Source organism: Streptomyces sp. NPDC045701 (genome assembly GCF_056432045.1).
The window spans coordinates 76,199-132,262 of sequence record NZ_JBWKJV010000016.1 but is presented as its reverse complement, the minus strand read 5'-3'; the positions used below and the strand labels follow the sequence as shown (position 1 = coordinate 132,262).

At 72.3% G+C, this 56,064-nt stretch carries 52 protein-coding genes and 1 tRNA gene (1 of these 53 running past the window's edge); 18 read left to right on the top strand and 35 right to left on the bottom strand.

Translation table 11 applies throughout. From position 1 onward, the window contains the following. Both AC07DW_RS19090 and AC07DW_RS19085 read left to right on the top strand, forming a co-directional pair. Positions 1–897 carry the 3' portion of a PTS transporter subunit EIIC gene (locus AC07DW_RS19090; protein ID WP_478858815.1) on the top strand. Its footprint begins 402 nt before the window's first position, so only the last 897 of its 1,299 coding nucleotides appear in the window; the start codon falls outside the window, past its left edge; the stop codon is at positions 895–897. Between the two features lie 246 nt (positions 898–1,143). Next, a complete protein-coding gene (locus AC07DW_RS19085) occupies positions 1,144–2,394 on the top strand; it encodes a PTS transporter subunit EIIC (protein ID WP_478858814.1) in 1,251 nt (416 codons plus the stop codon). A gap of 62 nt (positions 2,395–2,456) precedes the next feature. Here the strand turns inward: AC07DW_RS19085 and AC07DW_RS19080 are convergent, their stop codons facing one another. After that, positions 2,457–3,209, bottom strand: coding sequence for an MBL fold metallo-hydrolase (locus AC07DW_RS19080; RefSeq protein WP_478858813.1), 753 nt, complete (start codon positions 3,207–3,209; stop codon positions 2,457–2,459). 163 nt (positions 3,210–3,372) lie between these two features. Between AC07DW_RS19080 and AC07DW_RS19075 the strand changes: the two genes are divergently transcribed. Then, the gene (locus AC07DW_RS19075) at positions 3,373–3,843 is read left to right on the top strand and encodes a type II toxin-antitoxin system PemK/MazF family toxin (RefSeq protein ID WP_478858812.1); all 471 of its coding nucleotides are present in this window, start codon (positions 3,373–3,375) and stop codon (positions 3,841–3,843) included. A 207-nt stretch (positions 3,844–4,050) separates the two neighbouring features. On the opposite strand, the gene AC07DW_RS19070 is transcribed toward AC07DW_RS19075, so the two are convergent. The 7 genes from AC07DW_RS19070 to clpS form a co-directional block, all read right to left on the bottom strand. Further along, complete coding sequence (locus tag AC07DW_RS19070) at positions 4,051–5,001, bottom strand: PLP-dependent cysteine synthase family protein (protein WP_478858811.1); 951 nt, start codon at positions 4,999–5,001, stop codon at positions 4,051–4,053. Further along, positions 5,001–5,279, bottom strand: coding sequence for a MoaD family protein (locus AC07DW_RS19065; RefSeq protein ID WP_351808886.1), 279 nt, complete (start codon positions 5,277–5,279; stop codon positions 5,001–5,003). Before AC07DW_RS19065 ends, AC07DW_RS19070 begins: the two co-directional genes overlap by 1 nt. Positions 5,280–5,421: 142 nt before the next feature. After that, positions 5,422–5,538: a putative leader peptide gene (locus tag AC07DW_RS19060; protein WP_478858810.1), complete on the bottom strand. Its 117-nt coding sequence runs from the start codon at positions 5,536–5,538 to the stop codon at positions 5,422–5,424. A gap of 86 nt (positions 5,539–5,624) precedes the next feature. Continuing rightward, on the bottom strand, positions 5,625–6,047 hold the full coding sequence (locus AC07DW_RS19055) for a M67 family metallopeptidase (RefSeq protein WP_469240015.1): 423 nt from the start codon (positions 6,045–6,047) through the stop codon (positions 5,625–5,627). Positions 6,048–6,117: 70 nt separating this feature from the next. Beyond that, a complete protein-coding gene (locus AC07DW_RS19050) occupies positions 6,118–7,548 on the bottom strand; it encodes an amino acid permease (RefSeq protein WP_478858809.1) in 1,431 nt (476 codons plus the stop codon). Positions 7,549–7,862: 314 nt separating this feature from the next. Next, on the bottom strand, positions 7,863–8,438 hold the full coding sequence (locus tag AC07DW_RS19045) for a DUF2017 domain-containing protein (RefSeq protein ID WP_478858808.1): 576 nt from the start codon (positions 8,436–8,438) through the stop codon (positions 7,863–7,865). Further along, entirely contained in the window at positions 8,438–8,743 is a 306-nt protein-coding gene (gene clpS / locus AC07DW_RS19040; RefSeq protein WP_189554475.1) for an ATP-dependent Clp protease adapter ClpS, read from the bottom strand. The genes AC07DW_RS19045 and clpS overlap by 1 nt, the downstream gene beginning before the upstream one ends. An 89-nt stretch (positions 8,744–8,832) precedes the next feature. Between clpS and AC07DW_RS19035 the strand changes: the two genes are divergently transcribed. Both AC07DW_RS19035 and AC07DW_RS19030 read left to right on the top strand, forming a co-directional pair. Beyond that, positions 8,833–10,161, top strand: coding sequence for a nicotinate phosphoribosyltransferase (locus AC07DW_RS19035; RefSeq protein ID WP_478858807.1), 1,329 nt, complete (start codon positions 8,833–8,835; stop codon positions 10,159–10,161). Positions 10,162–10,298: 137 nt separating this feature from the next. Then, positions 10,299–10,886, top strand: coding sequence for an isochorismatase family protein (locus AC07DW_RS19030; RefSeq protein ID WP_478858806.1), 588 nt, complete (start codon positions 10,299–10,301; stop codon positions 10,884–10,886). An 87-nt stretch (positions 10,887–10,973) separates the two neighbouring features. Here AC07DW_RS19030 and AC07DW_RS19025 read toward each other — a convergent pair whose 3' ends face one another. The 3 genes from AC07DW_RS19025 to AC07DW_RS19015 form a co-directional block, all read right to left on the bottom strand. Beyond that, positions 10,974–11,306, bottom strand: coding sequence for a hypothetical protein (locus AC07DW_RS19025; protein ID WP_478858805.1), 333 nt, complete (start codon positions 11,304–11,306; stop codon positions 10,974–10,976). 123 nt (positions 11,307–11,429) lie between these two features. Then, positions 11,430–13,883: an immune inhibitor A domain-containing protein gene (locus AC07DW_RS19020; RefSeq protein ID WP_478858804.1), complete on the bottom strand. Its 2,454-nt coding sequence runs from the start codon at positions 13,881–13,883 to the stop codon at positions 11,430–11,432. A gap of 209 nt (positions 13,884–14,092) precedes the next feature. Next, entirely contained in the window at positions 14,093–16,495 is a 2,403-nt protein-coding gene (locus AC07DW_RS19015; RefSeq protein WP_478858803.1) for an immune inhibitor A domain-containing protein, read from the bottom strand. 219 nt (positions 16,496–16,714) lie between these two features. On the opposite strand from AC07DW_RS19015, the gene AC07DW_RS19010 reads away from it, so the two are divergent. After that, positions 16,715–16,963, top strand: a complete 249-nt coding sequence (locus tag AC07DW_RS19010; protein ID WP_478858802.1) for a hypothetical protein — start codon at positions 16,715–16,717, stop codon at positions 16,961–16,963. Here AC07DW_RS19010 and AC07DW_RS19005 read toward each other — a convergent pair. Beyond that, the gene (locus AC07DW_RS19005) at positions 16,949–17,680 is read right to left on the bottom strand and encodes an RDD family protein (protein ID WP_478858801.1); all 732 of its coding nucleotides are present in this window, start codon (positions 17,678–17,680) and stop codon (positions 16,949–16,951) included. The two genes, AC07DW_RS19010 and AC07DW_RS19005, sit on opposite strands and share 15 nt — an antisense overlap. Positions 17,681–17,742: 62 nt before the next feature. Beyond that, positions 17,743–19,155 (bottom strand): RDD family protein, encoded by a 1,413-nt coding sequence (locus tag AC07DW_RS19000; protein ID WP_478858800.1) that lies wholly within the window; start codon positions 19,153–19,155, stop codon positions 17,743–17,745. A 227-nt stretch (positions 19,156–19,382) separates the two neighbouring features. Between AC07DW_RS19000 and AC07DW_RS18995 the strand changes: the two genes are divergently transcribed. Then, positions 19,383–19,793 (top strand): SsgA family sporulation/cell division regulator, encoded by a 411-nt coding sequence (locus AC07DW_RS18995; protein ID WP_478858799.1) that lies wholly within the window; start codon positions 19,383–19,385, stop codon positions 19,791–19,793. Positions 19,794–19,801: 8 nt separating this feature from the next. Here the strand turns inward: AC07DW_RS18995 and AC07DW_RS18990 are convergent, their stop codons facing one another. Then, the gene (locus AC07DW_RS18990; RefSeq protein WP_478858798.1) at positions 19,802–20,185 is read right to left on the bottom strand and encodes a VOC family protein; all 384 of its coding nucleotides are present in this window, start codon (positions 20,183–20,185) and stop codon (positions 19,802–19,804) included. A gap of 88 nt (positions 20,186–20,273) precedes the next feature. Then, positions 20,274–21,641 (bottom strand): FAD-binding oxidoreductase, encoded by a 1,368-nt coding sequence (locus AC07DW_RS18985; RefSeq protein ID WP_478858797.1) that lies wholly within the window; start codon positions 21,639–21,641, stop codon positions 20,274–20,276. Between the two features lie 109 nt (positions 21,642–21,750). Between AC07DW_RS18985 and AC07DW_RS18980 the strand changes: the two genes are divergently transcribed. Continuing rightward, a complete protein-coding gene (locus AC07DW_RS18980) occupies positions 21,751–23,130 on the top strand; it encodes a tetratricopeptide repeat protein (RefSeq protein ID WP_478858796.1) in 1,380 nt (459 codons plus the stop codon). Between the two features lie 155 nt (positions 23,131–23,285). On the opposite strand, the gene hppD is transcribed toward AC07DW_RS18980, so the two are convergent. Next, on the bottom strand, positions 23,286–24,431 hold the full coding sequence (gene hppD, locus AC07DW_RS18975; protein WP_478858795.1) for a 4-hydroxyphenylpyruvate dioxygenase: 1,146 nt from the start codon (positions 24,429–24,431) through the stop codon (positions 23,286–23,288). A 121-nt stretch (positions 24,432–24,552) separates the two neighbouring features. Between hppD and AC07DW_RS18970 the strand changes: the two genes are divergently transcribed. The 8 genes from AC07DW_RS18970 to AC07DW_RS18935 all read left to right on the top strand — a co-directional run bounded on the left by AC07DW_RS18970 (position 24,553) and on the right by AC07DW_RS18935 (position 30,929). Next, the gene (locus AC07DW_RS18970; RefSeq protein ID WP_478858794.1) at positions 24,553–25,023 is read left to right on the top strand and encodes an Lrp/AsnC family transcriptional regulator; all 471 of its coding nucleotides are present in this window, start codon (positions 24,553–24,555) and stop codon (positions 25,021–25,023) included. Between the two features lie 15 nt (positions 25,024–25,038). Beyond that, entirely contained in the window at positions 25,039–25,695 is a 657-nt protein-coding gene (locus tag AC07DW_RS18965) for an ABC transporter permease (protein WP_478858793.1), read from the top strand. Beyond that, positions 25,679–26,884 (top strand): betaine/proline/choline family ABC transporter ATP-binding protein, encoded by a 1,206-nt coding sequence (locus AC07DW_RS18960; RefSeq protein WP_478858792.1) that lies wholly within the window; start codon positions 25,679–25,681, stop codon positions 26,882–26,884. Before AC07DW_RS18965 ends, AC07DW_RS18960 begins: the two co-directional genes overlap by 17 nt. After that, positions 26,881–27,780 (top strand): ABC transporter permease, encoded by a 900-nt coding sequence (locus tag AC07DW_RS18955; RefSeq protein WP_478858791.1) that lies wholly within the window; start codon positions 26,881–26,883, stop codon positions 27,778–27,780. The genes AC07DW_RS18960 and AC07DW_RS18955 overlap by 4 nt, the downstream gene beginning before the upstream one ends. Then, complete coding sequence (locus tag AC07DW_RS18950) at positions 27,777–28,766, top strand: glycine betaine ABC transporter substrate-binding protein (protein ID WP_478858790.1); 990 nt, start codon at positions 27,777–27,779, stop codon at positions 28,764–28,766. The genes AC07DW_RS18955 and AC07DW_RS18950 overlap by 4 nt, the downstream gene beginning before the upstream one ends. Before the next feature lie 65 nt (positions 28,767–28,831). Then, the gene (locus tag AC07DW_RS18945) at positions 28,832–29,434 is read left to right on the top strand and encodes a helix-turn-helix domain-containing protein (RefSeq protein WP_478858789.1); all 603 of its coding nucleotides are present in this window, start codon (positions 28,832–28,834) and stop codon (positions 29,432–29,434) included. Between the two features lie 5 nt (positions 29,435–29,439). Then, a complete protein-coding gene (locus AC07DW_RS18940; protein WP_478858788.1) occupies positions 29,440–29,631 on the top strand; it encodes a hypothetical protein in 192 nt (63 codons plus the stop codon). Further along, positions 29,628–30,929, top strand: a complete 1,302-nt coding sequence (locus AC07DW_RS18935; protein ID WP_478858787.1) for an MFS transporter — start codon at positions 29,628–29,630, stop codon at positions 30,927–30,929. Before AC07DW_RS18940 ends, AC07DW_RS18935 begins: the two co-directional genes overlap by 4 nt. Here AC07DW_RS18935 and AC07DW_RS18930 read toward each other — a convergent pair. From AC07DW_RS18930 to AC07DW_RS18915, 4 genes are all read right to left on the bottom strand, one after another. Further along, the gene (locus tag AC07DW_RS18930) at positions 30,868–31,656 is read right to left on the bottom strand and encodes a S16 family serine protease (protein WP_478858786.1); all 789 of its coding nucleotides are present in this window, start codon (positions 31,654–31,656) and stop codon (positions 30,868–30,870) included. The two genes, AC07DW_RS18935 and AC07DW_RS18930, sit on opposite strands and share 62 nt — an antisense overlap. A 191-nt stretch (positions 31,657–31,847) precedes the next feature. Further along, positions 31,848–32,489: an IclR family transcriptional regulator gene (locus AC07DW_RS18925; RefSeq protein ID WP_064072183.1), complete on the bottom strand. Its 642-nt coding sequence runs from the start codon at positions 32,487–32,489 to the stop codon at positions 31,848–31,850. A gap of 276 nt (positions 32,490–32,765) precedes the next feature. Then, positions 32,766–34,550, bottom strand: a complete 1,785-nt coding sequence (locus AC07DW_RS18920; RefSeq protein ID WP_478858785.1) for a DEAD/DEAH box helicase — start codon at positions 34,548–34,550, stop codon at positions 32,766–32,768. 190 nt (positions 34,551–34,740) lie between these two features. Further along, positions 34,741–36,201, bottom strand: coding sequence for an MFS transporter (locus AC07DW_RS18915; protein ID WP_478858784.1), 1,461 nt, complete (start codon positions 36,199–36,201; stop codon positions 34,741–34,743). A gap of 164 nt (positions 36,202–36,365) precedes the next feature. On the opposite strand from AC07DW_RS18915, the gene AC07DW_RS18910 reads away from it, so the two are divergent. Beyond that, a tRNA-Cys gene (locus tag AC07DW_RS18910) sits at positions 36,366–36,440 on the top strand. A gap of 101 nt (positions 36,441–36,541) precedes the next feature. On the opposite strand, the gene AC07DW_RS18905 is transcribed toward AC07DW_RS18910, so the two are convergent. The 10 genes from AC07DW_RS18905 to AC07DW_RS18860 form a co-directional block, all read right to left on the bottom strand. Then, positions 36,542–37,072, bottom strand: coding sequence for an AAA family ATPase (locus AC07DW_RS18905; protein ID WP_478858783.1), 531 nt, complete (start codon positions 37,070–37,072; stop codon positions 36,542–36,544). 3 nt (positions 37,073–37,075) lie between these two features. After that, the gene (locus AC07DW_RS18900) at positions 37,076–39,388 is read right to left on the bottom strand and encodes a xanthine dehydrogenase family protein molybdopterin-binding subunit (RefSeq protein WP_478858782.1); all 2,313 of its coding nucleotides are present in this window, start codon (positions 39,386–39,388) and stop codon (positions 37,076–37,078) included. Then, on the bottom strand, positions 39,385–40,587 hold the full coding sequence (locus AC07DW_RS18895) for a (2Fe-2S)-binding protein (protein WP_478858781.1): 1,203 nt from the start codon (positions 40,585–40,587) through the stop codon (positions 39,385–39,387). The genes AC07DW_RS18900 and AC07DW_RS18895 overlap by 4 nt, the downstream gene beginning before the upstream one ends. Then, positions 40,584–41,459, bottom strand: coding sequence for an FAD binding domain-containing protein (locus AC07DW_RS18890; RefSeq protein ID WP_478858780.1), 876 nt, complete (start codon positions 41,457–41,459; stop codon positions 40,584–40,586). Before AC07DW_RS18890 ends, AC07DW_RS18895 begins: the two co-directional genes overlap by 4 nt. A gap of 295 nt (positions 41,460–41,754) precedes the next feature. Further along, complete coding sequence (locus AC07DW_RS18885; protein ID WP_478858779.1) at positions 41,755–43,392, bottom strand: beta-N-acetylhexosaminidase; 1,638 nt, start codon at positions 43,390–43,392, stop codon at positions 41,755–41,757. 5 nt (positions 43,393–43,397) lie between these two features. Further along, the gene (locus AC07DW_RS18880) at positions 43,398–44,225 is read right to left on the bottom strand and encodes a carbohydrate ABC transporter permease (protein ID WP_478858778.1); all 828 of its coding nucleotides are present in this window, start codon (positions 44,223–44,225) and stop codon (positions 43,398–43,400) included. Beyond that, positions 44,222–45,154 carry a carbohydrate ABC transporter permease gene (locus AC07DW_RS18875; RefSeq protein WP_478858777.1) on the bottom strand — a complete coding sequence of 311 codons (933 nt, stop codon included), beginning with the start codon at positions 45,152–45,154 and terminating at the stop codon, positions 44,222–44,224. Before AC07DW_RS18875 ends, AC07DW_RS18880 begins: the two co-directional genes overlap by 4 nt. Before the next feature lie 4 nt (positions 45,155–45,158). Beyond that, complete coding sequence (locus AC07DW_RS18870; protein WP_478858776.1) at positions 45,159–46,457, bottom strand: extracellular solute-binding protein; 1,299 nt, start codon at positions 46,455–46,457, stop codon at positions 45,159–45,161. 231 nt (positions 46,458–46,688) lie between these two features. Beyond that, positions 46,689–46,976: a DUF3039 domain-containing protein gene (locus tag AC07DW_RS18865; RefSeq protein WP_023588437.1), complete on the bottom strand. Its 288-nt coding sequence runs from the start codon at positions 46,974–46,976 to the stop codon at positions 46,689–46,691. A 250-nt stretch (positions 46,977–47,226) separates the two neighbouring features. Further along, positions 47,227–47,787 (bottom strand): YqgE/AlgH family protein, encoded by a 561-nt coding sequence (locus AC07DW_RS18860; RefSeq protein ID WP_064072171.1) that lies wholly within the window; start codon positions 47,785–47,787, stop codon positions 47,227–47,229. Between the two features lie 287 nt (positions 47,788–48,074). Between AC07DW_RS18860 and murA the strand changes: the two genes are divergently transcribed. Further along, complete coding sequence (murA, locus tag AC07DW_RS18855) at positions 48,075–49,415, top strand: UDP-N-acetylglucosamine 1-carboxyvinyltransferase (protein WP_478858775.1); 1,341 nt, start codon at positions 48,075–48,077, stop codon at positions 49,413–49,415. Between the two features lie 393 nt (positions 49,416–49,808). Here murA and AC07DW_RS18850 read toward each other — a convergent pair whose 3' ends face one another. The 5 genes from AC07DW_RS18850 to AC07DW_RS18830 all read right to left on the bottom strand — a co-directional run bounded on the left by AC07DW_RS18850 (position 49,809) and on the right by AC07DW_RS18830 (position 56,056). Continuing rightward, positions 49,809–50,090, bottom strand: coding sequence for an HU family DNA-binding protein (locus AC07DW_RS18850; protein ID WP_017237029.1), 282 nt, complete (start codon positions 50,088–50,090; stop codon positions 49,809–49,811). A gap of 313 nt (positions 50,091–50,403) precedes the next feature. After that, the gene (locus AC07DW_RS18845) at positions 50,404–51,837 is read right to left on the bottom strand and encodes an NAD-dependent malic enzyme (protein ID WP_478858774.1); all 1,434 of its coding nucleotides are present in this window, start codon (positions 51,835–51,837) and stop codon (positions 50,404–50,406) included. A 458-nt stretch (positions 51,838–52,295) separates the two neighbouring features. Next, positions 52,296–54,584, bottom strand: coding sequence for a HelD family protein (locus AC07DW_RS18840; RefSeq protein WP_478858773.1), 2,289 nt, complete (start codon positions 54,582–54,584; stop codon positions 52,296–52,298). 60 nt (positions 54,585–54,644) lie between these two features. Beyond that, complete coding sequence (locus tag AC07DW_RS18835) at positions 54,645–55,466, bottom strand: anti-sigma factor family protein (protein ID WP_478858772.1); 822 nt, start codon at positions 55,464–55,466, stop codon at positions 54,645–54,647. Then, on the bottom strand, positions 55,463–56,056 hold the full coding sequence (locus tag AC07DW_RS18830; RefSeq protein ID WP_064072166.1) for a sigma-70 family RNA polymerase sigma factor: 594 nt from the start codon (positions 56,054–56,056) through the stop codon (positions 55,463–55,465). Before AC07DW_RS18830 ends, AC07DW_RS18835 begins: the two co-directional genes overlap by 4 nt. Positions 56,057–56,064 lie beyond the last annotated feature (8 nt).

Below are 56,064 nucleotides of genomic sequence, written 5' to 3'. Positions count from 1 at the left end.
TGCCTGGGCGCGGACGACGCCTTCGTGTCGTACACGTACCAGAATCCGGGTGTCTTCGGCGGCATCGTGATGGGCCTGCTCACGGCGTACGTCTGGCAGCGGTTCCACCGCACGAAGCTGGTCGACTGGCTGGGTTTCTTCAACGGCCGCAGGCTGGTGCCGATCCTGATGTCGTTCCTCGCGATCGCGTTCGCGGTGGTGTGCCTGTTCGTGTGGCCCCCGGTCGGCGACGCGCTGGAGAGCTTCAGCGACTGGCTGGTGGGGCTGGGCTCGTGGGGCGCCGGAATCTTCGGGGTGGCCAACCGGGCGTTGCTGGTCATCGGCCTGCACCAGTTCCTGAACGTGCCCGTCTGGTTCCAGTTCGGCTCGTACACCAAGCCGGACGGGACGGTGGTGCACGGCGACATCAGCATGTTCCTCGCGGGGGACCCGAACGCGGGGCAGTTCACCACCGGCTTCTTCCCGATCATGATGTTCGCGCTGCCGGCCGCCGCGCTCGCCATCACGCACTGCGCGAAGCCGCACCGGCGCAAGGAGGTCGGCGGCCTGATGCTCTCGGTCGCCCTCACCTCGTTCGTCACGGGCATCACCGAGCCGATCGAGTACTCCTTCCTGTTCGTCGCGCCGGTGCTGTACGCCCTGCACGCCGTGCTGACCGGTGTTTCCATGGCGGTCACCTGGGCGTTCGGGGTCAAGGACGGCTTCAGTTTCTCGGCGGGCCTGATCGATTATGTGATCAACTGGGGGCTGGCGACGAAGCCGTGGCTGATCATTCCGATCGGGCTCGCCTTCGCGGTGGTCTATTACGCGGTCTTCCGCTTCGCGATCACGAAATTCGACCTGAAGACACCCGGCCGTGAGCCCGAGGAGACGGAGACGGACGTCACCAAGCCGTAAGCCGCCGCTCCGGCCGCGTGCGACCGCGTCGCCCGGCGCGGGGCCGCCGGACGGAACCGAGGGGACCCCGGTCACGGGGTCCCCTCGCCGTTATCAAATCGCAAGTTCCTTATCTAACCCTCACCGTGCTACAACAGGTCTACACCAGTTAAAGGTGTAGACCACGCGGTGTCGCGCCGCGTTTTCCGAGACGCTGCCGTCCCCCTTGCCATGTCCCCGGGCGGCGCCTTGCCCACTGGAGGAAGCATGAGTACGGACACCGCCTCGGTGGCGCCGAGCAAGAAGTGGAGCTCGGGCCTGCTCCAGGGCTTGCAGAAGGTCGGCCGCAGTCTGCAGCTGCCGATCGCCGTGCTGCCCGCGGCAGGTCTGCTGCTCCGTCTCGGCCAGCCGGATGTGTTCGGCAAGGACGGACTGGGCTGGGACAAGGTCGCCTCCGTCTTCGCCACCGCCGGCGGCGCCGTCTTCGACAACCTGCCGATGCTCTTCTGCATCGGCGTGGCGATCGGGTTCGCCAAGAAGGCCGACGGCTCCACGGCCCTGGCCGCGCTGGTCGGCTTCCTCGTGTACAGCAATGTCCTCAAGGCCTTCCCGGTCGCCGAGGCGGTCGTCAAGGCGGGCGAGGACACCCCTGCGAAGTACAACAACCCCGGTGTCCTGGGCGGCATCATCATGGGCCTGCTGGCCGCGGTGCTGTGGCAGAAGTTCCACCGCACCAAGCTGGTCGACTGGCTCGGCTTCTTCAACGGCCGCCGGCTCGTCCCGATCATCATGGCCTTCGTCGGCACTCTCGTGGGTGTGGTCTTCGGTCTGGTCTGGGAGCCGATCGGCAACGGCATCAGCTCGTTCGGCGAGTGGATGACGGGTCTCGGTGCGGCGGGCGCCGGTCTGTTCGGCCTGATCAACCGCGCACTGATCCCGGTGGGCATGCACCAGTTCGTGAACACCGTCTCCTGGTTCCAGATCGGTGACTTCACCAACGCCGCCGGCGAGGTGGTCCACGGAGACCTGAACCGCTTCTTCGCGGGCGACCCGAGCGCCGGCATCTTCATGTCCGGCTTTTTCCCGATCATGATGTTCGGCCTCCCGGCCGCGGCTCTCGCCATCGCGCACTCGGCCCGGCCGGAGCGCCGCAAGGCCGTGACCGGCATGATGGTCTCGCTGGCCCTGACCTCGTTCGTCACCGGCGTCACGGAGCCGATCGAGTTCTCCTTCATGTTCATCGCACCGCTCCTGTACGCCATCCACGCGGTCCTGACCGCCATCTCGATGGCCGTCACCTGGGCTCTGGGCGTCCACGCCGGCTTCACCTTCTCCGCCGGCCTGATCGACTACGCCCTCGGCTGGAACCTCGCGACGAAGCCCTGGATGATCGTGCCCATCGGCCTGGTGTTCGCGGCGATCTACTACGCGCTCTTCCGGTTCGCCATCACGAAGTTCGACCTCCCCACCCCGGGCCGGGAGCCCGAGGAGGAGATCGAGGACCTCACCAAGGCGTGAGGCATCGCCCCCCACGGGAAGGGCCCCGGAACCGTATGGTTCCGGGGCCCTTCCCGTGCGCGCTACAGCTCGTAGACCGCGCCCGCGTGCGCCAGCTCCGACGGGCCGTCGTACACCGCCCGCGCGTCCGCCAGGTTCCGCTCGCCGTCGGTCCAGGGCGGGATGTGCGTGAGAACGAGCCGGCCCGCGCCCGCCCGGGCGGCGTGCGCCCCCGCCTCACGGCCGTTCAGGTGCAGGCCGGGGATGTCCTCCTTGCCGTACGTGAACGACGCCTCGCACAGGAACAGGTCGGCACCCACCGCGAGCGTGTCCAGCTCGTCGCACACGCCCGTGTCGCCCGAGTACGCGAGCGACTTCCCGCCGTGCTCGACCCGGATGCCGTACGCCTCCACCGGGTGGCAGACCTTCTCCGTGCGCACCCGGAAGGGACCGATGTCGAACGAACCGGACGTCAGCGTGTGGAAGTCGAACACCTCGCTCATCGACTTGTCGGAGGGCGTGTCCCCGTACGCCGTCGTCAGGCGCTGTTCGGCGCCGTCCGGCGCGTAGACGGGGATGGCGGGGCAGCGGCCGCCCTCGTGGCGGTAGTAACGCGCGACGAAGTAGCCGCACATGTCGATGCAGTGATCGGCGTGCAGGTGGCTGAGGAAGATCGCGTCGAGGTCGTACAGACCGATGTGGCGCTGCAGCTCGCCCAGGGCGCCATTGCCCATGTCGAGGAGCAGCCGGAAGCCGTCGGCCTCTACGAGGTAGCTCGAACAGGCCGATTCCGCGGACGGGAACGACCCCGAGCAGCCGACGACGGTGAGCTTCATGGAGCGTGAACCTCCGTGGAAGGGAGCCGGGCAGGCGCTGACAGGGGAGGTCGTGCGGTTTACCGAGCGTAAGGCGCGGCACGCCGGGTCGCTCCTCCGCAGTGGCCCCTTGTGGTCGAACTCACCCGCGCTGTCACCGGTTCGGGCGGGTAGCGTCCGGTCCATGGACACGTCGTGGTGGCCGGCGCTCGGCGCCGTCGTGGTGATCGCGCTGGTGGCGGCGGTGTCCGACGCGACCGGCCGCCGCCGGCCCGGGGGCCGCTCCGGGAGCCGGCCCGCGGGGCGTACGCGACCGCCGGCGCGGCCGGGCCGGGCGCCGAAGGCCCGGCCACGGCCGGGTGAGATCTGGTGGGCGGACGTGCCCTACGAGGACGGTCCCGGCTCGAAGGACCGGCCGTGCCTGGTCCTGGCGGTACGCGGGGACGCGGCGCTCGTCGCGAAGATCACCAGCCGGTACCGCGACGAGCGGCCGGGGGTGATCGCGCTGCGTCCCGGCGCGGTGGGCGACGCCCGTGGCCGGCCGAGCTTCCTGGAGACGGACGAGCTGCGGGATGTCCCGCTCTCCCGCTTCCGCCGTCGTGCGAGCCACGTCGACCCGCTGGTCTGGGACCGCGTGCGGCACCTCTCCGCCTGACGGGGGCTCCGCCCCCGGCTCCCCGGCGCGACCCTGGTGCGGGGCTCGGCCCCCCGGGGCGGGCCGGGTCAAGGGCACCGCCCCGGCCCGTCGTGCCCACCCGTCACGCCTTGCGGGACGCCTGCCCACGGCGGAAGGTCCCCGGACGACGGCCGGAACCGGGGTTGGGCCGAGGTGTCCGGGGCGAACGCCCCGCGCGGCGGGGCGTCAGGCCCAGAGCTGGCCCTGGAGGGCTTCGATGGCCTCTTCCGTGGTCGGGGCCGTGTAGACGCCCGTCGACAGGTACTTCCAGCCGCCGTCGGCGACGACGAACACGATGTCCGCGCTCTCGCCCGCCTTGACCGCCTTGTTGCCGACGCCGATCGCCGCGTGCAGCGCCGCGCCCGTGGAGACGCCCGCGAAGATGCCCTCCTGCTGGAGCAGCTCCCTGGTCCGGGTCACCGCGTCCGCCGAGCCGACCGAGAAGCGGGTCGTGAGGACGGAGGCGTCGTACAGCTCGGGGACGAAGCCCTCGTCGAGGTTCCGCAGCCCGTACACGAGGTCGTCGTACCGCGGCTCGGCGGCGACGATCTTCACGTCCGGCTTGTGCTCGCGCAGGTAGCGGCCGACGCCCATGAGCGTCCCCGTCGTCCCGAGACCGGCCACGAAGTGCGTGACGGACGGCAGGTCGGCCAGGATCTCCGGGCCCGTCGTCGCGTAGTGCGCGCCCGCGTTGCCGGGGTTGCCGTACTGGTAGAGCATCACCCAGTCGGGGTGCTCGGCGGACAGCTCCTTCGCGACCCGTACGGCCGTGTTGGAGCCGCCGGCCGCGGGGGACGAGATGATCTCGGCGCCCCACATGGCGAGCAGGTCCCGCCGCTCCTGGGAGGTGTTCTCGGGCAGCACGCACACGATGCGGTAGCCCTTGAGCCTGGCCGCCATCGCGAGCGAGATGCCGGTGTTGCCGCTGGTGGGCTCGAGGATGGTGCAGCCGGGGGTGAGCCGGCCGTCCTTCTCGGCCTGCTCGATCATGTGCAGGGCCGGGCGGTCCTTGATCGAGCCGGTCGGGTTGCGGTCCTCCAGCTTGGCCCAGACGCGCACGTCCTCCGAGGGGGACAGGCGCGGCAGCCGGACGAGCGGTGTGTTGCCGACCGCGGCGAGGGGCGAGTCGTAGCGCATCAGCGCATTCCGCCGGCCACGGCCGGGAGGATCGTGACGTTGTCGCCGTCCGACAGCTTGGTGTTGATGCCCTCCAGGAAGCGGACGTCCTCGTCGTTGAGGTAGACGTTCACGAAGCGGCGCAGCTCGCCGCCCTCGACGATGCGCTCCTGGATGCCGGCGTACCGGGTCTCGAGGTCGGCGAAGAGGTCGGCGAGGGTGTCTCCGCTGCCCTCGACGGCCTTGGCGCCGCCGGTGTGGGTGCGGAGGATGGTCGGGATGCGGACCTCGATGGCCATGGCGTGGGCTCCTGTCGGGAGGGCTGAGTCTGCGGGAAGGCGGGCCGTGGCTGCCTGCGCGCGCGGACGGGTGTGCGCACAGGTGCCAGGGGTGGTGCCGGGTCTGCCGGGTGGTGCCGTCGGTCGTACCGGGTGCTGGCGCTCAAACGGCGGCGCAGCGCGGACACATCGCGCTGGCGAGGCGGCACAGGTCGACGTGCAGCCGCGCCACGAGCAGCACGGTGCCCGGCGTCTGTTCGCTCACGTCGAGGGGAACCATGCGGTCATCGTATCGATTCCCGCTCCGCCATTCGGAGTGCGATCCCGCATCGTGGACGTTTTCCGACCGGCATGCGGGACGGGCGGTCAGTACGCCTCGACGACCTGGACCTCTTCCTCGGTGATCTCGCCGTCGACGATGCGGTACGAGCGGAACTGGAACGGTCCGGCGTCGTCGGTGTCCGCGGTCGAGACGAGCACGTAGTGGGCGCCGGGCTCGTTGGCGTACGAGACGTCGGTGCGCGACGGGTAGGCCTCGGTCGCGGTGTGCGAGTGGTAGATGACGACCGGCTCCTCGTCGCGGTCGTCCATCTCGCGGTAGAGCTTCAGCAGGTCGCCCGAGTCGAACTCGTAGAACGTGGGCGAGCGGGCGGCGTTGAGCATGGGGATGAAGCGCTCCGGGCGTCCGGAGCCGGCCGGGCCCGCGACCACGCCGCAGGCCTCGTCCGGGTGGTCCTCGCGCGCGTGCGCGACGATCTGGTCGTACAGAGCCCGTGTGATGGTCAGCATGCGCATCAGGATAAGCAAAGGGGCCCGCCCGTACCGAGTGATGGTACGGGCGGGCCCACATGCTGGACGGTTACCGCTTGAAGGCGGCGTTCTCCGGGTTCCGGGACTTCAGGACCAGGTAGGAGACGCCGAGCAGCAGGGCCCACAGCGGGGCGCAGTACAGGGAGACCCGCGCGCCCTCGTCGATGCCCATCATCACGATGACCATGCCGATGAAGAGCAGCGCGAACCAGCTGGTGAACGGCGCGCCGGGGGCCTTGAACTCCGACTCCGGGGCCTCGCCGCGCTTGACGGCGGCGCGGTAGCGGATCTGCGAGACCAGGATCATGACCCAGGCCCACATGCCGGAGATGGTCGCGAAGGAGACGACGTACTCGAAGGCCTTGCCGGGGGCGACGTAGTTGATCCACACGCCGACGAGCATCAGCGCCGCGGAGACGGTGGTGCCGATCAGCGGGGTGCCGGACTTCGTCAGCTTGGTGAAGACCCGCGGGCCCTGGCCGTTGAGCGCGAGGTCGCGCAGCATGCGGCCGGTGGAGTACATGCCCGAGTTGCAGGAGGAGAGGGCGGCGGTGAGCACCACGAAGTTCACGATCGCGGCGCCGATGCCGAGGCCCATCTCCTCGAACGCGGCGACGAACGGTGAGACGCCCGGCTGGAAGTGCGTCCACGGCACGACCGACAGGATCATGATCAGCGCGCCGACGTAGAAGACCGCGATGCGCCACGGGACGGTGTTGATGGCCTTGGGCAGGGTGACCTTCGGGTCCTTGGACTCGCCGGCGGTGACGCCGACCAGCTCGACCGCGAGGAAGGCGAACATCACGATCTGGAGGGTCATCAGCGTGCCGCCGACGCCCTTGGGGAAGAAGCCGCCCTCGGACCAGAGCATCGTCATGGACGCGGTGTCGGCGGCGTCGGAGAAGCCGATGGTGAGGATGCCGGCGCAGATCAGGATCATGCCGATGATGGCGGTGACCTTGATCATCGAGAACCAGAACTCCAGCTCGCCGAAGAGCTTCACGGAGATGAGGTTCGCGCCGTAGAGGATGACCGTGAAGACCAGGGCGGACACCCACTGGGGGATGTTCCACCAGTACGTCATGTACGTGGCGGCCGCGGTGACCTCGGTGATGCCGGTGACGACCCAGAAGAGCCAGTACGTCCAGCCGGTGACGAAGCCCGCGAAGGGGCCGATGAACTCGCGGGCGTACTCGGAGAAGGAACCCGAGACGGGGCGGTACATGAGCAGCTCGCCCAGCGCCCGCATGATGAAGAAGATGACGAGACCGGCGATGGCGTACGCCAGGATGAGGCTCGGTCCGGCCTTGGCGATGGCCTTGCCGGCGCCGAGGAAGAGCCCGGTGCCGATGGCTCCGCCGATCGCGATCATCTGGATCTGACGGGCTCCGAGGCCCCGCTGATAGCCCTCACCCGAACCGGATGCGGCCCCCGCGGCCCCACTGCCGTCGTGCTGCTCGTCGACCTGCACTGAGGTCATGGTTGTGCGCCTTTCTCCACGCCGATCCGCGTCGTTCGCAGTCGGACTGCGTATGACCGCGGATCAGGTCCTGATCCCCCCGGATATGGATGGAGTGCCGCCGGCGGTCCGCCGGCTTGAGCGCACCCGGGAGACAGGGGTGGCGTCCCCGGGCGATTCGAGAAGGTTTATCACGATCGCAACAGTGATCGAGACGTGCGGAAGTGACGCACGGCACAAAGAAAAGCAGACAAACAACGCTTACCGCCGCAAGGAAGGGCGGCCGGGTGATCCGATCGTTATGCGGATTTGAGCGTCCGCTGAGCGAACGGAGGTCACATGAGGGTCTCGACGAGCGTCTCCTGGAGCGCGCCCAGCCAGAGGTACGCCATGACCATCGGCTTGCGCGGGTCGGAGTCCGGCAGCCGGTACAGCGCCTCGCTCTCGTCGTCGTCCCTGACCTCAAGCCGGGTGCCGATGGTCAGCCGCAGGTCGTTGAGCGCGCCGAGCCAGTGCCGGGCCTCGTCGGCCGCCAGCTGCAGGACGGCGCCGCCCTCGCCCGCCACGTCGAGGGCGTCCAGGCTCCGTACGACGGCGAGGGCGTCCTCGCGCTTGCGGGCGCGCAGGTCGTTCTCCGTGTAGCGGCGGAACTCGGCGGAGGCGGCGCGCAGCTCGTCGTCGCCGTCCCCGTACGCGTCGGGGAACAGGCGGGCCAGCGCCGGGTCGGAGGGCGGCTCGCTGGGGCCCTCGCGGAAGAGTTCGGCCAGCGGGTCCTCGCCCTTGGGCGGTACGTCGCCGGGGCCGATCAGCTCCAGGAGCTGGACGGCCAGGGAGCGGAGGATGGAGATCTCGACCTCGTCGAGCGGGACGGCCGCGCCGCCGCCGGGCAGCGCCTCGAAGTGCCCGCTCATCAGCCGCGGTCCTGGGAGAGCGTCGCCCACAGCCCGTAGCCGTGCATGGCCTGCACGTCCCGCTCCATCTCCTCGCGGGTGCCACTGGAGACCACGGCCCGGCCCTTGTGGTGCACGTCCAGCATCAGTTTGTGCGCCTTGTCCTTGGAGTAGCCGAAGTACGCCTGGAAGACGTAGGTGACGTAGCTCATGAGGTTGACCGGGTCGTTGTGGACGATCGTCACCCAGGGCACGTCGGGTTCGGTGACGGCGAAACCCTCTTCGGCCGCTTCGGTGCGTTCGATCTCTACGGGAGCAACACTCACTCAGCCAATGCTGCCACTGAGGGTGGGCTGTCGCACAAACGGGTCGGAGAAATCGTCAAAGTGACGAGTATTCGGGGTAGCATCATCGTATGAATGCTGGGGATCTCGGGCTGCCGGTGGACGTGCCGTCCACCGCGCTCTTCACCGATCAGTACGAGCTGACGATGCTGCGGGCGGCCCTGCGGGGCGGCACGGCCGACCGGCGGTCGGTCTTCGAGGTGTTCACCCGGCGGCTGCCCGAGGGGCGGCGCTACGGGGTGGTCGCCGGCACCGGCCGCGTCCTGGACGCCGTGGAGAACTTCCGCTTCGACGCGGACGTCCTCGGCTTCCTGCGCGAGCGCGGAATCGTCGACGAGCCGACGCTGGAGTGGCTCGCGGACTACCGCTTCGGCGGCGACATCTGGGGCTACCCCGAGGGTGAGGTGTACTTCCCCGGCTCGCCGATCCTGCGGGTCGAGGGCACCTTCGCCGAGTGCGTGCTGCTGGAGACCGTCATCCTGTCGATCCTCAACCACGACTCGGCGATCGCCGCCGCCGCCTCCCGGATGTCCGCCGCGGCCGGCGACCGGCGCCTGATCGAGATGGGCGCCCGGCGCACCCACGAGCTGTCCGCCGTCGCCGCGGCCCGCGCCGCGTACGTGGGCGGTTTCTCCTCCACCTCCGACCTGGCGGCCGGCTTCCGCTACGGCATCCCGACGGTCGGCACCTCCGCGCACGCGTTCACCCTCCTCCACGACACCGAGCGGGACGCCTTCCGGGCGCAGGTGGAGTCGCTGGGCCGCGGTACGACGCTGCTCGTCGACACCTACGACGTGGCAGAGGCGGTGCGTACCGCCGTCGAGGTCGCCGGCACGGAGCTGGGCGCCGTGCGCATCGACTCCGGCGACCTGCTGCTGGTCGCGCACCGGGTCCGCCAGCAGCTGGACGAGCTGGGCGCGCGCGACACGAAGATCGTCGTGACGTCGGACCTGGACGAGTACGCGATCGCCTCGCTGGCGGCCGCTCCGGTGGACGCGTACGGCGTCGGGACGCAGCTGGTGACCGGCAGCGGGCACCCCACGTGCTCGATGGTCTACAAGCTCGTCGCCCGGGCCGAGTCGGCCGACCCCGGGGCGCCGCTGCGGTCGGTGGCCAAGAAGTCGCTGGGCGGCAAGGCGTCCGTGGGTGGCCGCAAGTGGGCGGCGCGGCGGGCCGACGCGGACGGGGTGGCCGAGGCGGAGGTCGTCGGCACCGGGCCGGTGCCGGCCGGGCTCGTGGACCGGCAGCTGCTGGTCGAGCTGGTCAAGGGCGGCGACGTGGTGGCGCGCGAGCCGCTGGACGCGGCCCGGGAGCGGCACATGGCGGCGCTGGCGGGGCTGCCGATGTCGGCGATCCAGCTGTCCCGGGGCGAGGCCGTCATCCCCACGGAGTACGTCTGACACCCCGCTGCGGCGGGAACGGCGGCGCCGGACGCCCCCTCCCGCCGGGCCGGGGGACTCTCTAGGCTCGTTCCCATCCCCGGAACCACGCTCGAACGCCCGACCGACCGCTCCCCCACCACCGAAGGACAACCGCCATGCACCGCGCACTGATCGTCGTCGACGTACAGAACGACTTCTGCGAAGGCGGCAGCCTCGCGGTGGCGGGGGGCGCGGACGTCGCCGCCGCCATCACGGACCTGGTCGGCGAGGCCGCCGGGGCCGTGTACCAGCACGTGGTGGCCACCCGCGACCACCACGTCGACCCGGGCGGCCACTTCTCCGAGCGGCCCGACTACGCCGACTCCTGGCCGAGGCACTGCGTGGCCGGTACGGAGGGGGTGGGCTTCCACCCGAACTTCGCGCCGGCGGTCGCGTCCGGCGCGATCGACGCGGTCTTCGACAAGGGGGCGTACGCGGCGGCGTACAGCGGCTTCGAGGGCACCGACGAGAACGACGTCCGGCTGGCCGACTGGCTCCGGGAGCGGGGGGTCACGGAGGTCGACGTGGTGGGCATCGCCACCGACCACTGCGTGCGCGCCACCGCGCTCGACGCGGCCCGCGAGGGCTTTCGCACCCAGGTGCTGCTCGACCTCACGGCCGGCGTCGCGGAGCACACCACGGAGCGGGCCCTGAGCGAGCTGCGCGCGGCGGGCGTCGAGCTGACCGGCAAGCCGGTCGTCTGACCGGGTCGGCTCCACGGCCGCGCCCCGGCCGGTGGGCGGGTGCTTGCCCGCCGGGGGTCGTGGCGGGGCCCCGGCCCGCTGGTGGGGTCAGGGGGTGGTCGGGGCGCCCCAGGGACGGGACCGGGGGAGCAGGGCGCGGATGGGGTGCCACAGCTCGGTGCGGGCCTCCGGGACCGTGCGCCAGAGCAGGCCGTCCGGGTGGTGCAGCACCGCGGTGATCTCGTCCGGCGTGGGCGGGTGGGTGTTCCCCCGCAGGTAGACCGCCCGCAGCCCGAGGTTACGCAGCCGGGTCAGGGCGCGGGCGCGGTTCGCGGCGTGGACCAGGACGCGGACCGTGGACCCGTCACCGACCGGGTTGGGCAGGCTGAGCGCGACCACGACCTTGCCTCCGGGCAGCTTGGTGAAACCTCCGCCGGGCATGCTGGACCACTCCCCCGTGAGATGGTGTGTCAATAAGAACGGGTCACCACGCACCTAAACAGAATCGGCCGCCGCCCGCTAGTGGGCGACGGCCGATCATGCTTTGACCTGCGACGATGCGTACTACTTCGCCGACGGGCCGACCTGGACCGTGATCGTCTGGCCGTTGGTCGGCTGCTTGACGATGGCGATCTTGGTGTTGGTGTCAGTTACCTTGACGCCCGCACGCGGGTTCGACTCGTACCAGTAGACGCCCTTGCGGTCGTCGAAGGCGGAGACACCGCGCAGCGACGGGACCTTCGCCTCGACACCCGCCTTGTGCAGGGTGAGCCCGGTCGTCCGGTAGAGGCTGAACGGCGAGTCGTAGGCCTGGATGCGGTTGCGCATCAGCGTGCCGTCGGCCCACTTCGTCGGGGTGGCGTGCGCGTCGACCGGCAGGATCAGGCCCTGGCCCGGGTGGACGGCGGTGTTGTTGTCCTTCTGGGAGGTGTCCCACTGCCAGACCAGCAGACCGGTCTGGTACGGGTAGTGCTCCACCCAGGAGTCCATCGGGGCCGCGAAGCCGAAGTTGTACGGGCCGACCTTGAGGGTCTTGTCGTACGAGACGTACTGGCGGTTCTCGGCGATGTAGTACTGCTCGTACTCGTTGGTGAAGGACTCACCGATCCGCGAGAAGCCCTTGGCGGTCCAGCCGTTGTCGTCGCCCTCGGCGTTGTCGGAGAAGACGGCCGCGCCGTCCGCCGTGAGGGTGATGGCGTCGGCCGTGAAGCCCTTGCCGCCCGCGCCGCCGTCCGTCTGGTAGCGGAAGCGGAGGTCGAACTTCTTGCCGGCGTACGCGTCCAGCGGGTACACCAGCTTCTGGTGGCCGCCGGAGACGTCCGTCAGGGACGGGGCGCCACTGGCGTCGACCGGGATGGCCTTGCCGTTGGCCGTGCCCGCCAGCGCGGTCCACTGCTTGCCGCCGTCGGTCGACACCTCGGTGTAGAGGTAGTCGTAGTCCTTCTCGATGTCCCACCAGCCGTCGAGCGTCAGCTCGGCCTTGGACTTGCCGGTGAGGTCGACGGACCGGGTGAGGGTGTTCTTGAGGTCGTCACCCATGTCGCTCCACCACTGCCTGGAGCCCTCGGAGGGCTTCACGACCGCGGTGGAGACCTTCTTCTTCGGCAGCTCGACGACGAGCGCCTGGGGGTTCTTGGTGTTGTACTCCGCGACGCCCAGCGTGTGCTTGGACTTGGTCGCCGCCTTGGCCTTCTCGTAGTTGAGCCAGCCCAGCTGGAGCTTGTCCCAGGCGGTCATGTCGCCCGGCAGGTCGCCGATCTCGTTCTTGCCCGTGCCCAGCCAGGAGCCGGACGACATCAGGGACCAGAAGCCGGTCGAGTTCTCCGCGCCGGCCCGGCCGGAGGTGTCGTACAGGTCCGGCAGGCCCAGGTCGTGGCCGTACTCGTGGGCGAAGACGCCGAGGCCGCCGTTCTCCGGCTGCATCGTGTAGTCGCCGACCCAGATGCCGGTGTCGCCGATCTGCGTACCGCCGGCCTTGTTCTGCGCCGGGCCGGTCTTGCCGGCGTCGGTGCCGTACGCGTACCAGCGGTGGGCCCACAGCGCGTCGCTGCCCTGGGCGCCGCCGCCCGCGGACTCGTCCTCACCGGCGTGGACGATCTGGAAGTGGTCGATGTAGCCGTCGGCCTCGTTGAAGTTGCCGTCGGCGTCGAAGTCGTAGCGGTCCCACTGGTCGTACTGGGCCAGCTGCGCCTTGATCTCGGCGTCGGTCTTGCCGGCCGCCTTCTGCTGCGCGGTCCACGCGGTCACGCCGTCGCGGACGGCGTCCCACACGTTGGCGCAGTTGCTGCTGCCGCAGTAGTTGGAGCCGTAGCGGGCCTCGTTGTACTCGACCTTGACCCAGTCGGAGACCGCGCCGTCGACCGAGTAGCGGCCGGAGGAGGTCTTCTCGTAGTAGGTCTTCAGGGACTGCTTCTGCTGACCGGTCTTCTTGTCCTTGCCGGTGCCGAAGTACAGGTCCTGGAAGTGCTGCTGGTTGTAGTCCTTCTGCCAGGCCGTCGAGTTGTCCTTCGAACGGTCCGGCTCGGCTATCGCGTTGTGCAGCGGACCGGGCGTGCCGCCGAACTTCGGCTTGAGCGTGGTGTCGTCACCGTCGTCCGCGCGGTCGACGAGCGTGGTGTTGTCGACCTTGTCGCCGAACTCGACGAGGATCGTGAAGATCTTGTCGGTCTTCTCGCGGCCCAGCTCGACGTACTTCTTGTCGTCGAGCTTGACGACCTTGGAGGCACCCCTGCGCTCCACCTTGAGGTCGCCGGCCAGCACCTGCTCCAGCGCCGCTTCGCGCGCCTGGGCCTGCTGCTTGCTGAACGGTCCGTCGAGGTCGTGGTCGACCTTGGCGGCGTGGTCGTGCCCGGGGGCACCGTGCGCGTCGTGCGCGCCCGGTGCCGGGTCATGGCGCTCGATGCCGTTGGTGGGGCGGTTGTCGGCCTGAGCCGTCGTGAAGGCCGAGGCCGTCGCGGCGGTGGCGGCCAGCGCCACGATCACCGCGGAGGCCCTGAAAGCCCGTCGTCTGCTGGTCACTTGATCTTGTCCTCCCCGCGCCCGCGAACCGCGGATGGGGGGTTGATGTCGTATCCGCGTGCGGTGTCGCGCCACAAGTGACGACATTCGACCGGAGAATGACGCGAAAAGACAGACCTTGACTTGGACAGGCCAAGTGCTCTATGTGAACAACCGGATCCGCAATGCGAACAGCGGCCCCGGCCCCCAGCCGGCGGGAAACCGCCTGGTCACCCGGCCGACGGGCCCACTTCCACGGTGACCGACGAGCCGTTCGGCGGCTGGTCCGCGATGGTGATCCGGGTATTGGTGTCCATGGTCCGCACCCCGCCGAACTGGTTCTCGTCGTACCAGTACACGCCCTTGTGGTCATCGAAGGCGGGATTACCCGGATGCGGGCCGATCTGCTGAGGAACACCCCTTTTATGGAGGGTGAATCCGGGCACCGGGTACCGGCTGAACGCCGCGTCGTAGGGAGTGATCTTGTTGGACATCAGCGTGCCGTCCGCCCACGTCATGGGCCGGGGGTGGGCGTCCACCGGCAGCAGCAGCCCCTGGCCCGGGTGGTCGGTGACGTTGTTGTCGCGCTGTGAGGTGTCCCACTGCCAGATCATCAGACCCGGCCGGTAGGCGTAGTGCTCCACCCAGCTGTCCCGGGGCTTCGGGAAGCCGAAGTGGTACGGGCCCGTCTCCAGCGTCCTGTCGTACGAGACGTACTGCCGGTTCTCCGCGATGTAGTACTGGGGGTAGTCACCGGTGACCGCCTCACCCACCCGCGCGAACCCACGCGCCGTCCAGCCGGCACCGGTCCGCGCCTCGGCGTCGTCCGCGAACACCGTGACACCGTCGGCCCGCACCGCGATGTTGTCCGCCGTGAAGCCCTTGCCGGCCACACCGCCGTCCGTCTTGTAGCGGAACCGCAGGACGATCCGCTTCCCCGCGTACGCGTCCAGGGGATAGACCAGCTTCCGGTGCGTCTCCGACACCCCGGTGAGGGCCGGCTTGTCGCCGCCGTCCCTGGTGATCGCCTCGCCGTCCGCCGTGCCGTCGACCGCCTTCCAGCTCTCCCCGCCGTCCGTGGATACCTGCGTGTACAGGTAGTCGTAGTCCTTCTCGATGTCCCACCAGCCGTCGAGCGTCAGCTCGGCCCTGCTCCTGCCGGTGAGGTCCACCGTCCGGGACAGCGTGTGCGACAGGCTGTCGCCGTGGTCGCTCCACCACTGCCCCGCTCCCCCGGCCGGCTTCACCACCGGCGTGGTCACCGACTTCTCCGGCAGCTCGACGACCAGGGCCTGCGGCAGCTCGGTGTTGTACGCCGAGACGCCCAGCGTGTGCCTGGACTCCGTCGCCGCCCTGCCCTTCTCGTAGTTGAGCCAGCCCAGCTGGAGCTTGTCCCACGCCGTCATGTCGCCCGGCAGGTCACCGATCGCCTCCTCGCCCCTGCCGAGCCACGAACCGGACGACATCAGCGACCAGAAGCCGACCGAGTTCTCGACGCCCGCCACGTTGTTGGTGTCGTACAGGTCCGGCAGGCCCAGGTCGTGGGCGTACTCGTGGGCGAAGACCCCCAGCCCGCCGTTCTCCGGCTGCATCGTGTAGTCGCCCACCCAGACGCCGGTGTCGCCGATGGCCACACCCCCCGCCTTGAACCCGGCCGGTCCGGTGTCCCCGTCGTCCCTGCTGTACGCGTACCCCCGGTGCGCCCACAGCGCGTCCGGCCCCTGGGCGCCGCCGCCCGCGGAGCCGTCCACGCCCGCGTGCACGATCTGGAAGTGGTCGATGTAGCCGTCCGGCTCGTTGAAGTTCCCGTCGTTGTCGTGGTCCGTGCGGTCCCACTCGTCGAACCGCGCCACCTGCTCCCTGATCCGGTCGGCCGTCCTGCCCCTGGCCCTCTGGTCGGCGACCCAGGCGGCCACCCCGTCGGAGACCAGGTCCTCGACGTTCGGGCAGTTGTTGCCGCCGCAGTAGTTCGAGCCGTACCGGGCCTCGTTGTACTCGACCCGCACCCAGTCCGAGACCTCGCCCTCCACCGAATAGCGGCCGGAGGAGGTCTTCTCGTAGTACGTCTTCAGCGACTCCACCCCGTCGCCCCCACCGAAGTACAGCCGCCGGTAGTGCTCGCGGTCGTAGTCGGCGCGCCAGTCGGTCGAGTTGTCGCTTCCGCGGTCCGGCTCGGGGATCCGGTTGTGCAGCGGCCCCGGCGTGCCGCCGTACTTGACGACCGGCGGCCTCGGGCCGCCCGGCCCGTCCGGGTCGTACATCGTGGAGTCGTCGACCTTGTCACCGAACTCCACCAGGATCGTGAAGATCTTGTCCGTGCGTTCCCGCCCCAGTTCCACGAACTTGCGGTCGCCGAGCTTCACGACCTTGGAGCCGCCGCGCCGCTCGACCTTCGCCCGCCCGCTCAGCACCCGCTCCAGCGCCACCTGCCGCTGCTGGCGCTGCCGGGCGCTGAAGGGTCCGTCGATGACGTGCCCGTCGTGCTTCCCCTCGGCGGTGCCGTGCGCGGCGTCGTCGTGCACGGGCGCGGTGGTGGAGGGGGCCGCCGATGCGGTGGTCGTGGCAGCGGTGGCGGTCGTGGCCAGGGTGGCGAGTACGGCCAGGGCGCTCAACACGGCTCTGATGTACGTCACTTGATACGGGCCTCCCCTGCGTATCGCGTCAACGGGCGCCGACTTCAGGCCATATGGCATAGGCCGTGATGCTGTGCGCCCCCCACGCCCCGGTACCGTGGGTTAGGTCACGCTTACTACCGGTTCCTCTCGGGCATCCACCGTCGTAGAGTCAAAAGTCAGTGCGACCGAGTTGCGTGATCCCCATCCGGTGCTCCAGCTTCGAGGACGGAACCCGCCATGCCGCGTCCGACCGCCGCACAGCTCGCCTACGGTTCGGCCACCGTCGTCTTCGCGACCGTCGCCATGCTGCTGCTGTCCCGCACCACCACCGGACTGGGTGTCGCACTGATCGGGGCGGCCGCGCTCGCGCTCGGCCTCCTGGTCGCGATGACCCTGCCGGCGCCCGCCGCACGGCGCGCGGCGTACGACCCGGCGACCCGGCCGCCGGTCCCGGCCGAGCGCAGGGAGCACTCACTGCGTCGTTGACACGACGACGGTCTTGGCCGCCTTGTCGTGCAGGCCCTGCTTGTACGGCTTGTCGACCAGGATGAGGATGAGCAGCAGCAGTGGCCACAGACAGGCGCAGCAGATCAGCGCGGGCAGCCACAGCACGACCGCCCGGGTCAGCGCGGCGTTGGTGTTCGGCACGCTGCCGTCGTTGAGCATCGCCACCCGCATGCCCAGCAGCCGCTTGCCGATCGTCTGGCCTTGCCGCTTGGTGGTCATGAGGGTGTCGTAGGCGACGTACGCCACGATCGTGATGAGCTGGAAGACCCACTGCCCGCCGTCGTTGGTCTGCCACACGTCCGCCACGTCGGTCCGGTCGGACACCCTGGCGTAGATGTCGAACGGAATGCCGATGAGTGCCAGGGGCACCACGATGATGACCCAGTCGATGAGCCGGGCCAGCACACGCCGGCCCGAGTCGGCCAGCGGCGGCATCCCCGCGAGCGGGTCGGCCCCGCCGTAGCCGTAGGGCCCACCGCCGTACGGCCCGCCGCCGGGACCCCCGCCGTAGGGACCCCCGCCGGGGCCGCCGTCGTACGGCCCTCCGCCGCCGTACGGCCCCTGTCCGCCGTAGGGACCGCCACCGCCCTGGGGCGGCGGCGCGGACGGCGGCTGGGAGCCGTCGTCCTGCGGCTTCTTGCGGAACGGGTCGTCCTCGGGGGGCTGCTCACCGGGCGCCGGCGGTTCGTTGCTCATATGGGCAGTGCATCCCGGCCGGCGGGCCCCCGCAAACGATCACCGGCCGTTCGGGCTACCCGCTACCTCCCGGCGACGAACGTGTGGGCGGCCTTGTCGTGCCAGCACTGGCGCCAGGGACGGTCGAACAGGCACCACAGGACGTTGACCACGCCGACCACCAGGATGCCCAGCACCCCGTAGACCAGCCAGCGGCGCAGCGCGGCACCGAACGGCGGAGGCTCGTGCGACTCGATGTCCCGCACGTCCAGGCCCAGCAGCTTCTTGCCGAACGTACGGCCCCACTTGGCGGTCGGCAGCGCCTCGTACAGCACGCCCAGCACCAGCAGCGCGGCGAGGGCGATGCCGAAGTACGTGGAGGTGGTGCCGTCCACGAGCCAGACGGTGACCGTCTCGCCCGACTGCTTGGCCTGCTGGATCTTGCCGTCGATGTGGTCGAGCGCCTTGGAGACGAACGGGACGGCGACGGCCCCGACGGCCGCCCCGAGGACCAGGGTGTCGATCAGCCGGGCCGCGAACCGCCTGCCGAGCGCGGCCGGGCGGGCGGCGGCCTGGGCCTGCGCGGCCGCCAGGAACGGGTCCTCGACCGGCGGCTTCCACGGCAGGACGGGCTGCTGGGAGTGCGGCTGGGGCTGTGCCTGGGCCGGCGCCTGTGCCTCCGGCCGGGCCAGCTGGTGCACCTGCTGCGCCCAGGACGCGGCACCGCCGCCCGGGCCGTCGGTGACGGGAGCGGCGGGGGTGGCAGCCGGGGCGGGGGCGGGAGCCGGGGCGGGCAAGGGGCCCGCGGCGGGCGCCGGCTGCGGGGCTGCGGACGCCGGCTGCGGGGCTGCGGGCGCCGGCTGCGGGGCCTGGGCGGCCGGCAGGGGCTGCGGCAGCGGCTGGGGTTGCTGCGGCCGCGCGGGGGCCGGCGGGGTGCGCGGCACGCCGGGGGCGAGGGCCCGGATGGTCATGGTGCCGTCGGCGGGCCCCTCAGGACGGGGCTGCGGGCGAGACCCGACCGCGCGGATGGTGACCGTGCCCTCCGGGGCCGCCTGCGCGGGCTCCGGCTCCACGTTGCGGACGCCGGGCAGCGCGCCGCCGGTCGGGTCGGCGGCCGGGCGGCGCGGGTCCTGGCCGGCCTCGGCCCCCCAGGAGACCCGGTGGTCGCGGTCACCGCCGAACCCGGTCTGGCGGGAGGCGTCCGCCTGCCAGACGGACGCGGGCTCGGGCTCGGGCTCCGGACAGCCGTCGGGGCCCGGTTCCTCCTCGTCGAAGAAGACCGGCCCGGTCTCCTCCACCGACGGCGTCGGCGCCGGAGCGGGGACGGACGCCACCGGGGCCTGCGGCGTCGCCTCGCCGTCCTTGGGCGCGGGGCGGCTCGTCCCCGGCACCCACGCGGCACCGTTCCAGAACCGGATGTATCCCGGAATGGACGGGTCGGGGTAGTAGCCGGGCGTGGGGCTGCCGTCGCCGGTTGCCGGGGTTGGGGCGCTCATCACCGTGGTCCCGTATCTCCTCGAGGCCTCAATTCAAGGCACCACATCTACCAGACCGCCGGGCGCCCCCGAACCGGTCCGCCCACAACGACCACGTACCGGTCACACCTGTGTTACGGGAAAGCGGGCGGAATTCGCTGCCGGAAGTCGCGTAATGACGGGCCCGGAAGCGCCTCTCACCGGTGTGGCCCGCCCAGGGGCCCGACCGGAGAGAAGGGAACCGTCCCATGCAGCACACCGTCGTCGAACGCGACCTGGAACTCGCCCTGGTGCTGTCGCCCGAGCGCAGCGTCCCCGTCCCCGCCCGGCTGCTCTACCGCACGGACGATCCGTACGCCGTGCACATCGTCTTCCACGTCGGCTCCGGGCACCCCGTGCACTGGACCTTCGCGCGCGAGTTGCTGGTCGAAGGGGTCTTCCGGCCCTGCGGCCACGGTGACGTACGGATCTGGCCGACGACGCTCGACGAGCGGCCCGTGGTGCTGCTGGCGCTGTCCTCGCCGGACGGCGAGGCGCTGCTGGAGGCGCCGGCCGATCAGGTGTCGGCGTGGCTGGAGCTCACCCTGCGCATGGTGCCGCCCGGCGCGGAGCCGGAGCAGCTCGGCCTGGACGACGGGCTGGCCGAACTGCTCGCGTGACGGTCCGGTCAGTCCGTCACGTACGTGTGCGTGATGAATTCGATCGAGTGGCCGTCCGGGTCGTCGATGTAGACACCGCGACCGCCGTGGTGGTGGTTGATCCGCTGCGGCTCGTGGTGGTGCGGGTCCGCCCAGTACCGCAGCCCGCGCTCCTGGATCCGGGCGAAGATCGCGTCGAACTCGTCCTCCGGCACGAGGAAGGCGAGGTGCTGCGGGACGATCCCGGGCGCGTCGTCGTCGATGTAGTCGAGGGTGACACCGCCCTCCAGCGGGACGCTCGCGAAGGCGCCGAAGGGCTTGGGGTCGGGCGCGTCGATCAGTTCGGTCAGGAAGCGGGCGGCGGCGAACCGGTCGCGGCTGCGGACGATGGTGTGGTCAAGGCGTGCGGGCACGGCTCCTCCTTCGTCGGTTCCCTCACGCTAGGCGGACGGGCGCGCCCGGACCATCGGGCATGAGGCCTAGGCCGCAGGGCTCAGGTATCTAGAAGAGTTTGCCGGGGTTGAGGATGCCGAGGGGGTCGAAGGCCCGCTTGATGTCCCGCTGCAATTCCAGTCCCACCGGCCCCAGTTCACGGGCCAGCCACTCCTTCTTCAGTACGCCGACGCCGTGTTCGCCCGTGATGGTGCCGCCGAGCTCCAGCCCGAGCGCCATGATCTCGTCGAACGACTCGCGGGCACGCCGGGATTCGCCGGGGTCGGTGTGGTCGAAGCAGACGACGGGGTGGGTGTTGCCGTCACCCGCGTGCGCGCAGACGCCGATGGTCAGGTCGTACTTCGCCGCGATGGCGGCCGTCCCGTCGAGCATCGCCGCGAGCCGGGAGCGCGGGACGCACACGTCGTCGATCATCGTCGCGGACTTGACGGCCTCCAGGGCGGTCAGCGACATCCGCCGGGCCTTCAGCAGCATCTCCGACTCGGCCGCGTCCTCGGCCGGCACCACCTGGGTGGCCCCCGCGGCCGTGCACAGCTCGCCCACCGCGGCCAGGTCGGCCGCGGGGTCGGGGGTGTCGAACGCGGCGAGCAGCAGGGCCTCGGTCGACTCGGGCAGGCCCATCCGCCCGAGCCGGTTGACCGCCCGCACGGTCGTCCGGTCCATGAGTTCGAGGAGCGACGGGGTGTGGCCGCGCTCCATCACCGCGCACACCGCCTCGCACGCCGCCGCGGCGGACGGGAACTCCGCCGCCAGCACCAGCTGTCGCGGAGGGCGCGGGCGCAGCGCCAGAACGGCCCGTACGACGACGCCGAGGGTGCCCTCGGAGCCGACGAACAGCCGCGTCAGGTCGTACCCGGCGACGCCCTTGGCGGTGCGGCGGCCGGTGGACAGCAGGCGGCCGTCGGCGAGGACGACGTCCAGGCCGAGGACGTACTCCGCCGTCACCCCGTACTTGACGCAGCACAGGCCGCCGGACGCGGTGCCGATGTTGCCGCCGATCGTGCACATCTCCCAGCTGGAGGGGTCCGGCGGGTAGTACAGGCCCTGCTCGTCGACCGCGCGGGACAGGGCGGCGTTGACCACACCCGGCTCGACGACCGCGATCCGGTCGACCGGGTTGATCTCCAGGATCCGGTCCATCCTGACGAGGGACAGCACGATGGCGCCGTCGGAGGCGTTCGCCGCGCCCGACAGGCCCGTCCTCGCGCCCTGCGGGACGACCGGCACGCGCAGCGCGGTCGCCGTGCGCATGACGTGCTGGACCTGCTCGACGGTGCTCGGCAGGACGACGACGGCGGGTGTGCCCGCGTCGCAGAAGCTCGCCATGTCGTGGGCGTAGGAGGCGGTGACGTCCGGATCGGTGAGCAGGGCCTCCGGCGGGAGGCCGGCCCGGAGGCGGGTCAGCAGGTCGTCCATGATCCCAGCCTGGCATCCGGGGCCATCGGTGTGAACCCACCGGGGGATCGGCTCGCGGTGCGCCGGGTGGCTCGTCGTACGGACGCGCCGTGTGCCGCACAGTGACGGCATGAAGACGGAACGGGTCCCACAGATCGTCCTGGGCGCCGGCGCGGGCGCGGTGCTGGCCGGAGCGGCCGTCCTGTTCGTACCGGCCGGCCTCGGCGCGGACGCGCCCGCTCCCGCCCCCGGCCCCGTAGCCCGGGCCGTGGCGGCGGCGCGCGCGGGCGCCCAGGCGTCCCTGCCGGAGCTGGCCGCGCTGATCGGCGACCGCGAGAAGTGGCTGCGGGCCCACCCGGGCGACGACGCGTCGTGGGCGGTGCTGGGCGCCGCGTACGTGGAGCGTGGCGCGCGCAGCGGCGACACCGCCTCGTACGTACGGGCCGAGAAGGCGCTGAAGCGGTCCCTGGCCGCCTGGCCGGCCGGCCGGGGGAACGTCGACGCGCAGCTCGGCATGGGCGCGCTGGCGAACGCGCGCGGCGACTTCCGGGCCGCCCGGAAGTGGGGCGAGGCGGTACGGAAGTCCTCGCCGCGCCGCTGGCAGGCGTACCCGGTGCTGATCGACGCCTACAACGGGCTCGGCGACCACGTGTCCGCCGGGCGGGCCATGGAGCGGCTGCGCGCGCTGCGCGGCGGGGCGCCCGCGCTGTCACGCGCCTCGATGGTGTACCGGGACCGGGGCTGGCGCGAGGACGCGTCGGCCCTGGCGTACGACGCGGTCGCGCTGGCCGCCACCCCGGCGGAGAAGGCCGCGTGCCTGGTGCGGCTCGGCGACCTGGCGTGGGAGCGTGGCGAGCCCGCGGAGGCCGTCGCCTCCTACGCGCCGGCGCTGCGGCTCGTACCGGGCCACGCGCCGGCGCTGGCCGGGCGGGCGCGGGCGCTGGCGGCGCTCGGCCGCACGGACGAGGCGGTGCGGGACTACGGGGCCGCTCTGAAGGCGCTGCCGCTGCCGCAGTACTCCCTGGAGGCGGGCGAGCTGTACGAGTCGCTGGGCCTCGACGAGGACGCGCGCACGCAGTACGAGGTGCTGCGCGTACGCGCCATGGATGCGGGGACGCACGGCGTGAACGGCGCCCTGGTGCTGGCCCGCTACGAGGCGGACCACGGCGACCCGGACGCGGCGGTCGGGCGGCTGCGCGCCGAGTGGGCGAAGGGGCACCGGTCGGTGCACGTCGCCGACGCGCTCGGCTGGGCGCTGTACCGGGCGGGGCGGGCGGAGGACGCGCTGCCGTACGCCCGGCGAGCCACGGAACAGGGCCTGCGCAGCGCGCTGTTCGCGTACCACCGGGGCCGGATCGAGCAGGAGCTGGGCCGGTGGGGCCCGGCCCGGCGGCACATCGCCGAGGCGCTGCGGATCAACCCGGCCTTCTCGCCCCTGCTGGCCCCGGAGGCCCGCCGGGCGCTGGCCTCGCTGGGCGAGCCGCCGGAGGGCGGGCCCGCGGGACGGTGACGCCCCGGGGCCGCGCCGAGCGCCGGTGCCGGTGGGCGTCCCTGGGGACGGTGCCCGCTCCCGGGGGGCGTCCGGCGCCGTCGTGCCGCGCGTGCCCGGCGGGCGCCCGACCGCCCGCCCGGCACCCCGTACCGGGCGGGCGGTGTCCGGGGGTGTCAGAGGTTGCCCCGCTTGGCCTGCTCGCGCTCGATCGCTTCGAAGAGCGCCTTGAAGTTGCCCTTGCCGAAGCCCATCGACCCGTGCCGCTCGATCATCTCGAAGAACACCGTCGGACGGTCCTGGACCGGCTTGGTGAAGATCTGCAGCAGGTAGCCGTCCTCGTCGCGGTCGACGAGGATCTTCAGCTCCCGCAGGGTCTCCACCGGCACGCGCGTCTCGCCGGCCCACTCGCCGAGGGTGTCGTAGTACGAGTCGGGGGTGTCGAGGAACTGGACGCCCGCGGCCCGCATCGTGCGGACGGTGTGCACGATGTCGTTCGTGGCGAGCGCGATGTGCTGGACCCCCGCGCCGCCGTAGAACTCGAGGTACTCGTCGATCTGCGACTTCTTCTTCGCGATCGCCGGCTCGTTGATCGGGAACTTCACCTTGAGCGTGCCGTCGGCGACGACCTTCGACATCAGCGCCGAGTACTCGGTCGCGATGTCGTCGCCCACGAACTCCTTCATGTTCGTGAAGCCCATGACCTTGTTGTAGAAGGCCACCCAGTCGTTCATCCTGCCGAGCTCGACGTTGCCCACGCAGTGGTCGATGGCCTGGAAGGTGCGCTTGGCGGGCGGCTCGACGATCGGGGACGCGGTGACGAAGCCGGGGAGGTACGGGCCGTCGTAGCCGGAGCGGTCCACCAGGGTGTGGCGGGTCTTGCCGTACGTGGCGATGGCGGCGAGGACGACGGTGCCGTGCTCGTCCTTGACCTCGTACGGCTCGGTGATGCCGGTCGCGCCCTGCTCGACGGCGTAGGCGTACGCCTTGCGCGCGTCCGGCACCTCGATGGCGAGGTCCACGACGCCGTCGCCGTGCTCGGCGACGTGCTCGGCGAGGAAGCGGCCCCAGTCGGTGGAGGGCTTGATGACGGAGGTGAACACGAAGCGGGCGCCGCCGTTGGCCAGGACGTAACTGGCGGTCTCGCGGCTGCCGTTCTCCGGTCCGGAGTAGGCGACCAGCTTCATGCCGAAGGCCGTGGAGTAGTAGTGCGCGGCCTGCTTGGCGTTGCCGACGGCGAACACGACCGCGTCCATCCCCTTCACCGGGAAGGGGTCGGCCTGCCGGGCGGTGTCGGGGGTGTGGGAGATGGTCTCAGTCATGGCGGCAGGCTCTCTCCGATTGGCAAGGTGCGCAATAGTTCGCGCAGAGGCTGGGCAATCTGACCACCGGGTGGGCAGGATGTGCGGGCGTTCTGTACAGGGTGACCACTGGGAGGCGGCTGTGGCGATCGATCATCTGGACGGCAGGCTCATCACGCTGCTGGCGCGGGAGCCGCGCATAGGTGTCCTGGAGGCCTCGCGCCGGCTGGGCGTGGCGCGCGGGACGGTGCAGGCGCGGCTGGACCGGCTTCAGTCGAACGGAGTCATCCGGGGGTTCGGTCCGGAGGTGGATCCGGCGGCACTGGGCTACCCGGTCACCGCGTTCGCCACGCTGGAGATCAAGCAGGGGCAAGGCGCCGACGTGCGGGAGCACTTGGCGGGCGTACCTGAGGTGCTGGAGCTGCACACGACGACCGGTCACGGGGACATGCTGTGCCGCCTGGTGGCCCGGTCGAACGCGGATCTCCAGCGGGTGATCGACCGGGTTGTCGGTTTTGATGGCATCGTGCGGGCCTCCACGGCGATCGTCATGGAGAACCCCGTGCCCCTGCGGATCATCCCGCTGGTGGAGCAGGCCGCGTCGGAGGAGTGAGACGAGGGAGCGCGCGTGGGCTTCTGGGAGTACCTGGTCGCCAGGCACCCGCAACTCTTGACGGACGCGTTGCAGCACGTCAGCGCGGTGTTCCAGTGCATGGTGATCGCCACCGCGATGGGCGTGGCGATCGCTCTGGCCACGTACCGCACCGGCTGGGCGGGGAACCTCGCCATCATGTCCACGGCGACGGTGCTCACCATTCCCTCGCTGGCGCTGATCGGCCTGCTGATCCCGGTGGTGGGGCTCGGTGTGCCGCCGACGGTGATCGCGCTGGTGCTGTACGGGCTGCTGCCGGTGGTGCGCAACGCGGTCGTGGGTCTGCGGGGCGTCGACCCGGCCCTGGTGGACGCCGCCAAGGGCATCGGGATGTCGCCGGCCGCCCGGCTGGCGCGGGTGGAGCTGCCGCTGGCGTGGCCGCCGATCCTGACGGGCATCCGGGTGTCGACGCAGATGCTCATGGGGATCGCCGCGATCGCCGCCTATGCCTCGGGCCCGGGACTGGGCAACGAGATCTTCCGCGGGATCGCCTCGCTGGGCAGCGCCAACGCGCTGAACCAGGTGCTCGCGGGGACGCTGGGGATCGTCGTCCTCGCTCTCCTCTTCGACGCCGCCTATGTACTGCTCGGACGGCTGACCATTCCGAGGGGGATCCGTGGGCGCGGGCATTGAGCTGGAGAACCTGTCGAAGAGGTACCCGGGCAGTCCGTCGCCGGCCGTGGACGACGTCTCGATGCGGATCGAACCGGGCGAGACGGTGATCTTCGTGGGGCCTTCGGGGTGCGGGAAGTCGACCACGCTGAAGATGATCAACCGGCTGATCGAGCCGTCCTCGGGGCGGATCAGGATCGACGACGAGGACGTCACCCGTATCGATCCGGTGAAGCTGCGCCGGAAGGTGGGGTACGCGATCCAGTCCTCCGGGCTGTTCCCGCACATGACGGTCGCCGAGAACATCGCCCTCGTACCGAAGATGGTGGGCTGGTCCAAGGCGCGGGTGCGCGACCGGGTCGAGGAGATGCTGGACCTGGTGGGGCTCGACCCCGGGGAGTTCCACGGGCGCTATCCGCGCCAGTTGTCGGGCGGCCAGCAGCAGCGGGTCGGGGTGGCGCGGGCTCTGGCGGCGGACCCCCCGGTGCTGCTGATGGACGAGCCGTTCGGGGCGGTGGACCCCATCACGCGCGACCACCTCCAGGACGAACTCATCCGGTTGCAGCACGAGTTGCACAAGACCATCGTCTTCGTGACGCACGACTTCGACGAGGCGATCAAGCTCGGCGACCGGATCGCGGTGCTGCGCGAGCGGTCCCACATCGCCCAGTTCGACACGCCGGAGGCGATCCTGACGAACCCGGCGGACGACTTCGTGTCCGGGTTCGTGGGGGCGGGGGCCGCGTTGAAGCGGCTCAACCTCACGCGCGTACGGGACGTGGGGATCGCCGACTTCCCGACGGTGTCGGTCGACGACCCGCTCCAGACGATCTTCAACCGGCTGCGCGGCGGGCCGCACAACGAGCTGCTGATGCTGGACCGGCGCGGGCGCCCGTACAAGTGGCTGCGGCGCGGCGACCTGATGCGGGCGAGGGGTTCGCTCGCGCGGGCGGGGCAGTTGGTGCACGACACGGTGACGCGGGACGCGACGCTGCACGACGCGCTGGAGGCGGTGCTCATCGACTCGGCGGGCCGGGTGGCGGTGACGGGGCGGCGCGGGGAGTACATCGGGGTCGTCGACATGGAGACGCTGATGAACTCGGTGCACGAGATGCTGGAGGCGGACCGGCTGGCCGCGATCGAGCACCAGCACGACCTGGAGGAGGCGCGCCACCACCGCACCGAGGTGGAACTGGAGGGCGGCACGTGACCCGCGGGACGGAGGCCGGGGAGGCGGCGGAGGCCGCAGGGGCCGGGGAGGCCGCGGAGGCCGCAGGGGCCGGGGAGGCCGCGGAGGCCCGGGAGGCGGCGGACGTCCGCACGGTCCGGCCCGGCGAGCGGGGCTTCCCGGGGCGGGGTGCGGCGGCGGGGCGGCGCGTCCCGGCGAGGAGGCTGGCGGTCGTGCCGGCGGTGCTGGCGGTGCTGCTGCTGGCGACGTACCTGTGGATCTCCCAGGTCCACCTGGACGCGATCGCCCGCAACGCGCTGGCGGGCGGGAACGCGCCGTTGCGGCTGTGGCAGCACGTCAGGCTCACGGCCGTCTCCACCTTCTGGGTGCTGCTCATCGCCGTCCCGCTGGGCATCGCCCTGACCCGGCGCGGTCCGAGGCGCGTGGCCCCGGTCGCGACGGCGCTGGCGAACGTGGGCCAGGCGACACCGGCGATCGGTCTGCTGGCGCTGCTGGTGATCTGGCTGGGCATCGGGCCGTCGACCGCGATCACCGGCATGGTCGTCTACGCGGTGCTGCCGGTGCTGTCCAACACCATGGCCGGCCTGCGGGCCATCGACCCGCTGTTGGTGGAGGCCGCGCGGGGCATCGGCATGTCGGCGGCGGGCCGGCTGCTGCGGGTGGAGTTGCCGCTGGCGGTGCCGCTGATCCTGGCGGGTGTGCGCACGGCGCTGGTGCTCAACGTGGGTACGGCGACGCTGGCGACGTTCGTGGGCGGCGGCGGGCTCGGCGACCTGATCACGACGGGCATCCAGACGCAGCGGATGGCGGTGCTGGTGCTGGGGTCGGTCCTCACCGTCGCGCTGGCGCTGCTGGTCGACTGGCTGGCGTCGCTCGCGGAGCTGGCGCTGACGCCGCGCGGGCTGGGGGCCGGATGAGGGCGACGGTGACGCGGTACGGGAGGGGGGCGGCGGCGCTGGCGCTGGTGGTGGCGGCCGGGCTGTCCGGGTGCGGGCTGAAGAGCGGCTCGCCGATGGCGGACGACGTGCTGCCCGGTTCGGTGGGGCGCGGGCAGCCGCTCAGGGGCGCGTCGCTGACGGTCACGTCGAAGAACTTCAGCGAGAACCTCGTCCTCGGCCACATGATCGGCCTGATCTTCAAGGCGGCGGGCGCCGAGGTGCTGGACCGGACGAACCTGCCGGGGTCCCTCAGCGGCCGCGAGGCGATCATCAAGGGGGACGCCGACGCGATCTACGAGTACACGGGCACGGCGTGGATCACGTACCAGGGGAAGCAGAAGCCGATCGCCGACCCCCGGGAGCAGTGGGAGGCGGTGCGTGACGCGGACGTGCGCAACGGCGTCACCTGGCTGCCGCCGTCGACGCTCGACAACACGTACACACTCGCGATCAACAAGAGGAACAACGCCAGGTACCGGCTGCGGACGCTCTCGGACGTGGCGGAGCTGTCCCGCCGCGACCCGTCGGCGGTGACGCTGTGCGTGGAGAACGAGTTCACGTCCCGGGAGGACGGGCTGCCGGGCATGCAGCGGGCGTACGGGATGGACGTGCCGGCCGCCAACATCCGCAAGATGGACGCCGGGATCATCTACACCCAGGTGGCGAAGTCGGGCTCGTGCCTGCTGGGCGAGGTCTACACGACGGACGGCCGGATCGAGGCGATGGACCTCGACACCATGGAGGACGACAAGCGCTTCTTCCCCCACTACAACGCGGCGCCGGCCCTCCACTCGGCGACCTTCGACAAGTACCCCGTGATCGCGGAGCTGCTCGACCCGCTGAGCGCGCGGCTGGACACGGCGGTGGCTCGGGAGCTGAACGCGCGGGTGGACGTGGGCGGGGAGGACCCGCACGAGGTGGCGAAGGAGTGGCTGGTCGAGGAGGGCTTCATCAGGGAGGGATGACGGTACGAAGCAATGGTTGCAAAGAAAGGCTTGCAAGCAGTCCTTTGCAACTCTACGCTGAGGGCATGCCCGAGCCCGAGAAGAACGACACCGGCGCGCCCCTCGTCCGGCAGCTCGACCCGCGCTCCCTGCGCGGCCTCGCCCATCCGCTGCGGATCCGCCTCCTCGGCGCCCTGCGCCACCACGGCCCCGCCACCGCCTCCCAACTGGCCGGACGGCTGGGCGAGTCCAGCGGGGCCACCAGCTACCACCTGCGGCAGCTCGCCTCGTACGGCTTCGTGGAGGACGCCCCGGAGCGGGGCAAGGGGCGCGAGCGCTGGTGGCAGGCCGTGCACCAGGGCACCTCCTGGGACCCCTCGCTCTTCGAGGAGGAGGACGCCGAGACGCGCGGCGCGGTCAACGTCTTCCTGCACGAGATCGCGACCATCCACGGCCAGGAACTGTCCACCTGGATCGGCACGATGCGCGACTGGCCCGCCGAGTGGGTCAGGAACGCCGACCTCAGCGACTTCACCCTGCGGCTCGGCCCGCGCCAGGTGCGCGAACTCGGCGAGAAGCTCCACGCGCTGATCAACGGCTACCGCGACGCCGAGCCCGACGAGGACGCCGCCAAGGTACGCCTCCACCTGCACGCGTTCCCGCAAGCCGACGACCGGAGGGACGGCTGACCGCCATGCACCCCGACATCCACCTGCGCCTGCACGCCCTGCGCGGCACCGAACTGAGGGACCGGGCACCCCACCGGTCCGCCACCCGCCGCCCCGCCGCCCGCCGGCCCGTCCGCGCCCGGCTCGGCTGGACCCTCGTCGAACTGGGCCTGCGCCTGGTCGCCGCTCCCCCGCCCCGTACCGCCCCGGTCGTATGAGCGGGGCCGGGGGGCGCCGTCCACTGGCCACCGTGCTGGCCGCCAACGCGATATCCATCAGCGGCAACGCCCTGACCCTCATCGGCGTCCCGTGGTTCGCGCTCCAGACCACCGGCAGCCCCGGCAAGGCGGGGCTCGTCGCCTTCTGCGCCACCCTGCCCGTCGTCGTCTCGGCGCTGGCCGGCGGGCCGGTCATCGACCGGATCGGCCGCCGGCGCGTCAGCATCGCCTCGGACCTGGTCTGCGCCCTGGCCCTCGCCGCGATCCCGCTCCTGCACCACGCGGGACGGCTCGACTTCTGGGTGCTGTGCGCGCTGATGGGCCTCACCGGGCTGTTCCACGCCCCCGGCGAGACGGCCCGGCACGTCCTCGTACCGGACCTCGCCGAGCGGGCCGGGACCACACTCGCGCGGGCGGCGAGTTTGTTCGACGCGGTGTCGCGGGGGGCGCGGATGACGGGCGCCGCCCTCGCGGGCCTCCTGATCGCGCTGACCGGCGCGCAGACCGTCCTGCTGCTGGACGCCGCGACGTTCGGGCTCTCCGCGCTGCTGGTCTTCGCCGGTGTACGCGGCGTGGCGGCCGCCGAGCCGCGGCGGGCCGCCGCGCCCGTGTCGATGGCGCGCTACCGGGCGGAGCTGCGCGAGGGGTACGCCTTCGTGCTCCGCTCCCGGCTGCTGCTGGGGATCACGCTGATGGTGATGTTCACCAACGGGCTCAATCTGAGCTGGAGTTCGGTGCTCCTGCCGGTGCACGCGCAGCGGAACCTGGGCGGCGCGGCGGCGATCGGCCTGATCACGGCGGTGTTCGGCGGGTGCGCGCTGCTGGGGGCGCTGGGGTACGCGACGGTGGGGCACCGGTGGCCGCGGCGTGCGGTGTTCACCGTCGCGTTCCTGCTCGGCGGGGCACCCCTGTACCTCGTCGCGGCGCTCACGGACGGCGTGCTGCCACTGGCGGCGACGGCGGCGGTCGGCGGGCTGGGCGTCGGGATGCTCAACCCGATCCTGACGACGGTGATGTACGAGCGGGTGCCCGGCGCCCTGCGCAGCCGGGTGGCGGGGGTGACGACGGCCGGGGTGCTCATGGCCACGCCGCTGGGCGGGGTCGGCGCGGGCCTGCTGGTGGAGCGGGCCGGGCTGGTGACGACGCTGCTGACGGTCGGCGGGCTGTACTTCGTGGCGACCCTGACGCCCGCGGTCTTCCCCTGCTGGCGCGAGATGGACGGTCCGGCGACCGCGCTCAGCAGCTCGGGACCTTCTTCCCCCGCTCCAGGGCGCGCAGTGACGACACCGCGTCCTTGAGCGTGGTGACGGGGACGAGCCGCAGCCCCTCGGGCTTCTCGGCCAGGGCGTCCGCGCACTCGTCCTTCGGTACGAGGAAGACCGACGCGCCGTCGCGGTGGGCGGCCTGCGTCTTGAGGGACACCCCGCCGACGGCTCCGACCGTGCCGTCGGCCTCGACGGTGCCCGTGCCGGCGATGGTGCGGCCGCCGGTGAGGTCGCCGCCCGCGCCGTCGCCGTCGATCTTGTCGACGATCCCGAGCGCGAAGAACAGGCCGGCGCTGGGGCCGCCGATGTCGGCCAGCTCCAGGTCGACCTTCACCTGTTCGGGGCTCTTGCCGAGGTGGCCGAGGGCGGCCTGGACGGCGCTGTTCTGCGACTCCCGCATCTGCCCGAGGTTGCGCTTCTCGATCTCGGCGTCGGACTTGCCGGGCGGGTAGACCGAGTCGTGCGGCAGTACGGCACGGTCACCGCGGAACCAGCTGTCGACGACGTCGCCGAGGTCGACGCCGGTGCGGGGGCCGGTGGCCACGATGGTGGTCATCAGCAGCTTGCCCTCCGTCGCCCGGACGGGCGTGCCGGAGACGGTGATAACCTGCCGGCCCCTGTGCTTCCCCAGGACGTCGCTGGTCGACCCCGGCTGCGCCAGGGTGAACGGCAGCGGCGCGACCCCGGCGACCACGAGCAGGGCGACGACGGGGAGGGCGCACAGGGCGAGGGCGCGGGGGCGCGTGAGACGGGAGAGCACGGTGCCAATCTATCGGCCGCCCACCGGGCCCCCGGCGCCCACCCGCCGCGCCGGGGGCCTCGGGGCCGGTGCGCGCCCCGGAGCGGCGCCGTCCTGGAGCGGGGGCGCCCCGGAGCGGGGCCGTCCGAATCGGGGGCGCCCCGGCGGGGGTGTCCGAATCGGGGGCGTCCCGGCCCGGGAGGCGGCGGACGTCAGCGCAGGGCGTCGGCGACCTCGCGGGCGGCGTCCACCACGCGGGGGCCGACCCGTTCCGGTACGGCGTCCGCCAGCATGACCACGCCGACGCTGCCCTCCACGCCGGTCACCCCGAGCAGCGGGGCCGCCGCGCCGCTCGCGCCGGCCTCCAGCTCGCCGTGCGTCAGCGTGTAGCCCGGCTCGCTCAGCGCGCCCTGCCGGGCGGCGAGTATCGCCCGGCCGGCCGCGCCCCGGTCCAGCGGGTGGCGGAAGCCGGCCCGGTAGGCCACGTGGTAGTCCGTCCAGGTCGGTTCGACGACCGCGACGGCGAGCGCCTCCGCCCCGTCGACCAGGGTCAGGTGGGCCGTGGCCCCGATGTCCTCGGCCAGCGACCGCAGGGCGGGCAGCGCGGCCTCGCGCACCAGCGGGTGCACCTGGCGGCCCAGGCGCAGTACCCCGAGGCCGACACGGGCGCGGCCGCCGAGATCGCGGCGTACCAGGGCGTGCTGTTCGAGCGTGGCGAGCAGACGGTAGACGACGGTCCGGTTGACCCCGAGTTTGTTGGACAACTCGGTGACGGTCAGCCCGTGGTCGGTGTCGGCGAGCAGCTTGAGGACGCGCAGTCCTCGGTCGAGCGTCTGGGATGTCTCCGCGGTCACGACGCCCTCTCCTTCGGAGTGAGTGACGGCGGACACTCTCAACGGCGGACGCGCCACCGGTCCCATCGGCGACGCACGGAGAGGCCGCCGGCAGGCCATGGCACACCGGCTGCGCTCCGCGGCGGCGCTGCCACGGGGCGTTGCATTGCGATTGCCGGGACAGTAGCGAGCCACTCCGCTCAGCGGAAGCCCTCGTCCAGAATCCGGGCGCAAGCGATTGCCGTACGGAGGTTTCGTCCCGTTTCGGGGGCACCGCGGCGACGCCCGGCCGTCCGCTCAGCGCATCCGCGTGGCCCACTCCTGGACCTTTTTGATCCGCTCCCTGATCTGCCCGGCGGTCGCCTCCGCGCTCGGCGGGCCGCCGCACACCCGGCGCAGCTCGGTGTGGATGACGCCGTGCGGCTTGCCGCTCTGGTGGACGTACGCGCCGACCATGGTGTTGAGCTGCTTGCGCAGTTCCAGCAGCTCCTTGTGCGAAACGACGGGCCGTCGCTCGGCCGGCAGTTCCAGCAGGTCGGCCTCATCGGCCGGCTTCTGCCTGCTGTGCGCGATCTGCCGTGCCTGCCGCTTGCGCAGCAGCAGCTGCACCTGGTCCGGTTCGAGCAGCCCGGGGATGCCGAGGTAGTCCTGCTCCTCCTCGCTGCCGGGGTGGGCCTGCATGCCGAACTCGGCGCCGTCGTACAGGACCCGGTCGAAGACCGCGTCGGACTCCAGCGCCTCGAAGGGCAGCGCGTCCTGCTCGCCGGTGTCCTCGTCCTGCTCCTTGTTCGCCTCGTCCATCTCCTTCTCGGACTCGGCGTACGGGTCCTCCTCGCCCTCCTTCTTGGGCTTGTCGAGTGCGTGGTCGCGCTCGACCTCCATCTCGTTGGCGAAGGTCAGCAGGGTGGGGATGGTGGGAAGGAACACGGACGCGGTCTCGCCGCGCCTGCGGGATCGCACGAACCGGCCGACGGCCTGCGCGAAGAACAGCGGCGTGGAGATCGTCGTCGCGTAGACGCCGACCGCGAGGCGCGGTACGTCGACGCCCTCGGACACCATGCGGACGGCGACCATCCAGCGGTCGTCGCCCTCGCTGAACTCGTCGATCCGCTTGGACGCGCCCGCGTCGTCGGAGAGGACGACGGTCGCCTTCGTCCCGGTGATCTCGCGGATCAGCTTGGCGTAGGCGCGTGCCGAGTCCTGGTCGGACGCGATGACCAGGCCGCCCGCGTCCGGGATGCCCTTCCGGACCTCGGTGAGTCGCTTGTCGGCGGCGCGCAGCACGTTGGGCATCCAGTCGCCGCGCGGGTCGAGGGCGGTGCGCCAGGCCTGGGACACGGCGTCCTTGGTCATCGGCTCGCCCAGCTTGGCCGCGACCTCGTCGCCGGCCTTGGTGCGCCAGCGCATGTTGCCGCTGTAGCTGAGGAAGATCACCGGGCGGACCACGCCGTCGCCGAGCGCGTTGCCGTATCCGTACGTGTAGTCGGCGGACGACCGCCGGATGCCGTCGTTGCCCTCCTCGTACGTGACGAAGGGGATCGGGTTGGTGTCCGACCGGAACGGCGTACCGGTGAGCGCGAGGCGCCGCGTGGCGGGCTCGAACGCCTCCAGGCACGCCTCGCCCCAGGACTTGGAGTCACCGGCGTGGTGGATCTCGTCGAGGATGACGAGCGTCTTGCGGTGCTCGCTGCGGTTGCGGTGCAGCATCGGGCGTACGCCGACGCCGGCGTAGGTGACCGCGACCCCGTGGTACTCCTTGCTCAGCGGCCCGGCGCTGTAGTCCGGGTCGAGCTTGATGCCTATCCGCGCGGCGGCGGCCGCCCACTGCTTCTTCAGGTGCTCGGTCGGCGCGACGACGGTGACCTGCTGCACGACGTGGTGGTGCAGCAGCCAGGACGCGAGCGTGAGCGCGAAGGTGGTCTTGCCGGCGCCCGGGGTCGCGACCGCGAGGAAGTCCCGCGGCTGCTCCTGGATGTACTTCTCCATCGCTGCCTGCTGCCAGGCGCGCAGCTTGTTCGCGGTGCCCCAGGGAGCGCGGCCGGGGAAGGCGGGCGAGAGGTGATGGGAGGCGGTAGTGGTCACGGTCTCCGACTCGGTCTCTCGGCGGTACGTACGACAACCGGGCCACCCTACCGGTGCCGCCGGCCGCGCCCGGTCCGCACCGGGCGGGACCGGCCGCGGTTGAGACCGGCGTCACACGGCCAGACCGCGCAGGCCCTGGGCGATGACCTTCACTTCGTCCGCCTCGCCCGCGGCAACGGTCACTCTGGTACTACTCCCGGTCGGCGGCAGGCTTGCCCAGCCGCGTCGCCACCCACGCCCCCACCAGCGCCACCGCCGCCATCGGCAGGAACACCGCGGCGAAGGCCGCCGGGTGCGAGCCGCCCGCGGCGGCCGGTCCGGCCGCGGCGTGGCCGGCCGCCGACCCGCCGCCCAGCGCGGCGAAGGCGGCACCGCCCAGCGTGAGGAGCACCGCGTTGGAGAGCCCGTCCGAGATCTGGAGGGCCGCCGAGTTCGTCCCCGCCTCCCCCGGCGCCGACAGCTGGAGCAGCAGGACGCTCGTCGAGGCGATCACCATGCCCATGCCGAGGCAACCCACGCCCCACGCCACGCCCACGGTCCACACCGGCACGGCGGGCAGCAGGACGGCCGGGGCGGTCGCGATGGCGGCGGTCACCAGCAGCATCCCCAGCACCATCAGCCGCTCCCGGTACGGCTCGACGCGCGGCCGCGACTGGAGGTACGAGCCCAGCGCCCACGTCGCGCCGCCCACCGCCAGCGACAGCCCGGCCAGGGTCGGGCTCAGTCCCCGCTCGGTGACCAGCATCAGCGGTACGAAGGACTCGGCGGAGATGAACGCCCCCGCCGCGAGCCCCCGCAGCAGCACCACCGACGGCAGTCCCCGCGTCGCCCGGTAGGTGCCGCGCGGCAGCAGCCCCAGCGCGGCGGGCACGAGCAGCGCCGCGCCGGCCACGGCCGGGACCAGCGACGCCCACCGGAGGTCCTGGCCGGCGTACTGGAGCAGGCCCGCGCCCAGTGAGATGCCGAGCGCCAGCCGGATGCGCCGTCCGTCGAACGGCGGCCTCGGCGCCCCCGGGTCGGCCGGCCCGGACGCCGTCCGCCGTATCGCGGGCAGCGCGAGGGCCAGCGGCAGGACGATCAGGACGGGGATGCCGACGAACACCCACCGCCACCCCAGCCGTTCGGTCACCGTCCCGGCGGCGAGGGGGCCGACGATCGAGGGGACGACCCAGCCGGCGGCGAACGCCGCCATGATCGCGGGCCGCAGCCGTTCCGCGTACGCCCGGCTGACGACCACGTACAGGCCCACGATCACCAGCCCGCCGCCGAGCCCCTGGACGGCCCGCCCGAGGACGAACAACCACATGGCCCCCGCCGTCCCCGACAGCAGCAGCCCCGCCCCGAAGGTGGCGATCCCGGCGGTGACCGGCGCCAGGGGCCCCGCGCGGTCGGACCACTGACCGGACAGCACCATGGCGAACAGGCTGGTGGTGAAGTACGCGGAGAAGCCGAACGCGTACAGCGGGACGCCGTGCAACTCCCGCGCGGCGACCGGCATCGCCGTGCCGACGGCCGTCGCCTCGAAGGCGATCAGCATCACGACGGAGACGATGCCGACGCTGAGCGCGCGGTGGTCGCGGTCGAGGACACCGCCGGGCTCCTGCGGCCCGGCGGTGGGATTCCCGGTACGGCTGGGGTCGTCCAAGGTCATGGCCCCAACCGTAAGGGGCTACAGGGGATATGGCCCCTGTCCGGGGGGCGGACGTGCCTCCGCCCTTGGTCGTACGTCCGTGAACAGCGTGTGGCAGTCGGATTGCATCCCTTCCGGCCCCGCGGCGGCGCGCACCCTACGGTCGTACCGCGAGCACCACCCACGACCGTGTGCCCGAGAGGCTCAGGGGCCGGACTGCAACTCCGGTGACGCGGGTTCGAATCCCGCCACGGTCTCCATGGCGCCCCCGGCGCCCCGGCGCCCCGGCGCCCCGGGGAGTGTCCGCAAAGGATCGGCGTCCGCCCGGAGGGCGGGCCGGGCGAGACTTCGCGGACACGACCTACGGGACGAGGGCGCGGTCCATGTCCGCCAGGATCGCGTCCACCGTGGCCTGCACCGTCAGTTCGGACGTGTCGAGCCACAGCCCGATCCGCGCGGTCTCCTCGCGCAGGCCCCGGTCCAGCCGCTCGGGCGTCCAGCCGCCGCCGTACCCGGTCTTGTCCCGCCCGGCCTCGCGCGCGGCGACCACGTCCGGCCGCGGCGCCAGCACCACGACGTGCAGCGGGCGGGTCCTCACGAGACGGGTGTAGGCGGCCAGTTCGGGCCCCAGCACCACGTCCTGGACGACGGCGGTGAAGCCCTCGTCCGCGTACGCGTCGGCGGTGGCGGCGGACAGCCGGTAGCGCAGGCGCAATTGCGCCAGGGCCTCGTCGCCCGCCTCGGGCACCATGTCGGCGCGCCCGGACACGATCATGCGGCGGAAGACGTCACCCCGTACGTGCGCGGCCCTCGGCAGCCGCTCGGCGAGCGCCTGGGCGACGGTCGACTTCCCGGCGGCCATGACGCCGGTGACGAGGACGACGGCGGACACGGCTCAGGGCGCCGCGACCGCCGCCTGGGGGCGGATCGGCAGGCGGTTGACGGGGCGGCCGGTGGCGGAGCGCACCGCGGCGGCCACGGCCGCCGGGGAGGTGACGACCGGGACCGCGCTGGCTGCCTTGGCGCCGAACGGGGCCACCACGTCCCGTTCCTCGACGAGCTTGACGATCCGGATGTCCGGGGCGTCCAGGGCGGTCGGGAGCGCGTAGCCGGTGAGGTCGGGGTGGCGGACCAGGCCCCGGGCGGTGCGGAGGTTCTCGGTCAGCGCGGCGCCGACGCCCTGGGTGACGCCCGCCTCGATGCGGGTGGCGAGCTGCGCGGGGTTGAGGACCCGGCCGACGTCCTGGGCGACCGCCATCTCGACGACGCGGATCGAGCCCAGCTCGATGTCGACGTCGACGACGGCGCGGATCGCGCAGAAGGCGAGGCCCACGAAGGCGTCGCCCTGGCCGGCGCCGTCGAGGGGTTCGGTGGGGTGCGGACGGCACTGGGCGGTGGCCCAGAGCTCCTTGCCCTCCAGCGCCTCCATGACGGTGGTGGACAGGACTCCGTCGTAGGAGGTGATCTTCCCGTCGGTGATCTGGAGCAGCTCGGTGGACATGCCGAAGTTGTGGGCCAGGGGCTGGAGGAGCTGCGTCCTGACCATCTTGGCGGCCCGTTCGACGGCCCCTCCGGAGACCCAGGTGTGGCGGCCGTGGGTCGCCGGGCCGGCGGGGGGCTGGTCGGTGTCGACGGGCGCGACGTGGACCTCGTCGATGCCCAGGGTGTCCTGGACGATCTGGCGGGCGAGGGTGGAGAACCCCTGGCCGGTCTCGACGGCCGCGCAGATGACGGTCGCCATGCCGTCGTGGACCTTGACGGTGGCGGTGGAGACCTCGTCGGTGCCCTCGGCCCCCAGCATGTGGACCATGCCGAGCGCGTAGCCGACGCCGCGGCGTACGGCGCCGGGCTCCCCCGCGCCCTCCGGGCCGCCGGGGAGGAGCCAGCCGTCCTCCGGGGAGTCCTTGGGGAGGGCGGGCAGCGGGAAGTCGCGGACGGCCTGGAGGAGTTCGGCGACCGGGGCGGGGCAGGTGACGGTCTGGCCGGTGGGGAGGATGTCGCCGGTGGCGAGGACGTTGCGCAGGCGCAGCTCGGCGGGATCGAGGCCGAGGCGCGCGGCGAGCTTGTCCATCTGCGCCTCGTACGCGGCGCAGACCTGCATCGCGCCCTCGCCGCGCACATGGCCGGAGGGCGGGTTGTTGGTGCGTACGGCCCATCCCTCGACGAACGCGTGCGGGACGACGTAGGGGCCGCAGGCGAAGGCGACGGCGGCGGCGAGCGACTCGGAGGAGGCCTCGGCGTACGCGCCGGCGTCGAGGAGGATCTGCGCCTCGACCTTGACCAGGCGGCCCTCCGCGTCCGCGTGGTGGCGGTAGCGCAGCAGGGTGGGGTGGCGGTGGGGGTGGCCGAGGAAGGACTCCTCGCGGGTGGCGGCCAGCTTGACGGGGCAGCCGGTGCGGAGCGCGAGGAGGCCCAGCGGGATCTGGAAGCCGGGGTCCTCGCGGTCGCCGGTGGCGCCGGGGACGCCGGTGACGACCACCTTGACCTGGTCGGGGCCGAGTCCGAAGCAGGCGGCGGCGAGGTCGCGGTCGGTGTGCGGGTCGGTGGATGCGGTGTAGATGTCGACGCCGCCGTCCGGGCGCGGCACGGCGAGCCCTGCCTCGGCCCCGATGGGCGCCGGGTCCTGGCGGCCGATGCGGTACAGGCCCTCCACGACGACCTCGCCGGTGGCGTCCGGGTCGCCGTAGCGCAGCGGGATGTGGCGGATCAGGTTGCCGTCCGGGTGGAGCGGCGGGGCGGCGAAGGCCTTCTCCGGGTCGGTGACCGGGTCGAGGACCTCGTACTCGACGGCGATGGCCGCGGCGGCCAGGCGGGCCGTGTCCGGGTGGTCGGCCGCCACCGCCGCGATGGCCTCGCCGTGGTGCCGCACCAGGTCGGAGGCGAAGACGGGGCGGTCGGCGACCGTGCGGCCGTACGTCGCCGCGCCGGGCACGTCGGCGTGGGTCACCACGACCCGTACGCCGGGCATCTCGGCGGCGGCCGAGGTGTCGATGGAGACCACGCGCGCGTGCGCGTGCGGGGAGCGCAGCACGGCCGCCCACAGCAGGCCCTCGGCCCACAGGTCGGCGGCGTACGGGAAGGTGCCCTCCGTCTTCGCGCGGGCGTCGGCGGACGGAAGGGACGCGCCGAGCCCGTGGGACGGCGGCTCCTGCTGGGGCCCCTGGGGGCCGTCGACCGCCGGGATGGCGGTGGCCGCGTCGTTGTTCACGCCGTGCCTCCGTCGTACGGGTGGGGGATCTGGTGCGGGATGCGGGGCTGCGCGGCGCTCTCCCGGCCGTCGGCGGCCTCCGCGGCCTCCGACGCGGCGGCGGCGCTCGCGGCGCGTTCGGCGACGACCTCGCGCACGGCGTCGAGGACGCCCCGGTAGCCGGTGCAGCGGCAGAGGTTGCCGCAGAGCGCCTGGCGGGTCTCCAGCTCGCTCGGGGCGTGATTGCCCTCGAGGAGGTCGTGGACCGTCATGGCCATGCCGGGGATGCAGAACCCGCACTGGACGGCTCCGCACGCGGCGAGGGCGCGCTGGACGTCGGAGGGCTCGCCGTCGGCGGCCAGCCCCTCGACCGTGCGCACCTCGCTGCCCGCGGCGGTCGCGGCGGGCACCAGGCAGGAGGCCACGAGCCGGCCGTCGACCTGGACGTTGCAGGCGCCGCACTCGCCCTGTGAGCAACCGTCCTTGGCGCCGGCGAGGCCGAGCCGCTCGCGCAGCACGTACAGCAGGGACTCGCCGATCCAGGCCTCGGTGACGGGGCGGTCGGTGCCGTTGACGCGCAGCACGTACGAGATGTGCGGGTGCTCGTCGCTGTCGGTGACGTGGCTGGGGGGCGCGGCCGGCTCCCGCGGGTCCACCCCGCCGGGTGCCGGATGCGCCGTACCCGCGTCCGGCCCTTCGGCGGGGTGCCGGTCCGGGGCGGCGCCGGGGTCTGTGTCCGGGCCCGCCGGGTGAGGGGCCTCGGGCCCGGCGGCCGGGGCGTCCGCCTCGGCGTGCTCCGGCGCGGGGGGCGGCTCGGGCGCGGGCTGCGGCTCCGGCGTCGCCCACGGGGCGGCGGCGCCGCCCGGGAGGGTGGCCGGCGGATTGCCGCCGGTCCACTGCGAGGTGAGGGCCGAGGTGGTGAACTCACCCGACTCGTCCGGAAGATCCCCCTGGGCGACCGGGATCCTCCACTGGCCGGTGGGCTCCGTGGCGACGGGCGCGGGCGCCTGGTGGTTCCACTGCGCCGTCGCGTTCGGGTCGTGCGGGGCCCACGCCCCCGGCGGCACGTAGCCGTGACCGGGGGCCTCCAGCGGGGCGCCGGTCGTCGCCATGTCCGGCGGCAGTTGCACGAAGGCGGTCGCGTCGCCGTCGTACTCGCCCTGGGGCGTCGGCTGCCAGCCGCCCCGCCCCTGCCGGTCGTCGTTCTCGTCGGTGGTCACGACAGCGCCCTCCCCAGTGCCCGTCGGGCCAGCGCGGCGACGGTGCGCCGCAGGTGCAGTACGGCGGGCGGCAACTGCTCCTCGCCCGGCGGGTCCGGGATGCAGGCGGCCGCCACGTACTCGCCGAACGCCGTGAGCGCCTCGGCCGCCAGGCCGCGGTCACCGTCCCAGTCGATCAGCGACGCGATCCAGCGCTCCGCCTCCAGCGGCCGCAGCGGCATCGGGGCGATCGCCCCGACCGCGCACCGCACGCCGCGCCGCGCCGGGTCCAGGACGACCGCGACGGACGCGGTGGCCCGTCCGGGGCCGGTCCGGCCGGTGGCCTTCAGGAACACCTGCGGGGCGTGCAGCAGGGGGACGCGGACGTGCCCGATCAGCTCGGCGGGGCCGAGCAGCTCCCGGCCCGCCAGCAGGTGCGTCACCGGGACCTCGCGCATCCCGCCCGGTCCGGCCACGAGCAGGTCCGCCTCCAGGGCGGCCAGCACGGGCAGGGCGTCGCCGGTGGGCGCGGCGGTGACGATGTTGCCGCCCAGGGTGCCCGCGTTGCGGATCTGGGGCGGACCGGCCGCGCGGGCGGCCGCGGCGAGGGCGGGGATGAGCGCCGCGAAGTCCGGGCGGCCCATGCGCGCGTGGGTGAGGCCGGCACCCAGCAGGGCGTGGCCGTCCTGGTACTGCCAGCCCCGGATCTCGTTGACGCGGCCGAGGCCGACGAGACCGGCGGGGCGCAACTGGCCCTTGTTGACGGCGGCCATCAGATCCGTACCGCCCGCCACGGGAACGGCGGCGGGCATGGCGCTGAGCGCCGCCACTGCCTCGCCGAGCGTGGCCGGCAGCGTCACGGACTGCGCCGCCTGCGGTGCGTGCGTGGTCAACCCAGCTGCCCCTTCCCGGTGTCCCGGCTGTCCCGGCTGTCCCGCCTGTGTGGCCGTACCGTACGTGCTCACAGCCCCGACGTGGCAACTCTGGCACATCTTCCAGGCCGGTCGGCGCGAGGGTCCGCGAAGCACGCATCCGCCCCGGACATCCCGTGACCTGCGAGATGAACCGGTTTGCCATGCCATCGGCGGCACGCGCGGATTGCCACTTCTCGGCGACCTTGTACGACTTATTCCGGCGGCCCCCACGGTCGCAGGTGCCGGGCGCGGGGACGCGGGCCTTGCCCGCGGCTCACACGTTCGGGGGCGTCCCGTCGATCGGGCGTCCGACCACTCCCGGACGCCTCTGCCACGGCAACGGGCCGCCGGGCGGGCGGTAGTGGACGCCGAGCGCGTCCAGGCGCCGGTAGTGGGCGGCCATCCGGCGTTCGAACCCGGCGAAGTCCCGCTCGGCGGGGACGGGCAGCCGGGTGGACCAGGCCACCTCGGCGAAGGCGGCGAGGCGCGGGAAGACCTGGTAGTCGACCCGGGACCGGGACTCCATGACCTCCGTCCAGACGTTCGCCTGGGTACCCAGGACGTGCGCGGCGGCGCCCGGTGACAGCCCCGGCGGTACGGGCTCGAAGCGGTAGACGTCCTCCAGGGTGCGGACGTACCCGATGGGCACCGGCTCGTCGGGGCCGCCGTCCTGCCGGTGGTCCAGGTACACGTGCTGCTCGGGGCACATGACGACGTCGTGGCCCGCCTCGGCGGCGGCGATCCCGCCGGCGTAGCCGCGCCAGGAGGAGACGGCGGCGCCGGGCGCGAGGCCGCCCTCCAGGATCTCGTCCCACCCGATCAGGCGGCGGCCCCGGTCGGCGAGCCAGCGGTCGAAGTGGCGGATGAACCACGACTGGAGGCCGTCCTCGCCGGAGAGCCCGAGCTCCGCGATGCGGGCCTGGGCCGCCGGGGAGGCCCTCCACTGGTCCTTGGGGCACTCGTCGCCGCCGAGGTGGACGAAGGGCGACGTCTCCGCCGGGAAGAGGTCGAGAACCTCCTCCAGGACGCCCTCGTAGAAGCGCAGGGTGCCTTCGGTGGGCGCGAGCACGTTGGGGTTGACGCCCCAGGTGTCCCAGACGGAGAGGGCGGCCGTGTCGACCACGTCGGTGTTGCCGAGTTCCGGGTACGCGGCGATGGCGGCCTGCGAGTGGCCGGGGATGTCGATCTCGGGGACGAGGCGGACGTGCCGCTCGGCGGCGTACGCGACGATCTCGCGGATGTCGTCGCGGGTGTAGTGGCCGCCGTGCGGGGTGTCGTCCCAGAGGTCCGAGGCCCGGTGCCCCCGCTTGGTGCGCGCCCGCCAGCCGCCGACCTCGGTGAGCCGGGGGTAGCGCTCGATCTCGACGCGCCAGCCCTGGTCGTCGGTGAGGTGGAGGTGGAGGACGTTGAGCTTGTGGGCGGCGAGGAGGTCGACGTAGCGGAGGACGTCGTCCTTGGGGAGGAAGTGGCGCGCCACGTCGAGCATGACGCCGCGCCAGCCGAAGCGGGGCGCGTCCTCGACGACGACCCGGGGGACGTCCCACGCGCGCGCGGGGGCGACGGGTGCGCGCCGGAAGGCTTCCGGGCCCAGGAGTTGACGGAACGTCTGGGCGCCCCAGAAGACGCCGGCCGCGGTGCCGCCCTCGATGCGGTGGGCGTGGCCGTCGACCGTGACGCGGTAGCCCTCGGCGGGCAGCCGCGGGTCGATGCCCAGCACGACGCGGTTGCCGTCGTCGTTCCCGTCCGGGAACGACAGGCCGGTGGCGGCCCCGAGCGTGGAGCGCAGCCATCTCGCGACGCCCTCCGTGCCCGGCCGCGCTTCCAGTCGCGTGTCGGCGTCGAGGCGGTCGGGCCCGGCCGGCCGGGCCCGTCGGACGGTGTGCGGGGCGGGGATCAGGTCCATGGGGTCCATGCGGCTCAGTCCTTCACCGCGCCGCCGAGGCCGGAGACCAGGCGGCGCTGTACGAGTACGAAGAAGACCAGCACCGGGACGGTCATCACGGTCGACGCGGCCATGATGCCGCCCCAGTCGTTCTCGTCCGGCTTGAAGAAGACGAGCAGGGCCATGGGGAGCGTCGACTGCGAGGTGTCGCTGATGATGAACGACTTCGCGAACAGGAAGTCGTTCCAGGTGGAGATGAAGGAGAAGACGCTGGTCGCGACGAGCCCCGGGAAGACCAGCGGGAAGAGGATCTGCCACAGGAACCGGGAGCGGCTCGCTCCGTCGAGGTACGCGGCCTCCTCCAGGGCCTCGGGCACGGCCTTGACGAAGCCGCGCAGCATCCAGATCGCGAAGGGGAGGGAGAAGGCGATGTGCGGCAGGATCAGCGAGCCGAGGGTGTTGAGCTGGCCGAAGTCCCGCATGAGGAAGAACAGCGGGATCGTCAGCGCCTCGATCGGCACCATCTGCGCGACCAGGAACATCACGAGCAGCGTCGTGCGGAACCGGAAGCGGAAGCGGGTGACCGCCGTCGCCGCCAGGAAGGCGATGAGGGCGGACGCGAGGACGACCGTCCCGGCGACCAGCAGGCTGTTGAGGAAGTAGCGCCCGAAGTCCTGCTGTTCGAAGACGCGCCGGAAGGAGTCGAGGGACGGGGACAGCGTCCAGGGGCGGGCCTCGGTGGACTGGATCTCGCCCGCCGGTTTCAGCGCGGAGAGGACCATCCAGTACAGGGGGAAGGCGACCACGGCCGCGACGAGGAGGGCGGTGGCCTCGGCGGCGAGGCGGCGGCGCGTACGGATCACAGTTCTTCTCCCCGGCGTCGCACGAGCCGGAGGTGGACCAGCGTGACCGCGAGCAGGATCAGCAGCATGACCACGCCGATCGCCGAGCCCAGGCTGTACTGGGAGGACGCGAAGGCCTTCTGGTACGCGTAGACGTTCAGGACGAGGTTCTGGCCGGCGATGCCGCCGCCGTTGGTCATCACGTAGATCTGGGTGAAGACCTTGAAGTCCCAGATGACCGACTGGATGGTGACGACCAGCAGGATGGGCCGCAGCAGCGGCGCGGTGACGGAGCGCCAGGTGCGCCAGGGGGAGGCGCCGTCGAGCGCGGCCGCTTCCAGGACCTCGGCCGGGATGGCCCTGATGCCCGCGTAGACGGTGACCATCACGAACGGGAACGAGCACCAGACGACCTCGAACAGGACGAGCGCGAAGGCGCTGTGGCGCCCGTACGTCCAGGAGAAGTCGCCCAGGCCGAGGATCCGGTTGACCGGGCCGAAGTCGGGGTCGAAGAGGAACACCCAGACGGTGGACCCGGTGACGGCGGGCGTCGCCCACGCGCCGAGCGCGGCGAGCATCAGCGCGAGGCGGGGGACGGCGCGGACGCGGGTGAGCAGGACCGCGAGGGCGCACCCGACGGCCAGGGTGGCGACGACGCAGGCGGCGGCGAAGAGCACGGTGGCGAGGAGGACCTGCCGGAACTGCGGATCGCGGAAGAGGGCGGCGTAGTTGCCGAGGCCCTGGAAGGACGTCGGTCGCCCGCCGCTGACCTGGGCCTGGGTGTACTCCAGGAGCGAGATGAGCCCGAGCTGGTAGACCGGGTACACCAGGAGGGCGCCGAGCACGGCGAGCGCGGGCGCCAGGTAGAGCCATGGGGTCCAGCCCGCGTGCCCGCCCCGCCGTGTCCGTGCCGCGCCGGCGGACCCGGCCGGGATCGCGTCGTACGTCATGGCGTCAGCCCGCCGCGCCGAAGGCCTCGTTCATCTTCTTCGCCGCGTCGCCGGACGCCGTCGCGACGTCCTTGCGACCGCTGACGACCTCCTGGAACATCGTCGGCAGGACCAGCGACGCGTCGATCCGGCCCCAGGCCGGGGAGGCGGGGACGAACTTCGCGCCCGCCGCGAGCGTGTCGATGAACGGCTTCACGAACGGCTGCTTCCTCGCCACCTCCGCCCGCACGTCGGTGTACGTCGGCAGGAAGCCCATCGCGTCGAACAGCTCGCGCTGCGCGTCCTTGCCCGCCAGCGACTTCACCAGGTCCACCGCCAGTGTCCGGTGCGAACTGCTCTTCAGCACGCCGAGGTTGTTGCCCCCGGCGAACGCCGGGGCGATCGACCCCGCCGTCACGCCGGGCAGCGGCACCACCGCGTACTTCCCCTTCGCCGCACCGGCCTCCACCGCCGCGTGGCTGAAGTCGCCGCCGATCGCCATGGCCGCCTTGCCGGAGGCGAAGGCGGTGACCGTCGCGTTGCCCCCCATGGACGCGCACGTGGCGGCGGGGCAGTTGTCGTCGCCGAAGAGGGAGGTGTAGGCGGCGATGCCCCTGCGGGCGGCGGCGCTGTCGACGGCCGAGGTGTACGAACCGCCGGTCCGGGTGGCGAGTTCGCCGCCGTGCGCCCAGAGGAAGGGCAGCGCGCCGTAGGTGTACGCGCCGCCGACGGCGATCCCGTACAGCTCCGGCCTCGCCTTGCGGATCCTCTTCGCGGTCGCGATCAGTTCGGCCTGTGTACCGGGCGGTTCGAGGCCCAGCTCCCGGAACACGTCGGTGCGGTAGTACAGCGCCCGTACGCCGACGAAGAGCGGCACGCCGTACACCTTGCCGTCCACCGTGACCGAGGCCCGCGCGGTGGGGTCGGTGTCCCTGGCGTCCGCCCACGCGCCGAACTCGGCACCGATGTCGGCCAGTCCGCCGTCCCGGACGTACCCGGCGGTGTCGGTGTTGCCGTACTCGATGACGTCCGGCGCGCTGGCGGGGTCGTTGAAGGCGGCCTTGACGCGCTGGGCGCGGGCGTCGACGGGGATGTACTCGACCTGGACGTCCGCGCCCTCGTGCCGCTTCTCGAAGGCGGCGACGGCGGCGTCGACGACGCGCTCCTTCGGCTTGTTGCCGACCTCCTGGAAGAGCCAGACGCGCAGCGTGCCGGTCTTCTCGTCGCCCTTGGCGCCGGTGTCGGAGGTCTGCGGGGCGCACGCGGCCGCGGCCATCACCAGCGCGGCGGTGACGGGCGCGACGAGCCGGGCAGGAAGCTTCATGGCGGATACCCCTCCGATGGCGTTGCAGCATGCGCAACGGTCGTTTCGTGCTGCACAACACGCAGGAGGTTAGAACGGGCCCGGTGCGCCCACAAGAGGTCTCCACCACTCCGTGATCGAACGACGAAGGCCCCCGGGTCGCGTACGGGTGTGCGTACGCGACCCGGGGGCCTCGATGTCCGGCGGCCGACCGCGCGGCGGTCCTGGCCGGTGCCCGGCGGTCGCCGGGACCTACTTCTTGTCCTTGCCGCCCTTGTCCTTGTCGCCACCGGCGCCCATGGACTCGTAGATCTCCTTGCACATGGGGCAGACCGGGTACTTCTTCGGGTCACGGCCCGGCACCCAGACCTTCCCGCACAGCGCCACCACGGGAGTGCCGTCGAGGGCGCTCGCCATGATCTTGTCCTTCTGGACGTAGTGGGCGTAGCGCTCGTGGTCGCCGTCGCCGTGCGACACCTGCGGCGTCGGCTCTACGAGGGTCCCCGTACCTGCCCCGCGCTCGGGCTCAAGAGTGCTCATGAGCTCCAAGGGTACCCACGTCGGCGGCGTCCGGGGAGCGAGGCCTCGCGCGCCCCGGCGGGGCCCACCGGCGCACGGGGTGTGAAGCCGCTCACTCACGGGGCGGACGGCGTCCGCGGGGTGCGCATGTCCGGCACATGGCCGAAATTCGTCGTATTACCGCACGCGTCCTCCGGCCGCCCCGGCGATCCGCTCCCGGGCGGGCCGGCCCGGAGCCCCTGGGCCGTCCGGGGGTGCCGGATCGCCGGGCTCAGTTGAGCGAGGGGTCGTCCGGGTACGTGGCGATCATCGCCAGCTCGCTGCGCTGGCGTCTGAGCACCTCGCGCCACAGGCTCTCCGGCCGCGGCGACGAGACGTCCCCCGGCTCGGAGTCCACGACGAACCAGGCGCCCTCGGCGAGCTCGTCCTCCAGCTGACCCGGCCCCCAGCCGGCGTACCCGGCGAAGATCCGCAGGCTGCCCAGCGCCGCCGCCAGCAGCTCCGGCGGGGTCTCCAGGTCCACCAACCCGATCGCGCCGTACACCCTCCGCCAGCCCAGCGGACCCTCGTCACCGGGGATGACGGCGAGCCCGAGAGCCGCGTCCAGGGACACCGGACCGCCCTGGAACACCACGCCCGGCTCCCCGGCCAGCGGGGCCCAGCCTTCGAGGATGTCGCCGACACCGACCGGCGTCGGGCGGTTGAGGACCACGCCGAGGGAGCCCTCGTCGTCGTGGTCGAGCAGCAGCACCACCGCGCGGTCGAAGTTCGGGTCCGCCAGCGCGGGGGTGGCTACGAGCAGTCGTCCTGTGAGCGAGGACACCTCGGTCATGCCTGACATGATCCCGCATCTCGGCCCTCCGCGTGGGTCGAGCGGACGACTCGTGACGGCCGGCACCGACCACGGCCCATATCGGACGCGATGTCCGGCCTGGCCGAAAGCGGACCGTAACCGTCCGCAAGGGCCGGGGGACGGAGGGTGTTGTGCCGAATTCATTACCCGCGCGGGGCGTGCTCGGGCTACCGACAAGGCCTCTCCGCCCCCTTACCCTTTTCCCTGGCCCCCTGCCCGCCTCCCCCGGCTGCCGCCGGGGGGACCCCCACCGGAACGCGAGATTCATGACCGGCACAGACGATGTACTGCTTGTCCACGGCGGAACCCCGCTGGAGGGCGAGATCCGCGTCCGCGGCGCGAAGAACCTCGTGCCCAAGGCGATGGTCGCCGCCCTGCTCGGCAGCGGGCCGAGCCGACTGCGGAATGTGCCCGACATCCGTGACGTCCGCGTCGTCCGCGGACTGCTCCAGCTGCACGGTGTGACCGTCCTGCCCGGCGAGGAGCCGGGCGAGCTGGTGCTGGACCCGACGCACGTCGAGTCCGCCAACGTCGCCGACATCGATGCCCACGCGGGCTCGTCGCGCATCCCGATCCTGTTCTGCGGCCCGCTGCTGCACCGCCTCGGTCACGCCTTCATCCCGGGCCTGGGCGGCTGCGACATCGGCGGCCGGCCGATCGACTTCCACTTCGACGTGCTGCGCCAGTTCGGCGCGACGATCGAGAAGCGGGCCGACGGCCAGTACCTGGAGGCCCCGCAGCGACTGCGCGGCACGAAGATCCGGCTGCCCTACCCCTCGGTCGGCTCGACCGAGCAGGTGCTGCTGACGGCCGTGCTGGCGGAGGGCGTCACCGAGCTGTCGAACGCGGCGGTGGAGCCGGAGATCGAGGACCTCATCTGCGTCCTGCAGAAGATGGGCGCCATCATCTCCATGGACACCGACCGGACGATCCGGATCACCGGTGTGGACAGGCTCGGCGGCTACACCCACCGCGCGCTCCCCGACCGCCTGGAGGCGGCGTCCTGGGCGAGCGCGGCGCTGGCGACCGAGGGCAACATCTACGTGCGCGGCGCCCAGCAGCGCTCGATGATGACCTTCCTGAACACGTACCGGAAGGTGGGCGGCGCCTTCGAGATCGACGACGAGGGCATCCGCTTCTGGCACCCGGGCGGCGCGCTCAACGCCATCGCCCTGGAGACGGACGTGCACCCCGGCTTCCAGACCGACTGGCAGCAGCCGCTGGTGGTCGCCCTGACGCAGGCCGCGGGCCTGTCCATCGTCCACGAGACGGTGTACGAGTCGCGGCTGGGCTTCACCTCCGCGCTGAACCAGATGGGCGCGCACATTCAGCTGTACCGGGAGTGCCTGGGCGGTTCGGACTGCCGCTTCGGCCAGCGCAACTTCCTGCACTCGGCGGTGGTGTCCGGCCCGACGAAGCTCCAGGGCGCGGACCTGGTCATCCCGGACCTGCGCGGTGGCTTCTCGTACCTGATCGCCGCCCTGGCGGCCCAGGGCACGTCGCGGGTCCACGGCATCGACCTGATCAACCGCGGCTACGAGAACTTCATGGAGAAGCTCGTGGAGCTCGGCGCGAAGGTCGAACTGCCCGGCAGCGCGATCGTCTGACGCCCCGTGAGCCGTGCCGACGGCCCCTCGCTGCGGCGAGGGGCCGTCGGCCGTTCCCGGGCCCGCGGCGGCCCCGTACGGGCCGGTTACGGACCGCGTAACGCGCCTGTACGGCGGCCGCACGCGGGGGTGCGGCGGTGCCGGGGCCGCCGCCCGCGCCGCCCGCGCCCCGGGCGGCTGTCCGCCCGGAACGCCGTGAACGCCCGGGAAGGGCACCAGGAGCCGCTGTACGGGACGTACGCGCCGTACGCCCGCCTTCGGGCCTCCCGGCCACTCCCCGTCCCGTCACGGCCCGCTGCGGGAAGCCAGTGGCGGGGTGGCGGCAGGAGCGGGGGCATGCGTAAGGGCGGTCACCCCTCGTGGGGTGGCCGCCCTTTCCACGCGCCTGGGGACTTACTTGCCCTTGGCGGCTTCCTTGAGCTTGGAGCCCGCGGAGACCTTCACGCTGTAGCCGGCCGGGATGTTGATCGGGTCGCCGGTCTGCGGGTTACGAGCGGTGCGAGCGGCACGGTGGGTGCGCTCGAAGGTCAGGAAGCCGGGGATGGTGACCTTCTCGTCGCCCTTGGCGACGACCTCGCCGACGGTCTCGGCGAGCGCGGCCAGCACGGCGTCGGCGTCCTTGCGGGTCACCTCGGCACGGTCGGCCAGGGCGGCCACCAGCTCACTGCGGTTCATGTTGTACTCCCGTGTTCTTCTTGCTGTTGAGGCGTGCCACGCGGCGAAGCCGCATAGTGGGCACAGCGAAGCCGATGCTGCCAGGGCCCTTGGACAGTCCCCGGACCCGGGTCTGCTGTCAGACCCTCGCGCCCGAATACGCATCCTGCCCCCACCAGCGGCGGGAAAGCCAATCCGGCACCCTCCGGAGTCACACGAAAAGCGCCACAGCCCCGCCGTGGTGACGTTGGGTCGACCGTGCCGGAACTCCCCGGAGCCGAACCGCCACCCTAAAGGCGGCTTCACGGCCCGGGGACCCGCGACGCGCCGGAGGTCAGGGGGACGTGGGGGCCGTCACACCGGCGCCGGCGGCCTTGGCGGCGTCGCGCACCGCACCCGCCACGGCGTCCGCGACCTTGTCGTTGAACACCGACGGGATGATGTAGTTCGGGTTCAGCTCGTCCTCGGTGACGACGTTCGCCAGCGCGGTCGCCGCCGCCAGCATCATCTCCGTGTTGACGGTGCGGGACTGGGCGTCGAGCAGGCCGCGGAAGACACCGGGGAAGACCAGCACGTTGTTGATCTGGTTGGGGAAGTCGGACCGGCCGGTGGCCACAACTGCCGCCGTCTGGCGGGCGATTGCCGGCTCGACCTCCGGGTCCGGGTTCGCGAGCGCGAACACGATCGCGCCGTCGGCCATGGCCGCCACGTCGTCGCCGGACAGGACGTTCGGGGCGGAGACGCCGATGAAGACGTCGGCGCCGCGCACGGCCTCCTTGAGGGTGCCGGTGACGCCCTCGGGGTTGGTGTTGTCGGCGATCCAGCGCAGCGGCGACTCGGGGTCGGCGGAGACGAGGTCCTCGCGGCCCGCGTGCACCACACCGTGGATGTCGGCGACGACGGCGTGCTTGACGCCCGCCGCGATGAGCAGCTTGAGGATGGCCGTGCCGGCCGCTCCGGCGCCGGACATCACGACCCGCACGTCCCCGACGGCCTTGCCCACCACGCGAAGCGCGTTGGTCAGGGCTGCCAGGACGACGATCGCGGTGCCGTGCTGGTCGTCGTGGAAGACCGGGATGTCGAGGGCCTCGCGCAGCCGTGCCTCGATCTCGAAGCAGCGGGGCGCGGAGATGTCCTCCAGGTTGATACCGGCGAAGCCGGGGGCGATCGCCTTGACGATCTCGACGATGGCGTCGGAGTCCTGGGTGTCCAGGCAGATGGGCCAGGCGTCGATGCCGGCGAACCGCTTGAAGAGGGCCGCCTTGCCCTCCATGACCGGCAGCGCGGCCTTGGGGCCGATGTTGCCGAGGCCCAGGACGGCGGAGCCGTCCGTCACGACTGCGACGGAGTTGCGCTTGATGGTGAGGCGGCGGGCGTCCTCGGGGTTCTCGGCGATGGCCATGCAGACCCGGGCGACGCCGGGCGTGTAGACCATGGAGAGGTCGTCACGGTTGCGGATGGGGTGCTTGGACGCCATCTCGATCTTGCCGCCGAGGTGCATCAGGAACGTACGGTCGGAGACCTTGCCGAGGACGACGCCCTCGATGCCGCGCAGCTTCTCGACGATCTCCTCGGCGTGGCCGGTGGAGGTGGCGGCGATGGTGACGTCGATCCGCAGCTTCTCGTGGCCGGAGGCGGTCACGTCGAGGCCGGTGACCGAGCCGCCGGAGGATTCCACAGCCGTGGTGAGCTGGGAGACCGCTGTTCCGCTCGCGGGCACCTCCAGCCGGACCGTCATCGAGTACGAGACGCTGGGCGCCGTTGCCATGGCCGTGTTCCTCTGCTTTCCCTGGTTCGTTGCCGCGCCGCGCCGGCGGTGACCGGGCGGAGCCCTCCGATGGTCGCACCTACCTGCGAGTAGCAGGTAATAGCGGTCGTTTCGGTCGTACAGTTTTCGGAAACTGTTTTCCACCATACGAGAGAACAGGGTGTCGGCGGAAGCCCCGGCGACAAACGACAGCAGGTCCGCGTCATCGGACGATGACGCGGACCTGCTGGGACGACGTGAGTGGCACCGACCCGCCATGCTCGCCTCGCGGCAAGTGGTCGCTCGTAGCGACGAAGGTTGGGCCCGGGGGCTTGGATCGGGCCGGTGCCACACCCAGGCTAACAAACCGTCCCGGAAAGTGATTCCCCCTCGCCGCACTGTTCCGGAACGGCCCGTGGAGTCCGCCCACCCGGCCCGCGCACGGGGCGGGACCCCACGGGGCGCGCGGGCCCGCGCCGTCAGTCCCGGAGCAGGTCCGGCACGCCGTCCGCGTCCGGGTCGTCGCGCCGGCCCGACAGCACCGTCAGCTGCTGGGTGGCGCGGGTGAGCGCCACGTACAGCACCCGCAGGCCGGCCGGCGACTCGTCGGCGATCTCGGCGGGCGAGACGACGACCGTCGCGTCGTACTCCAGGCCCTTGGCCTCCAGGCTGCCCAGCGCCACGACCCGGTCGCCCAGGTCCGCCAGCCAGCGCGCCGCCTGCTCGCGCCGGTTCATCGCGACCACGACACCCACCGTGCCGTCCACCCGGTCCAGCAGCCGCCGCGCCTCCTCGCGCACCGCCGCCGCCAGGTCCCCGTCCCGGACGGCCACGAAGCGGGGCTCCACACCCGTGGAGCGCACCGCCCGCGGCGCCTCCATGCCCGGCATCGCCAGGGCCAGCACCTTGGCGGCGAGCTCCGCGATCTCGGCCGGATTCCGGTAGTTCACCGTCAGCTCGAAGCGGCGGCGCGGGCGGCTGCCCAGCGCCTCGTCCCGCGCCTCCGCCGCCTCGTCCGGCACCGACCAGGACGACTGGGCGGGATCGCCTACCACCGTCCAGGTGGCGTGCCGCCCGCGCCGGCCGACCATCCGCCACTGCATGGGCGTGAGGTCCTGCGCCTCGTCCACGATGACGTGGGCGTACTCGGTGCGCTCCTGCGCCAGCCGCTCCGCCCGCTCCCGCTGCGACTCCTCCCGTACCGGCATCAGCTCCTCCAGGCCGGTCAGCTGGTCCAGCGGGTCGAGCTCCCGCTTCCGGCGCGGCCGCGCCGGGGCGCCCAGCAGCGTCTGGAGCTCGTCCAGCAGGGCCACGTCGTGCACGGAGAGCGCGTCGCGCCGCAGCGAGCGGGCCAGGCGCCGCACCTCGCCCTGGTTGAGCACCCGGCGCGCCCAGCGGCCCAGCCGCTTCTCGTCGGCCATCGCCTCCAGGACGCGCCGGGGGGTGAGCTCGGGCCACCAGGCGTCCAGGAACGCGAGGAAGCTGTCCTCGGTGCTAACGTCCTCGTCGAAGGACGAGCGCAGCTCGGCGGCCAGCTCCTGGTCACCCGGGTGCCGGGAGGCCGCCCCCGACTTGGCGTACAGGGCGTCCAGCAGCAGTCGGCGGGCGCGGGGGCGCAGCAGGTTGACCGGCGCCGTGCCGCCGAGCACGGCGTGCCGGATGCGGGTCAGCTCCTCGCCCTGAAGCTCCAGGCGCCGCCCGAAGGCCACCACGCGCAGCCGCTCGGGGGCGTCCCCCAGCTCCAGGGCGCCCCGCACGGCCTTGCGCAGCACCGCCCGCATACGGGAGGAGCCCTTGACGCGGGCGACCGCCGGCTCGTCGTACGCCGTGGCCTCCACCCCGTCGACCAGGCTGCCGACCGCGCGGATCGCCACCTGGCCCTCCTCGCCCAGCGACGGCAGCACGCCCTCGGTGTAGGCGACCAGCAGCGGGGTCGGCGAGACGATCAGAATGCCGCCCGCGTATCTGCGCCGGTCCTGGTAGAGCAGGTAGGCCGCGCGGTGCAGCGCGACGGCGGTCTTTCCGGTGCCGGGGCCGCCCTCGACGTACGTGACGGAGGCGGCGGGCGCGCGGATGACGAGGTCCTGCTCGGCCTGGATGGAGGAGACGATGTCCCGCATGGAGTGGCTGCGCGCCTGGCCGAGGGCGGCCATCAGGGCGCCGTCGCCGAGCACCGCCAGCTCCTCGCCGCCCAGCCGGGCCTTGAGCTCGGGGCGCATCAGGTCGTCCTCGACGCCGAGGACCTTGCGGCCCCGGGAGCGGATGACCCGGCGGCGCACCACCCGGCCGGGCTCGACCGGCGTGGAGCGGTAGAACGGCGCGGCGGCCGGGGCGCGCCAGTCGATGACGAGCGGCGCGTAGTCGGAGTCGAGCACGCCGATGCGGCCGATGTGGAGGGTCTCGCCGATGTCGGCGGTGCCGTCCGGGCGTACGGCGTCGTCGGCGGGTTCGACGGAGGTGTACGCGCCGTCGGGGCCCTTCTTGCCGTCCTTGCCGTACAGCAGGTCGATCCGGCCGAAGAGGAAGTCCTCGTACTCGTTGTTGAGCCGGTTGAGGTGGATACCGGCCCGGAACACCTGGGCGTCCCGCTCGGCGAGCGCGCCGGGCGTGCCGACCTGGCCGCGCTGGGCGGCGTCGTTCATCAGGAACTCCGCCTCGTGGATCTTCTCCTCGAGGCGGCGGTACACCTGGTCCAGGTGGTCCTGTTCGGTGCCGATCTCGCGGTCCCGGATCGTATCGACACCACGGTCGGCTTCCTGCGCGGCCACCGGGGCCCCCTTCTGACGTGCTGGGCAGCCGTCGAGCGTACGCCACAGGAGGGGCATATGTCAGGCGGTGGCCGCGGGGACCTCCACCAGGCGCTGTCCGTCGAAGGTGCGGACCTCGAAGTGATCGATGTCGTTCCGGTTCATGGCGGCGCCTCCGTGGACGTACAGCGGGTTCTTGCCCGTCTCGTGGGTGCTGCCCGGAATGCCGTAGCCCCACTTGGGGACCGCCCAGGAGGTGACGACCTCCTCCTCGCCGGTCTTGGAGACGGCGATCAGGTTGCACTTCAGCGGTCCCTTGACGTTCTTGAGCTCCAGGACCGTGTGGGTGCCCCAGGCCTTCTTCTCCATGCCGACGGAGGCGCTGACCTTGGTGCGCGCGTCGGTGTGCTGGACCTTCTCCTCCATGTGGTGGAAGAACGCGTCCTCGGCGGGGCTCGTCGGGTGCGGGTCGATCGCCTGGTTGGTCCGGTTGGTCTCGTCGCCGGCGGTGGCGACGAACGCCGCCGCGGGACCGGCGATGATCAGCGCGGCAGCCGCCGCGACCAGGAATCGGCTGCGGCGGCGGCGCTGGGCGCGTTTGACGGCCACCTCGTCGACGAGGCGGTCGAGCATCGGCGCCGGTGGCCCGCCGGGGGCGCCCCGGGCGCCGGGCCGCTCCGGCATCGGGAGGACGACCGGCCGCTCCGCGGGGCCCGGGGCCTCGGCGAGCATGGCCAGCATCGGCTCCATCCCGGAGAACTCCTCCAGGTGATGGGCGCACAGGTCGCAGCCCGCCAGATGCGCTTCGAAAGCGGTGGCTTCGGCGTCGTCCAGAATGCCGAGCACATAAGCGCCGACTGCGTCGTGCACCGACTCGTTCCCCTGAGCGTGGTGCGACGTCATGCCGAGATCCCCCTCTCCTCGAGCGCGAGCTTCATGGAACGCAGCGCGTAGAACACGCGGGACCGCACGGTCCCGCTGGGTATGCCGAGGATTTCGGCAGCCTCGTTGACCGTACGCCCCTTGAAATAGGTCTCGACCAAGACTTCCCGGTGGGCCGGGGTCAAATCGTCGAGCGCATCAGAGAGCGTCATCAGCCACAACGCCTTGTCGATCTCGTCCTCCGCGGGCATGACCTCGAGCGGCGACGGATCGACCTCCTGCGGCCGGGCTTGCCGGCTGCGGTGGCCGTCGATGACGATGCGCCGGGCGACCGTCACCAGCCAGGGTCGGACAGAGCCGGTCGCCCGATTGAGCTGACCGGCGTTCTTCCAGGCACGGATGAGCGTCTCCTGTACGACGTCCTCGGCCCGCTGGCGGTCGCCGGCGACGAGGCGCAGTACGTAGGCGAGCAGGGGCCCGGCGTGTTCACGGTAGAGGGCACGCATCAACTCTTCGTCCGGGACGTCCGGTTGGGTGCGTGCGGGCACCGCTCGATGCCGGGCGCGATGCGTCCCCCGACGGTCATCGGCCACGGCGGCATCCTTGCGCACCTGGAACC

What these genes read in the sequence shown, in the direction of transcription:
- AC07DW_RS19085 (WP_478858814.1), top strand. Translation starts at nt 1,144, where the DNA reads ATGAGTACGGACACCGCCTCGGTGGCGCCGAGCAAGAAGTGGAGCTCG.
- AC07DW_RS19080 (WP_478858813.1), bottom strand. Translation starts at nt 3,209, where the DNA reads ATGAAGCTCACCGTCGTCGGCTGCTCGGGGTCGTTCCCGTCCGCGGAA.
- AC07DW_RS19075 (WP_478858812.1), top strand. Translation starts at nt 3,373, where the DNA reads ATGGACACGTCGTGGTGGCCGGCGCTCGGCGCCGTCGTGGTGATCGCG.
- AC07DW_RS19070 (WP_478858811.1), bottom strand. Translation starts at nt 5,001, where the DNA reads ATGCGCTACGACTCGCCCCTCGCCGCGGTCGGCAACACACCGCTCGTC.
- AC07DW_RS19065 (WP_351808886.1), bottom strand. Translation starts at nt 5,279, where the DNA reads ATGGCCATCGAGGTCCGCATCCCGACCATCCTCCGCACCCACACCGGC.
- AC07DW_RS19060 (WP_478858810.1), bottom strand. Translation starts at nt 5,538, where the DNA reads ATGGTTCCCCTCGACGTGAGCGAACAGACGCCGGGCACCGTGCTGCTC.
- AC07DW_RS19055 (WP_469240015.1), bottom strand. Translation starts at nt 6,047, where the DNA reads ATGCTGACCATCACACGGGCTCTGTACGACCAGATCGTCGCGCACGCG.
- AC07DW_RS19050 (WP_478858809.1), bottom strand. Translation starts at nt 7,548, where the DNA reads ATGACCTCAGTGCAGGTCGACGAGCAGCACGACGGCAGTGGGGCCGCG.
- AC07DW_RS19045 (WP_478858808.1), bottom strand. Translation starts at nt 8,438, where the DNA reads ATGAGCGGGCACTTCGAGGCGCTGCCCGGCGGCGGCGCGGCCGTCCCG.
- AC07DW_RS19035 (WP_478858807.1), top strand. Translation starts at nt 8,833, where the DNA reads ATGAATGCTGGGGATCTCGGGCTGCCGGTGGACGTGCCGTCCACCGCG.
- AC07DW_RS19030 (WP_478858806.1), top strand. Translation starts at nt 10,299, where the DNA reads ATGCACCGCGCACTGATCGTCGTCGACGTACAGAACGACTTCTGCGAA.
- AC07DW_RS19025 (WP_478858805.1), bottom strand. Translation starts at nt 11,306, where the DNA reads ATGCCCGGCGGAGGTTTCACCAAGCTGCCCGGAGGCAAGGTCGTGGTC.
- AC07DW_RS19010 (WP_478858802.1), top strand. Translation starts at nt 16,715, where the DNA reads ATGCCGCGTCCGACCGCCGCACAGCTCGCCTACGGTTCGGCCACCGTC.
- AC07DW_RS19005 (WP_478858801.1), bottom strand. Translation starts at nt 17,680, where the DNA reads ATGAGCAACGAACCGCCGGCGCCCGGTGAGCAGCCCCCCGAGGACGAC.
- AC07DW_RS19000 (WP_478858800.1), bottom strand. Translation starts at nt 19,155, where the DNA reads ATGAGCGCCCCAACCCCGGCAACCGGCGACGGCAGCCCCACGCCCGGC.
- AC07DW_RS18995 (WP_478858799.1), top strand. Translation starts at nt 19,383, where the DNA reads ATGCAGCACACCGTCGTCGAACGCGACCTGGAACTCGCCCTGGTGCTG.
- AC07DW_RS18985 (WP_478858797.1), bottom strand. Translation starts at nt 21,641, where the DNA reads ATGGACGACCTGCTGACCCGCCTCCGGGCCGGCCTCCCGCCGGAGGCC.
- AC07DW_RS18980 (WP_478858796.1), top strand. Translation starts at nt 21,751, where the DNA reads ATGAAGACGGAACGGGTCCCACAGATCGTCCTGGGCGCCGGCGCGGGC.
- hppD (WP_478858795.1), bottom strand. Translation starts at nt 24,431, where the DNA reads ATGACTGAGACCATCTCCCACACCCCCGACACCGCCCGGCAGGCCGAC.
- AC07DW_RS18950 (WP_478858790.1), top strand. Translation starts at nt 27,777, where the DNA reads ATGAGGGCGACGGTGACGCGGTACGGGAGGGGGGCGGCGGCGCTGGCG.
- AC07DW_RS18945 (WP_478858789.1), top strand. Translation starts at nt 28,832, where the DNA reads ATGCCCGAGCCCGAGAAGAACGACACCGGCGCGCCCCTCGTCCGGCAG.
- AC07DW_RS18940 (WP_478858788.1), top strand. Translation starts at nt 29,440, where the DNA reads ATGCACCCCGACATCCACCTGCGCCTGCACGCCCTGCGCGGCACCGAA.
- AC07DW_RS18935 (WP_478858787.1), top strand. Translation starts at nt 29,628, where the DNA reads ATGAGCGGGGCCGGGGGGCGCCGTCCACTGGCCACCGTGCTGGCCGCC.
- AC07DW_RS18915 (WP_478858784.1), bottom strand. Translation starts at nt 36,201, where the DNA reads ATGACCTTGGACGACCCCAGCCGTACCGGGAATCCCACCGCCGGGCCG.
- AC07DW_RS18885 (WP_478858779.1), bottom strand. Translation starts at nt 43,392, where the DNA reads ATGGACCCCATGGACCTGATCCCCGCCCCGCACACCGTCCGACGGGCC.
- AC07DW_RS18875 (WP_478858777.1), bottom strand. Translation starts at nt 45,154, where the DNA reads ATGACGTACGACGCGATCCCGGCCGGGTCCGCCGGCGCGGCACGGACA.
- AC07DW_RS18870 (WP_478858776.1), bottom strand. Translation starts at nt 46,457, where the DNA reads ATGAAGCTTCCTGCCCGGCTCGTCGCGCCCGTCACCGCCGCGCTGGTG.
- AC07DW_RS18865 (WP_023588437.1), bottom strand. Translation starts at nt 46,976, where the DNA reads ATGAGCACTCTTGAGCCCGAGCGCGGGGCAGGTACGGGGACCCTCGTA.
- AC07DW_RS18860 (WP_064072171.1), bottom strand. Translation starts at nt 47,787, where the DNA reads ATGACCGAGGTGTCCTCGCTCACAGGACGACTGCTCGTAGCCACCCCC.
- murA (WP_478858775.1), top strand. Translation starts at nt 48,075, where the DNA reads ATGACCGGCACAGACGATGTACTGCTTGTCCACGGCGGAACCCCGCTG.
- AC07DW_RS18850 (WP_017237029.1), bottom strand. Translation starts at nt 50,090, where the DNA reads ATGAACCGCAGTGAGCTGGTGGCCGCCCTGGCCGACCGTGCCGAGGTG.
- AC07DW_RS18845 (WP_478858774.1), bottom strand. Translation starts at nt 51,837, where the DNA reads ATGGCAACGGCGCCCAGCGTCTCGTACTCGATGACGGTCCGGCTGGAG.
- AC07DW_RS18835 (WP_478858772.1), bottom strand. Translation starts at nt 55,466, where the DNA reads ATGACGTCGCACCACGCTCAGGGGAACGAGTCGGTGCACGACGCAGTC.